Source organism: Micromonospora acroterricola (assembly GCF_003172955.1).
Taxonomy (GTDB): Bacteria; Actinomycetota; Actinomycetes; order Mycobacteriales; family Micromonosporaceae; genus Micromonospora; species Micromonospora acroterricola.
Genome location: NZ_QGKR01000163.1, coordinates 1 through 41235 on the forward strand (window position 1 = coordinate 1; position 41235 = coordinate 41235).

General features: G+C 72.9%; 37 protein-coding genes and 1 pseudogene. 19 read left to right on the plus strand and 19 right to left on the minus strand.

Annotated features, from left to right (window positions below):
• Positions 1-107: 107 nt before the first annotated feature.
• Both DKT68_RS09950 and DKT68_RS09955 read left to right on the plus strand, forming a co-directional pair.
• Positions 108-629 (plus strand): hypothetical protein, encoded by a 522-nt coding sequence (locus DKT68_RS09950; RefSeq protein WP_236646812.1) that lies wholly within the window; start codon positions 108-110, stop codon positions 627-629.
• Positions 630-641: 12 nt separating this feature from the next.
• A complete protein-coding gene (locus tag DKT68_RS09955) occupies positions 642-1478 on the plus strand; it encodes a class F sortase (protein ID WP_109817136.1) in 837 nt (278 codons plus the stop codon).
• Positions 1479-1686: 208 nt separating this feature from the next.
• Here the strand turns inward: DKT68_RS09955 and DKT68_RS09960 are convergent, their stop codons facing one another.
• Positions 1687-2223, minus strand: a complete 537-nt coding sequence (locus DKT68_RS09960) for an HNH endonuclease (protein ID WP_074313833.1) — start codon at positions 2221-2223, stop codon at positions 1687-1689.
• A gap of 608 nt (positions 2224-2831) precedes the next feature.
• On the opposite strand from DKT68_RS09960, the gene DKT68_RS09965 reads away from it, so the two are divergent.
• Complete coding sequence (locus DKT68_RS09965) at positions 2832-3566, plus strand: alpha/beta hydrolase (RefSeq protein WP_109817137.1); 735 nt, start codon at positions 2832-2834, stop codon at positions 3564-3566.
• Between the two features lie 244 nt (positions 3567-3810).
• Positions 3811-4197: a hypothetical protein gene (locus DKT68_RS09970; protein WP_146218327.1), complete on the plus strand. Its 387-nt coding sequence runs from the start codon at positions 3811-3813 to the stop codon at positions 4195-4197.
• A gap of 221 nt (positions 4198-4418) precedes the next feature.
• Here DKT68_RS09970 and DKT68_RS09975 read toward each other — a convergent pair whose 3' ends face one another.
• Positions 4419-5111 carry a TetR/AcrR family transcriptional regulator gene (locus DKT68_RS09975; RefSeq protein ID WP_109817139.1) on the minus strand — a complete coding sequence of 231 codons (693 nt, stop codon included), beginning with the start codon at positions 5109-5111 and terminating at the stop codon, positions 4419-4421.
• Between the two features lie 102 nt (positions 5112-5213).
• On the opposite strand from DKT68_RS09975, the gene DKT68_RS09980 reads away from it, so the two are divergent.
• The 7 genes from DKT68_RS09980 (at position 5214) to DKT68_RS10010 (ending at position 11877) form a co-directional block, all read left to right on the plus strand.
• The gene (locus tag DKT68_RS09980) at positions 5214-6134 is read left to right on the plus strand and encodes an NADP-dependent oxidoreductase (RefSeq protein ID WP_201748980.1); all 921 of its coding nucleotides are present in this window, start codon (positions 5214-5216) and stop codon (positions 6132-6134) included.
• A 21-nt stretch (positions 6135-6155) separates the two neighbouring features.
• Positions 6156-6527: a DoxX family protein gene (locus DKT68_RS09985; RefSeq protein ID WP_109817141.1), complete on the plus strand. Its 372-nt coding sequence runs from the start codon at positions 6156-6158 to the stop codon at positions 6525-6527.
• A 59-nt stretch (positions 6528-6586) separates the two neighbouring features.
• Positions 6587-7633, plus strand: a complete 1047-nt coding sequence (locus tag DKT68_RS09990) for an LLM class flavin-dependent oxidoreductase (RefSeq protein WP_109817142.1) — start codon at positions 6587-6589, stop codon at positions 7631-7633.
• Positions 7634-7647: 14 nt separating this feature from the next.
• Positions 7648-8493 carry an SDR family oxidoreductase gene (locus DKT68_RS09995; protein WP_109817143.1) on the plus strand — a complete coding sequence of 282 codons (846 nt, stop codon included), beginning with the start codon at positions 7648-7650 and terminating at the stop codon, positions 8491-8493.
• Between the two features lie 197 nt (positions 8494-8690).
• Positions 8691-9731, plus strand: a complete 1041-nt coding sequence (locus DKT68_RS10000) for a mechanosensitive ion channel family protein (RefSeq protein WP_407940719.1) — start codon at positions 8691-8693, stop codon at positions 9729-9731.
• A 234-nt stretch (positions 9732-9965) separates the two neighbouring features.
• Positions 9966-11354 carry an MFS transporter gene (locus tag DKT68_RS10005; RefSeq protein ID WP_109817145.1) on the plus strand — a complete coding sequence of 463 codons (1389 nt, stop codon included), beginning with the start codon at positions 9966-9968 and terminating at the stop codon, positions 11352-11354.
• A gap of 94 nt (positions 11355-11448) precedes the next feature.
• On the plus strand, positions 11449-11877 hold the full coding sequence (locus DKT68_RS10010) for a globin (protein ID WP_109817146.1): 429 nt from the start codon (positions 11449-11451) through the stop codon (positions 11875-11877).
• 57 nt (positions 11878-11934) lie between these two features.
• Here the strand turns inward: DKT68_RS10010 and DKT68_RS10015 are convergent, their stop codons facing one another.
• The 4 genes from DKT68_RS10015 to ettA form a co-directional block, all read right to left on the minus strand.
• On the minus strand, positions 11935-12519 hold the full coding sequence (locus tag DKT68_RS10015; RefSeq protein WP_109817147.1) for a type III secretion system chaperone family protein: 585 nt from the start codon (positions 12517-12519) through the stop codon (positions 11935-11937).
• A gap of 131 nt (positions 12520-12650) precedes the next feature.
• Entirely contained in the window at positions 12651-13397 is a 747-nt protein-coding gene (locus tag DKT68_RS10020) for a hypothetical protein (protein WP_109817148.1), read from the minus strand.
• Positions 13394-13840, minus strand: coding sequence for an acyl-CoA thioesterase (locus DKT68_RS10025; protein ID WP_109817149.1), 447 nt, complete (start codon positions 13838-13840; stop codon positions 13394-13396). Before DKT68_RS10025 ends, DKT68_RS10020 begins: the two co-directional genes overlap by 4 nt.
• 12 nt (positions 13841-13852) lie before the next feature.
• Positions 13853-15529: an energy-dependent translational throttle protein EttA gene (gene ettA, locus DKT68_RS10030; protein WP_109817170.1), complete on the minus strand. Its 1677-nt coding sequence runs from the start codon at positions 15527-15529 to the stop codon at positions 13853-13855.
• Positions 15530-15846: 317 nt separating this feature from the next.
• Here ettA and DKT68_RS10035 point away from each other — a divergent pair, with 317 nt between their 5' ends.
• Together DKT68_RS10035 and otsB are read left to right on the plus strand one after the other, a co-directional pair.
• Complete coding sequence (locus tag DKT68_RS10035) at positions 15847-17247, plus strand: alpha,alpha-trehalose-phosphate synthase (UDP-forming) (protein ID WP_109817150.1); 1401 nt, start codon at positions 15847-15849, stop codon at positions 17245-17247.
• Between the two features lie 41 nt (positions 17248-17288).
• The gene (otsB, locus tag DKT68_RS10040; RefSeq protein ID WP_109817171.1) at positions 17289-19850 is read left to right on the plus strand and encodes a trehalose-phosphatase; all 2562 of its coding nucleotides are present in this window, start codon (positions 17289-17291) and stop codon (positions 19848-19850) included.
• 153 nt (positions 19851-20003) lie between these two features.
• Here otsB and cobA read toward each other — a convergent pair whose 3' ends face one another.
• From cobA to cobC, 3 genes are read right to left on the minus strand one after another with little or no spacing between them, the layout of a single operon-like run.
• Positions 20004-21224 (minus strand): uroporphyrinogen-III C-methyltransferase, encoded by a 1221-nt coding sequence (cobA, locus tag DKT68_RS10045; protein ID WP_109817151.1) that lies wholly within the window; start codon positions 21222-21224, stop codon positions 20004-20006.
• A gap of 43 nt (positions 21225-21267) precedes the next feature.
• Positions 21268-22353, minus strand: coding sequence for a nicotinate-nucleotide--dimethylbenzimidazole phosphoribosyltransferase (cobT, locus tag DKT68_RS10050; RefSeq protein WP_109817152.1), 1086 nt, complete (start codon positions 22351-22353; stop codon positions 21268-21270).
• Positions 22353-23456 (minus strand): Rv2231c family pyridoxal phosphate-dependent protein CobC, encoded by a 1104-nt coding sequence (gene cobC / locus DKT68_RS10055; RefSeq protein ID WP_109817153.1) that lies wholly within the window; start codon positions 23454-23456, stop codon positions 22353-22355. The genes cobT and cobC overlap by 1 nt, the downstream gene beginning before the upstream one ends.
• Before the next feature lie 121 nt (positions 23457-23577).
• Here cobC and DKT68_RS10060 point away from each other — a divergent pair, with 121 nt between their 5' ends.
• The gene (locus DKT68_RS10060; protein ID WP_109817154.1) at positions 23578-25710 is read left to right on the plus strand and encodes a transglycosylase domain-containing protein; all 2133 of its coding nucleotides are present in this window, start codon (positions 23578-23580) and stop codon (positions 25708-25710) included.
• Positions 25711-25720: 10 nt separating this feature from the next.
• On the opposite strand, the gene DKT68_RS10065 is transcribed toward DKT68_RS10060, so the two are convergent.
• Both DKT68_RS10065 and DKT68_RS10070 read right to left on the minus strand, forming a co-directional pair.
• Entirely contained in the window at positions 25721-26290 is a 570-nt protein-coding gene (locus DKT68_RS10065; protein WP_109817155.1) for a GNAT family N-acetyltransferase, read from the minus strand.
• Positions 26287-27687 carry a cobyrinate a,c-diamide synthase gene (locus DKT68_RS10070; protein ID WP_109817156.1) on the minus strand — a complete coding sequence of 467 codons (1401 nt, stop codon included), beginning with the start codon at positions 27685-27687 and terminating at the stop codon, positions 26287-26289. Before DKT68_RS10070 ends, DKT68_RS10065 begins: the two co-directional genes overlap by 4 nt.
• A gap of 182 nt (positions 27688-27869) precedes the next feature.
• On the opposite strand from DKT68_RS10070, the gene DKT68_RS10075 reads away from it, so the two are divergent.
• The gene (locus DKT68_RS10075) at positions 27870-28691 is read left to right on the plus strand and encodes an SURF1 family cytochrome oxidase biogenesis protein (protein ID WP_109817157.1); all 822 of its coding nucleotides are present in this window, start codon (positions 27870-27872) and stop codon (positions 28689-28691) included.
• A 100-nt stretch (positions 28692-28791) separates the two neighbouring features.
• Positions 28792-29583: a ribosomal eL19 family protein gene (locus tag DKT68_RS10080; RefSeq protein WP_109817158.1), complete on the plus strand. Its 792-nt coding sequence runs from the start codon at positions 28792-28794 to the stop codon at positions 29581-29583.
• A 10-nt stretch (positions 29584-29593) separates the two neighbouring features.
• On the opposite strand, the gene DKT68_RS10085 is transcribed toward DKT68_RS10080, so the two are convergent.
• The 5 genes from DKT68_RS10085 to DKT68_RS10105 all read right to left on the minus strand — a co-directional run bounded on the left by DKT68_RS10085 (position 29594) and on the right by DKT68_RS10105 (position 34945).
• Complete coding sequence (locus tag DKT68_RS10085; protein WP_109817159.1) at positions 29594-31177, minus strand: ATP-dependent DNA ligase; 1584 nt, start codon at positions 31175-31177, stop codon at positions 29594-29596.
• A gap of 92 nt (positions 31178-31269) precedes the next feature.
• Positions 31270-31476: a hypothetical protein gene (locus tag DKT68_RS10090; protein WP_109817160.1), complete on the minus strand. Its 207-nt coding sequence runs from the start codon at positions 31474-31476 to the stop codon at positions 31270-31272.
• 77 nt (positions 31477-31553) lie between these two features.
• Positions 31554-32906, minus strand: coding sequence for a dipeptidase (locus DKT68_RS10095; protein ID WP_201748981.1), 1353 nt, complete (start codon positions 32904-32906; stop codon positions 31554-31556).
• Between the two features lie 36 nt (positions 32907-32942).
• Positions 32943-34088 (minus strand): M48 family metallopeptidase, encoded by a 1146-nt coding sequence (locus DKT68_RS10100; RefSeq protein ID WP_109817162.1) that lies wholly within the window; start codon positions 34086-34088, stop codon positions 32943-32945.
• A 68-nt stretch (positions 34089-34156) separates the two neighbouring features.
• On the minus strand, positions 34157-34945 hold the full coding sequence (locus DKT68_RS10105; protein ID WP_407940720.1) for a uridine kinase family protein: 789 nt from the start codon (positions 34943-34945) through the stop codon (positions 34157-34159).
• Between the two features lie 280 nt (positions 34946-35225).
• On the opposite strand from DKT68_RS10105, the gene DKT68_RS10110 reads away from it, so the two are divergent.
• Positions 35226-35627, plus strand: coding sequence for a rhodanese-like domain-containing protein (locus DKT68_RS10110; protein ID WP_109817163.1), 402 nt, complete (start codon positions 35226-35228; stop codon positions 35625-35627).
• Positions 35628-35724: 97 nt separating this feature from the next.
• On the opposite strand, the gene DKT68_RS10115 is transcribed toward DKT68_RS10110, so the two are convergent.
• The 3 genes and pseudogenes from DKT68_RS10115 to DKT68_RS10125 form a co-directional block, all read right to left on the minus strand.
• On the minus strand, positions 35725-37266 hold the full coding sequence (locus DKT68_RS10115; RefSeq protein WP_109817164.1) for a cobyric acid synthase: 1542 nt from the start codon (positions 37264-37266) through the stop codon (positions 35725-35727).
• Positions 37267-37355: 89 nt separating this feature from the next.
• Positions 37356-38354, minus strand: a pseudogene (locus DKT68_RS10120) (cobalamin biosynthesis protein); the annotation flags it as partial.
• Between the two features lie 244 nt (positions 38355-38598).
• Positions 38599-39345, minus strand: a complete 747-nt coding sequence (locus tag DKT68_RS10125) for a single-stranded DNA-binding protein (protein ID WP_109817166.1) — start codon at positions 39343-39345, stop codon at positions 38599-38601.
• Between the two features lie 304 nt (positions 39346-39649).
• On the opposite strand from DKT68_RS10125, the gene DKT68_RS10130 reads away from it, so the two are divergent.
• Together DKT68_RS10130 and DKT68_RS10135 are read left to right on the plus strand one after the other, a co-directional pair.
• On the plus strand, positions 39650-40090 hold the full coding sequence (locus DKT68_RS10130) for an HPF/RaiA family ribosome-associated protein (RefSeq protein WP_109817167.1): 441 nt from the start codon (positions 39650-39652) through the stop codon (positions 40088-40090).
• A 195-nt stretch (positions 40091-40285) separates the two neighbouring features.
• A partial coding sequence (locus DKT68_RS10135; protein ID WP_109817168.1) for an alpha/beta hydrolase occupies positions 40286-41235 on the plus strand: 950 nt, incomplete at its 3' end.

The window sequence follows — 41235 nt, forward strand, 5'->3', positions numbered from 1 at the left end:
GACCCGGCCCCCACCCGGCCCGCCTGCGGGTTTGCCCCCGGGCCAGCGGGAATTCAGCGCGGTGCCCAGGGGAGGGTTCCGGCGGTCGTCGCCGGGAGGGGGAAATCATGCAGGGACTTCGCACGATCAACCGCGCGTTCTCGGCCGCCCTGACACTGTTGGGACTGGTCGGGGCGTTCGTCCTGTTGTCGGCAGGGCCGGCGCGTGCCGGTGAGAACACCTTCATCGAGGTGACGCCGAACAGCGTCCAGGCCGGCAGCCGGGTCAACATCCGGGCGAGCTGCGACACCAACAACAACGAGCAGGCCAACGTGCACTCCGACGCGTTCGGGCACGTGATGCTCAGACCGGACAAGGGCTTCCTGACCGGTGAGGTCACCGTCCCGGGCAACAAACAGCCCGGCGACTACCCGATCGAGCTGCGCTGCCAGAACGGCCAGCGGGCCTCGACCACGCTGACCGTGCTGAACATGGCCTCGCCGAGCAAGGGACCGGCGACCGGGGGCGGCGGCATGGCCGGCGGCCGTGGCACGGGTTCCCTGCTGGTGCTCGGAGGGGTGGCACTGGTCGGCACCGCGATCGCGCTCGGCATGGCCGGGGGCCGTCGCCGGACCGGAGCCGGCTCCTGAGCCGGATCAGCCATGACCCGCAGAACCGCGCGTGCGCGGCCGGACCGCGGTGCCCGCTTCCGGGCCGGGGCGACGCTGCGCGCCTCCGGCCGGGTGGTGGCCCGCGTCTCCGGCCGGCTGCGCCGGATCGCCGGGCAGGCGGTGTCGGCCAGCGTCGCCACCACCGATCCGGACGCCCGCCCGCTGCCGCCGCGCCGCCCGGCCGCGTCGCCGCTGGCCCGACGCCGGTTCGGCACCGGACCGGGAGTGCCGGTGCTGGCCGTCGCCGCGCTGATGGTGCTGATCGTGGCGATGCTCGGCGTCGAGCAGGTGACCGGGATCAACATGCTGCCGGACCGGCTCAGCGCCGGCCTGCGGCCGCCGCCGAAGAAGTTCCCCGTGCTGCCGGCCAGCCGCCCGACCGACCTGTCCATCCGTACGCTCGACCTGCGGGCCCCGGTGCATGACGTGGGCATCGCCCCGGACGGCACCATCGCCGTCCCGGACGCGGCCCGCGCCCAGGAGGCCGGCTGGTACGACCAGGGCCCCACCCCCGGCCAGTACGGACCCGCGGTGATCGTCGGGCACGTGGACACCACCACCGGGCCGGCGGTCTTCCACCAACTGCGGGAGCTGCGTTCCGGCGACCAGATCGAGGTCACCCGCTCCGACCACAGCGTGGCGGTCTTCGAGGTGGACTCGGTGGAGCGGTTCGACAAGGGGCGGCTGCCGGTGGACCAGGTGTACGGCGACTTCAGCCGCCCGAGCCTGCGACTGATCACCTGCGGCGGCCAATGGGTCGGCGGCGAGACCGGCTACTCGGACAACGTGGTGGTGTTCGCTTCGTTGGTCAAGGCGCGTGGGGGTTGAGGTTGGGGGTTTGCGGGAGCCCGACCCGCTCCGGGCGGTCAGGCTTGATCCCTGCGCGGGTCGGGCTCCCGCAAACCCCGATGGGCCGCCGGCTGCGCCTTTGAGCCACCGGGCTCATGGTTGGCTTCAGGCCGGTTGCGGGCATGGGGTCGCCGGCGGGCTTCGGGCCCGGATGCGGCTTGGGCCAGGTGGCGGCGGTGGCCTGGGGTCAGGCGGCGGCTTCGGGCTCTCGTAGGTCTAGCCAGTCGGCCCAGCGTGGGTCCGGGGCGCGGTGGCCGAGGACCCGCCAGGCGGTGCCCTTCGGCGCGGCCGGCAGCGCGTGCAGCCGCCAGCCCAGCTCGGCCGGGGTCTTGTCGCCCTTGGTGTGGTTGCACCGCGCGCACGCGGCGACCACGTTCTCCCAGGCGTGCCGGCCGCCCCGGCTGCGCGGGAACACGTGGTCGATGGTCTCGGCCGGGCCCCGGCAGTAGGCGCACCGCCAGCCGTCCCGCGCGAAGATCGCCCGCCGGGACAGCCCGACGTGGGTGCGGTAGGGGACCCGGACGAAGCGGGTCAGCCGGACGACCGACGGCACCGGGAGCGCGTCCCGGGCGCTGTGCAGGATGCCGTCGCCGTCGGCGACGCAGACCGCCTTGGCAGACAGGACGAGGATCGCGGCTCGACGCACCGACACGACACACAGCGGCTCGTACGTGGCGTTGAGGACCAACGCGCCGGAGCCCACCGTGGGTCGTATGTCAGGCATCGCGCTCACCCTCCCGGTTCAGCGGCTGCTGGGCCCCGCCGCCGACCGGTGTGGGGCACGACGACCCACACGGTCGACGCCGGTCCGATCACCGACGTCCGTTGCGCCAATAGTCCCTGATCGGACCCCGGATTGCACGTACTAATCCCTCACGGGGTATGAGGATCATCCGCAACCGGGCGCATCGCCGGCCCGACCTGGGCGAACCCTTCCGTTGCCGGACAGTGGTTGACAGCCCTTGTCGGTCTCAGTTGTGCCGGATCTGTGCCCGATGATCTTCGGTCCCGCCCCTCCCCTGCCTGTGCTCCGCGGCCCAAACCCGACGTCGAATGACCTCTCCAGGGGTGCGCCCTGTCGGCGTACTGGTTGTTGTGCAGAGCCGCGCACCGTAACCGCATGCGGCCTGTCCGTGGCATCCGGCCACGGAGCCTGCGCAGAAACACGTTTGGCGGATCACGGCGGCCGCTGCTAGTTTTCCCGAGGCCGTGCGAGAGACCGAGGAGGTGGTACCCGTGAACGTTTCGACATGGGTGCTCCCCTCTGGGGTCACGGTCGGGCGATAGGTCGTCCGGGAGCGCCGTTCACGAGCACTCCCGAAAGGCACGACCATGCGATTCACTTCTGAACAGCGCCTCGATGACGGCGTCCTCGAACGCGAATTCACCCTCGGCGAGATCCCCGGCATCCTGTGGACGCCAGCATCCGCATCCGCACCGGTCCCGCTGATCCTGCTCAGCCACCCCCCGCTCGGACTGCACAAGATGTACCCCCGCCTGGTGGCGCGGGCCCGGCACGCCGCGGCGGATGGCTTCGCTGCGGCCACCATCGAGCTCCCCGGGAGCGGTGACCGGCCCCGTTGGGCCGCCGCCGAGCAGGCCCGCGCCGACCTGCGCCGGGCTATGGAGGCCGGCGAGCCGGTCAGCGACGAGATCATCGACGCCCTCATCCTCCCGCTCGTCGACAAGGCGGTCCCGGAATCGCAGGCCGCCCTGGACGCCCTCCTTGCGCTGCCCGAGATCGGCGGCCCGGTCGCGTACTCGGGGGGAGTGATCTCCGTCGGCATTCGGCTGGCGGTGGTCGAGCCGCGCATCGTGGCCGCCGGCTTCTTCGCTGGGAGTTTCGTGCCTCGCGCCATGTTCGAGGAGGCCCGCCAGGTCACCATTCCGCTGCATGTCCTGCTGCAGTGGGATGACGAACGGAACGACCGACAGGCGGCCCTGGACCTATTCGACGCCTTCGGCTCCAAGGAGAAAACGCTGCACGCCAACATGGGCGGACACACCGGTGTCCCGCAGTTCGCAGGGGAGGACGCGGCCGGGTTCTTCGCCCGGCATCTGCGCTAGCCGCGGGCCGGGGCCCGCCGCCAGACCGGCAGCAGGCGGTAGGCGGGGCCGGCCAGCACGCCGCTCATCAAGGACAGGCCCCGGCCCTCCTCGATGGCGGTGGCCAGCAGATGCACAACCGCCCCGATCGCGGCTGTACCGGCCGGTCGGGGCGGAGTTCTTCGGGCGGACGGTTGCAGGAGTTGGTTCTCCTGTGGGAGTCGATACCGTTCGCCCCATATCGCAGTGGAGTTCCATCCGACGCTTGATCCGGCAGCATCCCCGGCGTCTACAGCTCGTCCTGCTCGTCGCGCTAGGGATCGTGACCGGCTTCGCTCTCGGACGGCTACTACCCGACGACACCGTGACACCCAAGCGACTCACAGGCACGGTGACCTGGTCGAACGAGGAGTTCAGCCAGATTGCCTTTGACGCTGACGGCGACGAGCCGACCGGGTTTTACTCCGTCGTTGGTAGTCACTGGATCGACGCGAACGGTACCCGGCACAGCGGCGGCTATCCCAGTTGCCTGTCGGGGCAGCAAGACGACCCTGTGCGCTCGGACCGTAGGCGGGTCGAACTGGGGGTCATCTACCAGGAGAGCTATGACCTTGCTCCCGACATCGCCGTAAGCGTTCGCTGCTTCGGCTGAGCGTCAGACCGGACTCTTCACAAATACGCTCAAGTTGTGCCCTGGTTGTGCCCGATGATCTTCGTCGGACGTTCTTGCAGGTCAGCGCTGGTCTCCGTCGGCCGTTCGGTGACTTCACGTACTAATCCCTTACGGGTATGAGGATCATCCGCATCCGAGCGGATCGCCGCTCTGGACTGGCGAACTCAGCCGTCAGCTGACGCTGCTCGCCGCCAGAGGAGCTACTTCTCCTTCCTGGCTCGTCGCTCGCGTTGCTGCCAGGTCGCGCGCAGCATGGCCTTGTACAACTGCCGGGGGGCGGGCGGGTCGGGCAACGGCTGCGCGGCCTGGGCGGCGCAGGCCTGGATGAGGTAGCCGACGAGCCGACGCCAGGTGTCCGGGGCCGCGTCGCCGGTGGCGGTGAGCACGCCGGCGTTGGCCATGAGGAACATCGGCATGTCCTCGGTGACGAAGTCGGCGCGTAGCTTCCCGGCGGCCTTGGCCCGCTCGACGAGGACCTTGAAATCGGCGAACGCCTGGTCGCGGTCGGCCTCGAAGCGCTTGGCCATGGGGAACGTCATGGTCAGCACGGTGGTGAAGCCCCGGTCGCCGGCCTGCATGGCGCAGATCTTCTCGACGTAGCCGCAGAAACCCTGCCAGGGGTCCGGCTCGGCGAGCGCCTGACGGGTGGCTTCGGCGTACGCGGTCATCTTGTCCTCGAAAGCGGCGGCGATCAGCTCGCCGCGCGTCGGGTAGCGCCGGTAGAGCGTGCCGACGCCGACCCCGGCTCGCTTGGCGATGTCCTCGATCGGCACCTCAAGCCCGGACTCGGCGAACACCTCCCGCGCCGCGGTGACGATGCGCTGCCGGTTGCGTTCGGCGTCGACGCGCAGCCCGGCTTCGCGGGACGTCCGAGGCGCGGGTGACGGGGTCATACACATCACCATACGAGGAACTGGAGGATGTCGTCCACTTGCGTGCTACGCTCGCTGCAGTAAGTGGATGACAAGTTCCACTTCTTCCGAGGAGATGAAGCGATGAAGGCTGTAGTGACCAGTGCGCAGGGCGCGAAGCCCGAGGTCACGGAGGTTCCCAAACCCCAGCCGGGTCCCGGTGAGGTCCTCGTCAAGGTGCAGGCGTCGTCGATCAACGGCTTCGATCTGTCGGTCGCTGGCGGCCACGTGGTCGGGATGATGGAGCACCGCTTCCCGGTCGTGCTCGGCAAGGACTTCGCCGGCACGGTCGAGACGGTCGGCGAGGGTGTCACCCACTTCACCGCCGGTGACAAGGTGTTCGGCGTGGTGACCAAGGCCTACCTGGGCGACGGCGGCTTCGGCGAGTACGTCACCGTGCCGGAGGCGATCGGCATCGCCAAGCTGCCCGAGGGTGTCGAGCCCGCGGCCGCGGGTGCGGTCGGCCTGGCCGGCACCGCCGCCGTCGACGCACTGGACGCGGCAGCCCCGCAGGCCGGCGAGACCGTGCTGATCAGTGGTGCCACCGGTGGCGTCGGCTCGATCGCCGTCCAGCTCGCCGCCGCGTCCGGTGCGAAGGTCATCGCCACCGCGAAGCCCGGTGAGGAGGCCGAGTTCGTCCGCAGCCTGGGCGCGCACGAGGTGGTCGACCACACCGGTGACGTACCGGCCCAGGTCCGCGAGGTCAGCCCCGCCGGCGTCGATGTGATCGTGCACCTGGCCGGCGACCCGAGCACGCTGGCCGAGCTGCTCAGCGAGAAGGGCCGCATCGCCAGCACCATGGGTTTCGGCGCCGACCAGCACCCGGCGGCCACGTTCATCATGGCCAGCCCGGTCCCGGCCACCCTCGACCGCCTCGCCGGTGAGCTCGCCGCCGGCCGCATCACCGTGCCGGTCAAGCGCACCTACGCGCTCACCGAGGTTCCCGACGCGTTCGCCGACTTCGCCGGCGGCACCCTCGGCAAGATCTCCATCACCGTCGCCTGACCTCGGAGACCACACACCCCCATGAACGTGTTCCTCTGGATCGTTCAGGCCGTTCTGGCCGCCGCGTTCATCCTGGCCGGCGTCATGAAGTCGACCCAGCCCAAAGAGAAACTCCAGCCCAAGCTGCCTTGGGTCGAAGACTTCTCCCCTGGCACGGTGCGGCTCATCGGCATCGCCGAACTGCTCGGCGGCCTCGGACTGATCGTGCCCGCGGCCCTCGACATCGCCCCGATCCTCACCCCGATCGCCGCGACCGGTCTGGCCATCATCATGGTGCTGGCCGCCATCACCCACATTCGCCGGAAGGAGCCCTCCGGGGTCGCGTTCAACGCGGTCCTGTTCGTGCTCTCGGCTCTCGTCGCCTGGGGGCGGTTCGGCCCCTGGGGTTTCTAAGTAGCAGCGGACGCCACCGTCTTCGCGAGAACGGTGGCGCCGCATGATCAGGGATACCCGTGGAACTCGGCATTCTGTCGCTCAGCGACCTGCAGATCGACCCGGACACCGGCAAGCCGTTCAGCGCGGCGCAGCGCGTGGCCGACACCCTCGACTACGCGGTCCTGGCCGACCGGCTCGGCCTGGACCTGTTCGCCCTCGGCGAGCACCACACCCTCGACTTCGCGGTCTCCTCGCCAGCGGTGGTGCTGGCCGCGATCGCCGCCCGTACCAGGAAGATCCAGCTCACCACCGCGGTCACCGTGCTCAGCGCCCTCGACCCGGTCCGGGTCTACCAGGACTTCGCCCAGCTCGATCTGGTCAGCAACGGCCGTGCCGAGATCATCGCGGGTCGCAGCGCGTTCGTCGAGCCGTTCGCCCTGTTCGGCCACCACGTCAACGACTACGACGCCCTCTACACCGAAAAGCTCGACCTGCTGCTACGACTCCGCGACCAGGAGAAGGTGACCTGGTCCGGCCGGTTCCGGCCGCCGCTGCACGACGCCCAGATCACACCCCGCGCGGTCCAGGACCCGCTGCCGGTCTGGGCCGGCGTCGGCGGCTCGCCCGCCAGCGCTGAACGCGCCGGCCGCCTGGGACTGCCGATGGTGCTGGGCTACATCGGCGGCCCGCTGCACCACGCCAGACGGACCGTGGACATCTACCGCGCCGCCGGGGAGATGGCCGGGCACGCGGAGAAGCTGCGGGTGGGCATCTCCACCCACTTCTTCGCCGGTCCGGACCCTCGCTCCGCCCGTAGCAGCGTCTACTCCTACTACCACGAGTACCTGCGGCCCAAGACGCCTGGCGGCCGCGGCTTCAATGTCAGCCGGGCGCAGTTCGAGGCCGGCACGCAGCGCGGCCACGCTCTGATGATCGGCTCCAGCGCGGAGCTGATCGAGAAGATTCTCGACGCTCATGAGGCGCTCGGCATCGACCGGTTCTTCGCCCAGTTCGACTGGGGCGGACTGCCCCGCCGGATGGTCGAGGACTCGATCCACCGCCTCGCCACCGAGATCGCCCCGGCGGTCCGCGCGAACATCCCCACCCCGCCCCCACAACCCTGAACGGAGACCCTTGCATGTCCGTGCTCGTTCTCGGCGCCACGGGCGCCCTCGGCCGCCTGCTGCTGCCCGAACTTCGCAAGCGCAATCTGGCCGCGGCTGACGTCACCGCCGCCGGCCGCAACCAGCAGGTCCTCGACGCCCTGGCCGCCGCCGGCTATCGCACCGTCCGCGTGGACCTCGACGACGCCGACCAGATCCGCGCCGCCGTCGCCGGACACGACCAGGTGGTGCTCATCTCGGGCAATGACCCCCACCGGCTGCGGCAACACCGCGCCGTCATCGACGCCGCCGCGGCCGCCGGGGTGGAGCACTTCCACTACACCAGCGGCGTCCGCGCCGACGACCCGAGCTTCGCGCTCGGCGCCGACCACAAGGCCACCGAGGACGCCATCAAGCAGTCGGGTCTGCGCTTCACCATCCTGCGCAACGGTTGGTACATCGAAAACTACATCCAAGCCATGCACGGCGCCGCGCAGACCGGCGTCCTCACCGCCGCCGTCGGCGACGGCCGCGTCGCCCCGGCCGGCCGGCGTGACTTCGCCGAAGCCCTCGCCGCCGTGGTCACCACCGACGGTCATGACGACAAGACCTACAGCCTGACCGGCGACACCGACTACTCCTACGCCGATCTCGCCGACGCCATGGCGGAGGTCCTCGGCAAACCGGTGCGGTACCAGCCGGTCAGCGCCGAGCAATACCAGGCCATCCTCACCGGTGCCGGGCTCGACGAAGGGACCGCCGGGTTCCTCGCCGCGCTCGACGGCAACATGGGCGCCGGGATCATGGCGTACGCCGGCGACGACCTCACCCGCCTCATCGGACACCCCACCATGTCCCTCGCCGAAGGCCTGAGCCAATGAACGTCACCGTCTTCGGCGCCACCGGCGCCATCGGGGCACCTCGTCGTCGCCGACCTGCTCGCCGCCGGGCACACCGTCACCGCCCACGTGCGCAACGGAGCTGAGTTGCGCCCCCGTGCGGCCCGGCCCTCGGCTCCAGGTCAGCCGGCCGGTGGGTCGGCGGCGGCCTCGGGAACCCGTTGCGGTACGAAGACAGGGTGAGTGCCGCCAGCCTGACCCCCGTTGCCCTGTCCACCGCCGCCCCTCCGGACTGTCAGGGCAGCACCTCCTGCGAATGGCTGTTCGACATGACCCACTCGGCCTGGTTCGCCGAGGGCAGCTACTGGATCCTGCTCAAGCCGCTGCGGGTGCTGCTGATCGTGGCGCTGGCGATGATCGCCCGTTGGGCGCTGCACCGGACGATCGACCGGCTGGTGCGGACCACCACCGACGGCGCGGTGCCGACGATGCTGCGGCCACTGCGCGAACGGGTGCCCACCGCCGCGGTCGACCCGACCGAGTTCGTGCCGGAGCGGCGTCGGCAGCGGGCCGAGGCGATCGGCTCGGTGCTGCGCAGTCTGACCACCGCGTTCGTCTTCGGCATCGCGCTGCTGATGATCCTGCGGGAGTTCAGCTTCGACCTGGCGCCGCTGCTGGCCAGCGCCGGGATCGCGGGCGTCGCGCTGGGCTTCGGCGCGCAGAGCCTGGTCAAGGACCTGATCGCGGGGCTGTTCATGCTGATCGAGGACCAGTACGGCGTGGGTGACACCGTCGACCTGGGCGAGGCGACCGGTGTGGTGGAGTCGGTCGGGCTGCGGGTCACCACCGTGCGCGACGGTCGCGGCGTCCTCTGGTACATCCGCAACGGCGAGATCATCCGGGTGGGCAACAAGAGCCAGGGCTGGGCCCTGGTGGTGGTGGACCTGCCGATCGGTTTCAGCGGCACGGAGGAGGCGACCGCCGTACTGCGGACCGCAGCCGCGTCGGTGGCGGTGGACCCGGAGCTGTCGCCGGAGATCGTGGAGGCGCCGGAGGTGTTGGGTGTCGAGCAGATGACGGTGGAGGGCGCGGTGATCCGGACGGTGGTGAAGACGACCGCCGACGGGCAGTTCGCCGTGGGCCGGGAGCTGCGTCGCCGGCTGGCGGAGGCGCTGGAGAACTCGGGGATCACCGCGCAGATCGCCGCTTCCCGCATCTATCCCGGTCTACCCAACCGGCCGCTGGCCGACGGCGAGACCGGTCAGGGCGGCGCGACCTGACCGCGGCGGCACTGCCCGTGGATACAGGGGTCGCGAGCCACCCGGCCCCTCAGGTATCGTCCGTTCGTTCAGTCGGGGATGCGACGAACCATCCGTTCGCCCTAGCTAGTTGTCAGACGATCGGGCAGAATCCGGAACACGCGTTCCCGCCGGAGCGTGGTCACATCCTCGCTGATCCGTAGATCTGACGAGTGTTCCCGGCCGGGCTGTCACGAGCGGCCACCCCGGGGGCCGATGGAGGCGACGGTGCCCGACGAGCGACCTTCCGTGGAAGGCCCGGCCACTTTTCGCGAGGTGTTCGACCAACGCGAGTTCCGGGCGGTCTTCACGGCTGGCGCCCTCTCCTGGGTCGGTGACTACGTCGCCAAGGCGGCCGTCACCCTGCTCGTCTACCAGCAGACCAGTTCCGTCGCGCTCTCCGCCGCCGCCTTCGCGGTCAGCTACCTGCCGTGGCTGCTCGGCGGTCCCCTGCTCGCCGCGCTGGCCGAGCGGTACCCGTACCGGCGGGTGATGGTGGCGTGCGACGTGATCCGGATGGCGCTGATGCTGCTCATCGCCATCCCGAACCTGCCGGTCCCGGCGGTGCTGGTGCTCATCTTCGCCGCCACGCTGGCCAACCCGCCGAGCCAGGCGGCGAAGTCGGCGCTGATGCCGCAGATCCTCACCGGCGACCGGCTGGTGGTGGGGCTGTCGCTGAACGGCAGCGTCGGGCAGGCCGCCCAGGTCGTCGGCTACCTGCTCGGCGCGGCCGTCGCCGCGATCGACCCGGCCCTCGCGCTGCTGATCAACGCGCTGACCTTCGCCGTCTCGGCGCTGATCGTCCGCCTCGGCGTCCGCGACCGGGCCCCGCTGATGACCACCGCGCACCGCAGCCACCTGCTCCGGGAGACCGGCCAGGGGTTCCAGATCGTGTTCGGCACGCCGGTGCTGCGGGCCATCGCGGTGCTCGTGTTCAGCGCGATGCTCTTCTCGATCGTCCCCGAGGGGCTGGCGGCGGCCTGGGCCAACCAGGACGCGGGCGGCGACCTGGACGCGGGAGTGGCGCAGGCGGTGATCATGGTGGCCAACCCGGTCGGCTTCATCCTCGGCGGGCTGCTGGTGAGCCGGCTGTTCGGTCCGACCCGCCGGCTGGCCCTGATGCGACCGCTCGCGGTGTTCGCCCCGCTGGTGCTGGTGCCGGCGCTGTTCGATCCGTCGCCGCTGGTGGTGGCGCTGCTCGCCGCCCTCTGCGGGTTCGCGGTCGCCGGCATGCTGCCGATGGCCAACGGGCTGTTCGTCCAGGCGCTGCCCGCCGAGTTCCGGGCCCGCGCCTTCGGCGTGATGGCCACCGGCGTTCAGGTCACCCAGGGTCTGGCGGTGCTGGTCACCGGGTTGCTCGCCGAGCGGTTCGCCATCCCGATGGTGGTGGGCTGGTGGAGTGCGGCCGGGGTTCTGCTGATGATGGTGGCCGCGCTGCGCTGGCCGGATCGGCAGACGGTGGACGGCGCGATCGCGACGGCGTCCGCGGCGAACGCCGGGGCGCCGACCAACCCGGAAGGCCCGGACACTCCGGCGGCCGGCGGCACGGCCCCGGGCACCGGGCCGCAGGCGGCTGAGGGTCGCCGCCGGCACGCGGTCACCTGAGTGGTCCACCGACCCTGACGGGAGCGGGCCGGCGTGACCCGGCGCACGGCGTCCGGGTCGGGCCCGCGCGCGACGCACCTGGCAGGATGGAACGGTGAACCCCGCAGGTGAATCCGACCGTCCCGGCACGCCGACAACCCTCTTCGAGGCGGTCGGCGGCGAACCCACCTTCCGCAAGTTGGTGGACGAGTTCTACGCCGGCGTGGCCACCGATCCCCTGCTGCGGCCCATGTACCCGGAGGAGGACCTGGGCCCGGCCGCGGACCGGTTGACCCTGTTCCTCATGCAGTACTGGGGCGGGCCGAACACGTACTCCGCCCAGCGTGGGCACCCGCGGCTGCGGATGCGGCACGCCCCGTTCCGGATCGGCCTGGCCGAGCGGGACGCCTGGCTGCGGCACATGCGCCACGCCGTCGACCGGCTCGACCTGGAGCCGGAGATCGCCACCGCGCTCTGGGACTACCTGGAGCGGGCCGCGTACTTCATGGTCAACGCCATGGAGGATCCGGCCGCCGGCCCCTGACGGCCCCCGAGCCGTCCGGCGACGCCGGGCGGCTCGCCGGCCCGGCCGGCGGCAGCCTCAGAGCAGCGCGCCCTCGTCGTGCAGCCAGTCCACGAAGCTGGTGGCGACCGCCGCGCCACAGTCCAGCATCTCGACCAGCAGCGCGTCGTGGGTGCCGGCGCCGAGCGGCACCTGGAGCTCGGCGTAGATCGGCAGTTGACCGCGCTCGGTCGGGTCGCCGATGTACGCCTTGCAGAACCGGCGGGTGTGGTTCCACTCGTTGACCACCCGGTAGGCCCGGTCGGCCCAGTCCGGCGGCACCGTGGCGTGCGGGCGGGCCCGCATCACCAGGATCTCGTCCTCCGGCCCCTCGAGGGTGACCAGCACGGCGTGCCGTTCCCACATGGCCAGCAGGTTGCCGTCGCCGTCGGCCAGATACCGCACGTCGAGCAGGTCGAGCGCGTCGCAGACGCGGCGCAGGCTCACCGGCTCGATGGTGGCCGGCATCTCGGTCAGCACGGGCCGCTCGTTGGACGGGCAGTCGTCCCCCGGCTGGCGAGGGTTGGGCGGTCCGACACGGACCGCGCTCTCCACTGTGATCCCGCTTCGGGTTTCCGGATCGCCGCCGTCGGCGGGACCGGGGCGCCATGACCACCACGGCATCGCTCGCGCACCTCACTCCCCAGCGGATCCAGCCGCCTACGGTGCGTTGGATCCGAGGATGGACGGTACCCGGACAGCCGGGTTGAAGCATCCCCCCAACGACCGCACCAGCCCAGAAGAATGAACTGGGGTCATCCGTTCGGACGAGTCACCAGGGGTGTCACGGCAAGATCCGTGGCCTTCTGCAACCAGGCCGCTCCGTATGGTCCTACCAGGCCGACCCAACGGCCGGCCGTCCGCACCTGGACGGCAGCCTCCGCGGAGCCGCCTCCCGCGCCGTCAGCCGCGCCGAGGAAGCCCATCCGGACCAGCCCCTGCACCAGTCGCTGCGGCACCTCCACCGGCGGGCCGGGCGGGCCGTCCGGGGTGACGAGCACGGCCACGTGGTCGAGCAGCGCGTCACGCAGCGCCCGCTGACCCACCGCGCGGCCGGCCACACCGTGCTCGCTGGCGGTGCGCAGGGTGCCCGCCGCCGCGTGCGCGATCCGCCGCAGCTCGGCGGAGGGCAGCGCCTCCACCGGCCGGCTGCGCGCGGGCGGAAGCGGCCACCGCCACTGCGCGTCCCTGCGGGCGGGCAACGCGGCGCCCCCACGTTCCAACTCCGCCAGCAGCTCGGCGGCGGCCACCGTGACGTCCTCGGCGGCGGCGCCGTCGGCCGGACCGCCGTCCACCGTCCGGACCACCAGCACCTGCCACGGCAACCGGGCCCAGAGGGCGACCCGACCGGCGGCGCCGGCCGGCCGCAGCCGGACCGGCGCGACCGGATCCAGCCGGACCAGCCGGGCCAGGAAGGCGCCCGCGTCGGCCACCCCGGTGACGCCGTGCCCCGGCGTGGACGACGTCGCCCCGTCCGGCCCGGCCGTGTCCGGCCGGGTCACGCCACGCCGCCCTGCGGGCCGTAGGTGAGCAGGAAGTCACGCTCCTCGGCGGTGATCCGCCGGGGCACCTGGCGGGTCAGGTCGAACGGCACCAGCACCGAGCGGGCCCGACTGGCCAGCACCTCGCCGTCGTACAGCTCGTAGGCCACCGTGAACCGGGAGGCCCGGATCTCCTCGACCCACAGCTCGATCCGGACGGTGGGAGCGGCCTCCGCGGTGGCCCGGCCCAGCGCGTAGTCGACCGGGCGCAGGTAGTCGACCTCGTGCCGACGGATCACCACCCCGTCGGCGAACGAGCCGACCCCCCAGGCCCGGCCGCCGGCGAACATCAACGCCACCCGCGCCTCCTCGTACAGGGTGAGGAAGCGCGAGTTGTTGACGTGGCCGTACGCGTCCAGGTCGGACCAGCGCAGCGTGCAGTGGTAGACGAACCGGTCAGACACCGTGTCGGCCGGTCAGTCGCGGGTCAGCTTGCGGTAGGTCACCCGGTGCGGCCGGGCAGCCTCCGCGCCGAGGCGTTCGATCTTGTTCTTCTCGTACGCCTCGAAGTTGCCCTCGAACCAGAACCACCTCGCCGGGTCCTGGTCGTCGCCCTCCCAGGCCAGGATGTGCGTGGACACGCGGTCCAGGAACATCCGGTCGTGGGAGATGACCACGGCGCAGCCGGGGAACTCCAGCAGCGCGTTCTCCAGGCTGGACAGGGTCTCCACGTCCAGGTCGTTGGTCGGCTCGTCGAGCAGGATGACGTTGCCGCCGATCTTCAGCGTCAGCGCCAGGTTGAGCCGGTTGCGCTCGCCACCGGAGAGCACCTTGGTCGGCTTCTGCTGGTCGGGCCCCTTGAAGCCGAACGCGGCGATGTACGCCCGCGACGGCATCTCGACCTTGCCGACCATCAGGTAGTCCAGCCCGTCGGAGACGACCTCCCAGACGGTCTTGTCGCCATCGAGGCCCTGCCGGTTCTGGTCGACGTACGACAGCGAGACGGTGGGACCGACCCGGACCTCGCCGCCGGTCGGCTCCTCCAGCCCGACGATGGTCTTGAACAGCGTGGTCTTGCCGACGCCGTTCGGGCCGATGATGCCGACGATGCCGTTGCGCGGCAGCGAGAACGACAGGTTGTCGATGAGCAGCCGGTCGCCGAAGCCCTTGCTGAGGCCGTTCGCCTCGATCACCGTGCTGCCCAGGCGCGGGCCCGGCGGGATCTGGATCTCCTCGAAGTCGAGCTTGCGGGTCTTCTCCGCCTCGTTGGCCATCTCGTCGTACCGGTCCAGGCGGGCCTTGGACTTGGTCTGGCGGGCCTTGGCGTTGGAGCGCACCCACTCGAGTTCCTCGGTGAGGCGCTTCTTCATCTTGGCGTCGCGGCGGCCCTCGACGGCCAGCCGGGCCGCCTTCTTCTCCAGGTAGGTGGAGTAGTTGCCCTCGTAGCCGATGGCCCGGCCGCGGTCGAGCTCCAGGATCCAGCCGGCCACCTTGTCCAGGAAGTAGCGGTCGTGGGTGATCGCCATCACGGTGCCGGCGTACTTGGCCAGGTGCTGCTCGAGCCAGGAGACGCTCTCCGCGTCCAGGTGGTTGGTGGGCTCGTCGAGCAGCAGCAGGTCGGGCGCCTCCAGCAGCAGCTTGCACAGCGCGACCCGGCGGCGCTCACCACCGGAGAGCTGGGTGACGTCGGCGTCCGGCGGCGGGCAGCGCAGCGCGTCCATGGCCAACTCGAGCTTGGAGTCGACGTCCCACGCGTCGAGGTGGTCCAGCTCCTCCTGGAGCTTGCCCATCTCCTCCATCAGCTCGTCGGAGTAGTCGGTGGCCATCTGCTCGGCGATCTTGTTGAACCGCTCCAGCTTGGCCTTGGTCTCGGCGACCGCCTCCTCGACGTTGCCGAGCACGGTCTTGGCGTCGTTGAGCGGGGGCTCCTGGGCGAGCATGCCGACGGTGTAGCCGGGCATCAGGCGGGCCTCGCCGTTGCTCGGCTTGTCCAGCCCTGCCATGATCTTGAGGAGGCTGGATTTACCGGCGCCGTTCGGGCCGACCACACCGATCTTGGCCCCCGGCAGGAAGCTCAGCGTCACGTTGTCGAGCACGACCTTGTCGCCGTGCGCCTTGCGCGCCTTTTCCAGGACGTAGATGTACTGGGCCACGGTGCGGGCTACCTCCGTCGGTTGCTGTCGCATGATCGGCGGCGCGGCGCGGGCTGCGACCTCCGCCCGCCGCCGCCGGCCGGGAGCCGGCCACGCGCACGCCATCGTCAATCCTGACAGGTACGGCCCGCTTCGCCCACATCACCCCGCCCAGGAGTACGTCGTGCCACTCACCGAACCATCCTGTCAACAAGATCACCATCCGGATTCAGCCCGCGCGGAGCGGGTAGGGAACTCCGGCACGGGGCACCAGAGGCCGCAGCTACGCTCAGTACGCTCATCGCGGTGGACCCGTCAGTACCCGGAGGTGGCCGATCGTGACCGTCCGTAGCTCCTTTGTCGTAGTGGCGAACCGCCTGCCGGTCGACGAGGTGAGCACACCTGAGGGACGGCAGTGGCGACGCAGCCCCGGAGGGCTGGTCACCGCCCTGCATCCCGTGCTCGCCGAACACCAGGGCACCTGGGTCGGCTGGGCCGGCGGCACCGGCGCCGCCCCCGAGCCGTTCGACCTCGAGGGCATCCGGCTGCACCCGGTCCCGCTCAGCGCCGAGGAGCTGGAGCGCTACTACGAGGGCCAGTCCAACGCGACGATCTGGCCGCTCTACCACGACGCGGTGGAGACGCCGGCCTACAAGCGGCGCTGGCGTGAGGCGTACCGCCTGGTCAACGCGCGGTTCGCGGAGGCCGCGGCGGACGTCGCGGCCGAGGGCGCGACGGTGTGGGTGCAGGACTACCAGCTCCAGCTGGTGCCGGCGATGCTCCGGGAGCTGCGGCCGGACCTGCGGATCGGTTTCTTCCTGCACATCCCGTTCCCGCCGATCGAGCTGTTCATGCAGATGCCGTTCCGCACCGAGATCCTGCGCGGGCTGCTCGGCGCCGACCTGGTGGGCTTCCAGCAGCGGCTGGCTGCGCAGAACTTCGTCCGGCTGGCCCGGCACCTGCTCGGGCTCCGGTACGAGGGGCAGATGATCCAGGTCGACGGTCGGCAGGTGAAGGCGGGCGCCTTCCCCATCTCGATCGACACCCGGGAGATGGAGCGGATGGCCGCCGACCCGGCGGTGCAGGCCCGCGCGAAGCAGATCCGCGCCGAGCTGGGTGACCCGAAGACGATTGTCCTGGGTGTGGACCGGCTGGACTACACCAAGGGCATCGAGTTGCGACTCAAGGCCTTCCGGGAACTGTTGGCTGACGGAAAGTTGACAGTTCCGGACGCGGTTATGGTGCAGGTGGCCACACCAAGCCGAGAACGCGTGGAGCACTACCAGGCACTTCGGGTAAAGGTCGAGCGCGAGGTTGGCCGGATTAATGGTGAATTCGGCAGGGTCGGCGTGCCGGCGGTGCATTACCTGCATCAGTCGTACAGTCGCAGTGAACTGGCCGCGATGTACGTCGCCGCCGACGTGATGATGGTGACCCCGCTGCGAGACGGAATGAATCTGGTAGCCAAGGAGTATGTCGCATCGCGCGCCGACCAGGGCGGCGCGCTCGTGCTCAGTGAATTCGCCGGCGCCGCCACCGAGCTGCGCCAGGCCTTTTTGTGTAATCCGCACGACCCGGACGCGGTCAAGGACGCCCTGCTCCGGGCCGTGCACGTGGAGAAAACCGAGGCACGCCGCCGAATGCGGACAATGCAACGTCACCTGCGCACCCACGACGTGGGGCACTGGGCCAAGTCTTTCCTCTCCGAGCTTGGAGACTCCGAGGCGGAGGCCGCGTGAACACGTCCGTCAACGACGGAGTGGCGATCGCCACCGGGGTGATGGACCCCGAGCTGCGCTCCGCCATCGGCCGGGTCGCCCGGGTCCCCCAGCTCCTGATCGCCTGCGACTACGACGGCACACTGGCGCCGATCGTGGAGGACCCGAGCACCGCGGTACCGCTGCCCGAGTCGGTCGCCGCGATCCGCGCGCTCGCCGCACTGCCGCAGACCACCGTCGCGGTGATCTCCGGCCGGGCGCTGCGCGACCTGGCCGCGCTCTCCCGGCTGCCCAGCGAGGTGCACCTCGTCGGCAGCCACGGCTCCGAGTTCGACATCGGCTTCGTCGAGCGGCTCTCCCCCGAGCTGGTGGCCGTGCGCAACCGGGTACGTGACGCGCTGCGCGAGATCGCCGCGGAACACCCGGGCATCCGGCTGGAACGCAAGCCGGCCAGCGTCGCGGTGCACACCCGGGGAGTCGACCCGCAGATCGCCGCCGCCGCCATCGAGGCGGTCCGCAACGGCCCGGCCAAATTCGACGGCGTCACGGTCACCCAGGGCAAGGAGGTCATCGAGCTCTCCGTGGTGGCCACCCACAAGGGCACCGCGATCGACCAGTTGCGGACCCAGCTCGCGGCCAGCGCGGTGCTCTTCATCGGCGACGACGTGACCGACGAGAACGCGTTCGGCAACCTGCACGGTCCGGACCTCGGCATCAAGATCGGTCCGGGGGACACGCAGGCCGGCTACCGGGTGGCCGAGCCGCTGGAGGCGGCCCGCGCTCTGGCGCTGCTGCTGGAGACCCGCCGGCACTGGCTGTTCGGCGAGCGGGCGGTGCCGATCGAGCGGCACTCCATGCTGTCCAACGGCCGCACCGTCGCGCTGCTCACCCCCGAGGCCAAGGTCAGCTGGCTCTGCCACCCCAAGCCGGACTCGGCGGCGATCTTCGCCGACCTGGTCGGCGGCAGCCCGGCCGGCCACTTCAGCGTCGCCCCGGAACGCGGCGGCATCCCGTTGGGCCAGCGCTACCGCTCGGGCACGATGACCGTGGAGACCCGGTGGTCCGGGCTCACCGTCACCGACTGGCTGGACAAGCCGGCTCGGGAGACCACCCCGGACGGCCCGGTGGTCGTCACCGGCGACTCGACCCTGGTCCGGGTGCTCAGCGGCAGCGGCCGGGTACGGGTGGAGTTCGCCCCGCGCCCCGAGTTCGGGCAGGTCGCCGTGCAGTTGCAGCCGCTCGGCGACGGCCTGCTGGTGCTCGGCTCCAACGAGCCGATCGCGCTCTACTCCCCGGGCGTCGAGTGGCAGGTCAGCAACGACGGCGGGTACGAGAGTGCCAAGGCGGTCGTCGACCTCTCCGCCGCCGGCGGGCAGATCGTGCTGGAGCTGCGCTTCGGCACCCACAGCCTGGAACACCACCGGGTGCCGGTCCACGACCGGCAGGCCGCGGCCGAGCAGCCGTGGAAGGACTGGGTCGCCTCCCTGCGGCTGCCGTCCACCGCCCGCGACCTGGTCGCCCGCAGCGCGCTCACCCTGCGCGGGCTGTGCCATGAGGCGACCGGCTCGATCCTCGCCGCGGCGACCACCTCGCTCCCCGAGGAGCTGGGCGGCGTCCGCAACTGGGACTACCGCTACTGCTGGCTGCGCGACGCGGCGCTGACCGCCCGCGCGCTGGTCGACCTGGGCTCCCTCGAGGAGGCCGAGGGGCTGCTGCGCTGGGTGGACGGCTGCATCGAGCGCACCGGCGGCCACCCGGAGCGGCTGCACCCGCTCTACACGATCGACGGCTACGAGCTGGGCGCCGAGGCGGTCATCGACACGCTGCCCGGCTACGCCGGGTCCCGGCCCGTCCGGGTCGGCAACCTGGCCAACCACCAGCTCCAGCTGGACGTCTTCGGCCCGATCGCCGACCTGATCGCGGCCGTCGCCGACGCCCGCGGCTCGGTCCGCGAGGACGAGTGGCGGGTGCTGGACAACATGGTCGAGGCGGTCCGCCGCCGCTGGCACGAGCCCGACCACGGCATCTGGGAGGCCCGGCTGCCACCCCGGCACCACATCTTCTCCAAGGTGATGTGCTGGATGACCGTCGACCGGGCACTGCACGTGATGCGTCAGCACGGCGGCGAGGACCGGCCCGAGTGGGTGGAGCTGCGCGACCGGATCGGCGCCAACGTGCTGGAGCACGGCTGGCACGAGGAGGTCGAGGCGTACAGCGTCGCGTACGGCGACGAGGACATGGACGCGTCCTCGCTGTGGATCGGGCTGTCCGGCCTGCTTCCGGGCGACGACCCGCGCTTCCTGTCCACCGTTCTCCGTATCGAGGCGGACCTGCGCAGCGGCCCGGTCGTCTACCGCTACCACTGGGACGACGGTCTGCCCGGTCGCGAGGGCGGCTTCCACATCTGCACGGCGTGGCTGATCGAGGCGTACCTGCGCACCGGCCGCCGCACCGACGCCGAGGAGCTGTTCGCGCAGATGGTGCTCACCGCCGGTCCGACCGGGCTGCTCCCCGAGCAGTACGACCCGCTCGCCGAGCGCGGGCTGGGCAACCACCCGCAGGCGTACAGCCACCTGGGTCTGATCCGGTGCGCCCTGCTGCTGGACAACATGCTCAAGCAGTAGCCGACGGGCAGTTCGACGACGGGCCGGGGCGGCGCTGCTCCGGCCCGTCGCCTGTCCGTGAGCAGCAGTCGCGTGTCCGTGGGCGGCCCGGCCGGGAGTCGGTGCTGCCCGGCTCCCGTGCCGCGCCACCGGCCCCAGCCCCCGCCGCCACCGTCAGCGGTCGAGCGCGTGCACGACGTCGCCCACCACGACGACCGCGGGCGGGCGCAGGTCGGCCGCGAGCACGTCGGCCGCCACCGCGCCGAGGGTGGACCGCAGCACCCGCTGCGCACCGGTCGTGGCCTCCTGGACGACGGCGGCCGGCGTCCGCGCCGACCGGCCGTGCGCGATGAGGGTGGCCGTGATGGCGGCGAGGTTCTTCAGCCCCATCAGGATCACCAGGGTGCCGCGGAGCCCGGCGAGCGCTTCCCAGCGCACGAGCGAGGCCGGGGAGTCGGGCGCGACGTGCCCGGAGACCACGGTGAACTCGTGCGCCACCCCCCGGTGGGTGACCGGGATACCGGCGGCGGCGGGGGCGGCGATCGAGCTGGTCACACCGGGGACCACGGTCACCGGTACGCCGGCCTCCGCGCAGGCCAACAGCTCCTCGCCGCCCCGGCCGAAGACGTACGGGTCGCCGCCCTTCAGCCGGACCACCAGGGCGCCCGCCCGTGCCCGCTCGACCAGGATGCGGTTGATCTCCTCCTGCGCCCGGGACGTTCCATACGGGATCTTCGAGGCGTCCACCAGCTCGACGTCGGGGCGCAGCTCGTCCAGGAGCAGCCCGGGCACCAGCCGGTCGGCGACCACCACGTTGGCCTCGGTGAGCAGCCGCCAGCCCTTCACGGTGATCAGCTCCGGGTCGCCCGGCCCGGCCCCGACCAGCGCCACCCGTCCGCCGGCGACGTCGGGAAGGGTGCCCTCCCCCACCGCGGGCGCCCTCGTCGCGCCGAGGAGGTCGCGGATGGCGTCGCGGACGGTCATCGCGCGGCGTGGGTCGCCGCCGCCGAGCACTGCCACGGTGACCGGGCCGTGCCGGGTCACCGCCGGGGTCCAGGCGGTGGCCGCCAGCCGGTCGTCGGCCCGGACGCAGAAGATCCGCCGCTCGGCGGCGACGGCGCTCACCGAGGCCGCCGCGATCGGGTCGTCGATCGCCACCTGGACGAGCCACGCCCCGTCCAGGTCCTCGGGCGCGAACCGGCGCGGCGCCCAGCGCAGCCGGCCGGCGTCCGCCCGGGCGCGCAGCGCCGGAGTCAGCTCCGGCGCCACCAGCAGGACGTCCGCGCCGGCGTCCAGCAGCGCCGGCACCCGCCGGGTGGCGACGGCGCCACCGCCCACCACGACCACCCGCCGCCCGTCCAGCCGCAGGCCGAGGGGGTACGGGTTGGCACTCACGCCGCCTCGCTACCGCGCCGGACGGCTCGCTCGCTGCGCTCGCTCACTTCTCGGCCACGCCAGCCGAGTCGAAGGTGGCCACCTCGTGCAGCACCCGGACGGCGCCGGTGACCACCGGCAGCGCCAGCAGCGCGCCGGTGCCCTCGCCGAGGCGCAGCCCCAGGTCGATCAGCGGATCGAGGCCCAGGTGGCGCAGCGCCACCGTCGCACCCGGCTCGGCTGAGCGGTGGCCGGCGACCATGGCGCCCACCGCGGCCGGCGCGAACGCGGCGGCGGCGAGGGCGGCGGACACGGCGATCACGCCGTCCAGCAGCACCGGCGTGCGGCGGGCCGCGGCGCCCAGGATCAGCCCGGCCAGCGCGGCGTGCTCCAGGCCACCGACGGCGGCCAGCACGCCCAGCGGGTCGGCGGGGTCGGGCGTGTGCCGGGCCAGCGCGGCCCGCACCACCGCCACCTTGCGGGCGTACGTCGGGTCGTCGACCCCGGTGCCCCGACCGGTGGAGTCGAGCGGGTCGGCGCCGGTGAAGGCGGCGATGAGCACGGCGGCCGGTGTGGTGTTGCCGATGCCCATGTCCCCGGTCAGCAGGATGCCGGCCCCGGCGTCGATGAGCTCGTCGGCGATCCGGATCCCGGTCTGCACCGCCGTCCGCGCCTCGTCCCGGGTGAGCGCGGCGGTCACCGCGAGGTCCCGGGTGCCGGGGCGCACGGACGCGGAGACCAGCCGTGGCGAGTGCGGGTCGAGGACGGCCGGGCCGGGCGTCTCGGCGGCGGGCAGCGGCGTTGCCACGCCGACGTCGACCACGGTGACCGAGGCGCCGGCCTGCCGGGCGAACGCGTTGACCACCGCCCCGCCGGCCAGGAAGTTGGCGATCATCTGCCCGGTGACCTCCTGCGGCCACGGGGTCACCCCCTGGGCGTGCACGCCGTGGTCGCCAGCGAAGATCGCCACCGCGGCGGGCTCGGGGAGCGGCGGCGGGCAGGCCCCGGCCAGGCCGGCGAGGCGTACCGACAGCTCCTCCAGCGCGCCCAGCGAGCCCGCCGGCTTGGTCAGCCGGCCGTGCAGCTCGCGGGCGGCGGTCATGGCCGACTCGTCCAATGGACGAATCGCCGCGATCGTGGTCTCCAGCATCATGCCTCCATGATCTCGCGCAGCACCTCGATGAACGCGTCGGTGGTGGATCGGTCGCGCACGGCCACCCGCAGCCAGTCTGGGCCGAGGCCGGGAAACGTGTCGCCCCGGCGCACCGCCCAGCCCCGGCCGCGCAGGGCCGTCCGGACCTGGGTCGCGCCGGGCAGGTGCAGCAGCACGAACGCGCTGGCCGGGCGGCCGGTGACGCGTACACCGGGTAGGTCCGTCAGGCGGGCGACCAGGTGGTCGCGGTCGGCGGCGAGTTCGGCGGCGATCGCGCGTTCGGCCTGGACCGCGACGGGGCTGGCGCAGGCCGACGCGGCGGCCAGCGCGGGCGTGGAGACGGCCCAGAGCGGCTGGACGGCGGCCAGCCGGGACAGCAGGTCCGGCGCCCCGAGCAGGTAACCGATCCGCAGGCCGGCCAGGCCCCAGGTCTTGGTGAGGCTGCGCAGCACGAGCAGGCCGGGCAGGTCGCGCCGCTCGGCCAACGACTCCGGCTCGCCGGGGCTCCCGGGTGCGGCGGTGGTGTCGGCGAACGCCTCGTCGACCACCAGCACCCGGCCCGGCCGGGCCAGCGCGGCCAGGGTGCCCGCCGGGTGCAGCACCGAGGTGGGGTTCGTCGGGTTGCCGATCATCACCAGGTCGGCGTCGGCGGGCACCCGGTCCGGGTCGAGCCGGAAGTCCTCGCCCGGGTCCAGCAGCACCCGCTCCACCGGGTGCCCGGCGGCCCGTAGCGCCGCCTCCGGCTCGGTGAACTGGGGGTGCACCACCACCGGCCGGCGGGCGCCGCGCAGCGCCTGGGCGATCAGCACGAACCCCTCGGCGGCGCCGGCGGTGAGCAGTACCTCGTCCGGGTGACGCCGGTGGCGGGCGGCGACCGCGGCCCGGGCCGGCGCCGGGTCCGGATAGCGGGCCAGGTCGGCGAGGGTGGCGGTGATCGGGCCGGCCAGCCAGTCCGGCAGGGGCGCCTGGCGCACGTTGACGGCGAGGTCGACGAGGCCGGCGCCCACCTCCGTGTCACCGTGATGCCCCAGGTCCGGCTCGGGAACAGCCGGCGGTACGGGCCCGGGGACCGGTGCGACTGCGCTCGGCCGTTCACACATGTCCGCGATCCTGCCGGGAAGGTGGCCGGTGGGACAGCGGATCTCACCGTAAGCCGCGTCACCTCCCGCCGGTTTATGAGTTCTTCTCATGTACGAATCGGAAATGTCATAACTTGGCCACGTGAGCAACCGACCCCTTGCTGCCGCTGGTCGACTCGTCCCTCTCCTCCGCGCCGGACTGATCGCCGGCATCGTGATCGCCGCCGCCGCGTACCCGCTGGTCGCCCTCACCGGGCTCGGCGCGAAGGCCACCGCGCACGCCGTGGAGGCGAAGACCAAGCTGCTGGCCACCGCCCTGCCCGCCGAGACCTCGTACCTCTACGCCCCGGACGGCAAGACCGTGCTGACCATGTTCTACGAGGAGTACCGGCAGTACACCAAGCTGTCCGACATGTCGCCGAACATCCAGCAGGCGATCGTCGCCGCCGAGGACTCGCGCTTCTACCAGCACCACGGCGTCGACCCGAAGGGCGTGGCACGGGCCTTCGTGGCCAACACCCGCTCCAGCGGCGTCTCCCAGGGCGCGTCCACGCTGACCATGCAGTACGTCCGGATGGCCCTGCGGGACAGCGCGACCACCCCCAAGGAGGTCCAGGAGGCCACCCAGCAGACCAGCCTGCGCAAGGTCAAGGAGATGCGCATGGCGCTGGATCTGGAGAAGGAGCTGAGCAAGGAGCAGATCCTGGAGCGCTACCTGAACTCGGCGTACTTCGGGCACCGCGCCTACGGCATCTACGCGGCCAGCGAGATCTTCTTCTCCAAGACACCGAAGGACCTCACCCCGGTCGAGGCGGCCACCCTCGCCGGGCTGGTCAAGTCGCCGTCCGAGTACGACCCGGCCGACTCCGACCAGAAGGAGGCCACCGGGCGGCGCAACTACGTCCTGGACCGGATGAGCCAGCTCGGCTACCTCTCCCCCGACTCGGCGGCCGCCGCCAAGACCGAACCCATCCGGCTGAAGCTGACCAACCCGCCGAACGACTGCGCCGCGGTGGGAGAGAAGTACAACAGCTGGGGCTTCGCCTGCGACTACCTGAAGAACTGGTGGAGCGCGCAGCCCGCGTTCGGGGCGAACCGGCTGGAACGGATGGACAAGCTTCGTCGGGGCGGCTACCGGATCGTGCTCAGCATCGACCCGAAGATCCAGGAGGCGGCGGAGAAGAACGTCGGCGCCAAGGAGGGCACCGGCAGCCCCTTCGCCAACGGGATCGTGGTCTCCGAACCGGGCACCGGTCGGGTGAAGGCGATGGCGGTGAACCGGACGTACTCGCTGGACCTCAGCGAGAACCCGCAGAGCTCCAACCCCGAGGCGGGGCCCAAGGTGAAGGCCAACTACCCGAACACGGTGGCGCCGCTGCTCGGCGGCGGTGACCTGCCGGGCTACCAGGCCGGATCGACGTTCAAGATGTTCCCGATGCTGGCCGCGCTGGACTCCGGGATGAAACTCTCCACGTCGTTCAACGCCCCGTACCGCTACAAGTCATCCGTCTACGACGGCTGGGCGCCCTCCAACGCCAGCGGCGCGATGACCGGGCAGCAGACGATGTGGTCCGGCTTCGGCAAGTCGGTCAACACGTACTTCGTGTGGCTGGAGGAACAGGTCGGGGCGGACCGGGCGGTGCGGCTGGCCGAACAGCTCGGGCTGCGCTGGCGTACCGACGTCGACCGGGAACAGGCATCCCCGACCAAGGCGAAGAAGTGGGGCGCGTTCACCCTGGGCGTCTCCGACGCGACCCCGCTGGAGATGGCGAACGCGTACGCCGCCATCGCCGCCGACGGCCGGTACTGCGAGGCGATCCCCGTGCAGGCGATCATGACCCGGGACGGCAAACCGGCCACGTACACCACCGCCAGCGGCATCGACCGGGAGGTGGCCAAGCCACGCTGCCGGCAGGTGGTCAGCGCCGACGCCGCCCGTGCGGCCACCGACGCCGCCCGCTGCCCGACCGGGGACACGCCGGCGCGCGGAGGCTGCGGCGGCTGGTCCACCGCCGACAGCGTCCGGGGTACGGTCGGCCGCCCGGTGGCCGGCAAGACGGGCACCACCGACAGCACCCGGTCCGCCTGGTTCGTCGGCTACACCCCGGAACTGGCGGCCGCCAGCTTCATCTCCGACCCGGACAACCCGTTCAACGCGGTCGGCGACGGGCAGTCCCAGATCCCGATCGCGGCGGTCGCCGAGACCCTGCGCGACGGCCTGAAGGGCACACCCACCCGCCAGTTCACCCCGCCGTCGGACGCCATCGTCGGGTGACCGGCGAGGGTCAGCGCAGGTCGGCGGCCACGAACGACCAGAGCTCGAGGTCCACCCGGCCGCCACGGACGAAACCCGCGTTGCGCAGCAGGCCCTCGTAGCTGAAGCCGGCCTTCTCGGCGACACGGCGGGAGGCCAGGTTGCCGGGGGCCACCCGCAGCTCGACCCGCTGGAAGCCGTGCTCCAGGATCAGCGCGATGGCCACCGCGTCCACCGCCTCGGCGGCCAGGCCGAAACCCCGCGCGTGCGGCGCCATCGCGTAGGAGACCTCGGTGCTCCGGGCGCCCCAGTCGGTACGCCGGGTCCACAGCGAGCCCACCACCTGGTCGTCCTCCCGGCGGAGGACCGCGTAGTGGTCCCCCTCGCCGCTGTCGCGCCGCTGCCGGGCCAGGTCGGTGCACCAGGCCAGCCCGTCGATCGGGCCGGAATCGTCGGCCAGGGGCAGCCAGCGCCGGGTCAGCTTGTCGGCGAAGACGTCCCCGACCGCCGCCGCGTCCGCCGCGGTCAGCCGCCGCACCTCCGTACGCGGGGTGGAGACGGTCAGCGCCGGAAAACGGCGCACCGCCACCTGACCGATCACGCCGGCACCCCACCCGGGCCCGCGGGCACCGGACCGGACTCGGCGGGCGCCGCCGCGGCGACCAGCCGGGCGGCCGTCGCCGGGTGGCCGGCCCAGTGCAGCGTGAGCTGCGAGGCGTGCACGTTGCGCCAGACGAAACCCTCCGGCGTGCCGCCGTCCCAGCTCCACGCCGGGCGCGGACCGGAGCGCGGGGTGAGCACCGCCCGGTGCTCCTTGTGCCCGACCAGCACCGTGCCGCTCGCGGCGACCACACTGTCGGTCTGGGCGGTCGCCTCGCGGTAGCCCACCACCAGGCCGTCCCGGCTCACGCCGACCGCGTCCAGCACACCGCACATCGGCAGCCCGTCCAGCTCCCGGGCCAGCCAGAGCAGACCCGCGCCCTCGGCCACCACCGGACGCCCCGTGCGCGCCAGCTCGGCCACGGCGATGCAGAGCCGCCGGTTGGCCGACAGCTGCTCGGCGTACGCCTCGGGCAGCGCGCCCCCGACCACCAGCGCGCGGGTGCCAGCCGGCAACGCCTCGTCGCGGAGCGGATCGACCACGACCACCTCGGCGCCGGCGGCCCGCAGCAGCTCGGCCGTCTCCGGGTGGCTGTAGCTGCCGCCCGGCCCGCCGGCGAGCGCCACCAGCGGACGGGTCGCCGGAGCCGACACCCCGCCGAGCGCCTCCTCCGGAGACCACCCCGAGGCCGGCAGCGGCGGAGCCGAACGCGCCAGCCCCAACAGCCGCTCCAGGTCGACCGTGGCGGCGACCGCCTCGCCCAGCCGCCGGACCGCGCGCACGGCATCGGCGGACCCGCCGACGACCGGCACCACCCCGTGCCGGCGCGACGGCAGCACCGCCGGCAGGTCCTGCCGGCGCAGCGCGCCGTAGACCGGCACGCCCACGTCGTCCAGCGCCTCGCGCAGCATCCCCTCGTGCCGCGAGGACGCCACCCGGTTGAGGATCACCCCGCCGAGCCAGAGCTGCTCGTCGTACGAGCGGAAGCCGTGCACCAGGGCGGCCACCGACTGACCCATCGCGGCCACGTCGACCACCAGCACCACCGGGCTGCGCAGCGCGGCGGCCGCGGCGGCCGTGGACTCCTGCTCCGGGCGACCGCCGACCGAGTCGTACAGCCCCATGCTCCCCTGCACCACGGCGAGCCCGGCGCCCGCGGCGCCGTGCGCGACCAGCGGGGCGAGCCGGTCGACGCCGACCAGCCGGGGATCGATCACCCGGCCAGGCCGGCCCGAGGCGAGACCGAGGTAGGCGGCGTCGACGTGGTCCGGGCCCAGCTTGAACCCGGCGACGTCGACACCCCGCTCGGCCAGGGCAGCGAGCAGCCCGATGGCCAGCGCGTTCTTGCCGTGCCCGGAGGACGGCGCGCTGAGCACCAGGCGCGGCACGTCGGTCATCATCGACTCCTCGCGGGCGGCGGCGGGTACGCGACGGCGGACCGAGGGCCCGTCCGTCCGCGTGACGATACCCGCCCGGCCCGACGCACGAGCACCGCCAACCGGGGCCGGCCGACGGGTCGCGGCACGGTCCCTGCCCGGTCGAGGTCAGTGGCGCCGGTCATACGAGTAGCCTCGGTGCCGTGTACCGGTTCCTGCTGAGCCCACGCTGGCTGGGCGCACTCGCCCTGACCCTGATCGCCGCCGCGGTCATGGTCCTGCTCGGCAACTGGCAGCTGGACCGCTACTGCGGGCGCACCGAGATCAACGAGCGGATCGACGCGGGCGAGCGGATGGCCCCGGCCGCGCTGGCCGACGCGCTGCGCGCCCCCACCGGTGGCGCGGGAACGGCCGGTCCGGCCCCCGCGAAGGACAAGGTGTGGACGCGGATCACCGCCACCGGCCGGTACGACCCCACGAACACCGTCCTGGTCCGTGGCCGGACGGTCGACAGCCGGGTCGGCTTCGAGGTGCTCACCCCGCTGGTGCTCGCCGACGGCACGGCGCTGCTGGTGGATCGGGGTTGGGTCCCGCCCGCCCCGGGCGGGGCGACCGCCCAGCCAACGGTGCCCGCCGCCCCGACCGGCGACGTGACGGTGGTCGGCCGGGTGCACGAGACCGAGAGCGGCGCCGGCGCGGTGGACCGCCGCGACGGACGGCTGGAGACCCGGCGGATCGCCGTGCCGCGACTGGCCCGCGAACTGCCCTACCCGGTGTACGGCGGCTACCTGCTGCTGGACGAGCAGACCCCCGCCGCCGACCCGGTGTTCAAGGCGGTGCCGGTCGGTCACACCAACAACTGGCAGAACTTCGGCTACGTCGTGCAGTGGTGGCTGTTCGCCGTGATGGCCCTGTTCGGCTACGGCTGGGTGGCCCGCCGGGAGGCGCGCCGCGCCGCCGGCATCGGCACCACCCCGGCCCCGTTGGACCGGGCCGCCGAGCCCACGCCCAGCACCTCCGCCTGACCCGACGAGCGCCGCTGTCCCAACCGGACACTGCGGGGCACCCGGGACGGCACGGCGGCGGGTAGTCTCCGCCGATGGTCATCTCGCGTTGGGCGTCCCGGTGAGCACCGATCCCACGGCTCCGCTGCCCGAATCGGAGCCGGAGACCCAGGCGCACCCGCCGATCGACCCGTGGGCCGCCGCGCCGGTCACCCCGCCCACCACGCCGTTCCCGGCGACGCCGTTCCCCGGCTCGCCGGTCCCGTCGGCGGGACAGTTCGCGCAGTTCTCCGGTCCGCCGGCGCAGGTCTCCCCGCCGCCGACCGCGCCGTTCACCGGTTCCCCGGCGCAGTTCTCCGGGCCGCCCGCCTCCTTCTCCGGCCCGTCGGGGCCGTTCGCCGGACCGCCGGTGCCGTTCTCCGCGCCGCCCGCGCAGTTCTCCGCGCCGCCGGCGCCGTTCTCCGGGCCGCCCGCGCAGGCCGCCGGGGCGTGGCCGGCGGTGGGGCCGTACCCGCCGATGCCCGCGCACCCGGTGCCGGCCGGCTTGGCCACGGCCGGGCCTGAGGTGGTCGCGGTGCAGATCGCCGAGATCACGGTGAGCCCGCCGGTCATCCGCACGCCGGCGGGGGTGCTGCCGCTGGCCGGCGCCTCCTGGCACGTGACCGACCACTGGCAGCGCGAGGAGAAGGTCGCCACCTGGGCGCTGGTCTGCGCGATCCTCGGCTTCTTCTGCCTGACCTTCTTCAGCCTGTTCTTCCTGCTGATCAAGGAGACCCGGCACTACGGCACCGTCCAGGTGACGGTCACCAGTGGCGCCCAGCAGTACGTGGCCCGGATCCCGGTCAGCGACCAGGGCCAGGTGCAGCACATCAACAACCAGGTCAACTACGCCCGGTCGCTGTCCGGCAGGTGACCCGGGCCGGTCAGCCGGTGGGGCGGCCCGCGTGGATGGCACGGACCGCGTCGATGGTGTCCGCCTCGCCGGCCGACTTGTCGTCGCGGTACCGCACCACGCGGGCGAACCGCAACGCCATCCCGCCCGGGTAGCGCGGACTCGTCTGCACCCCGTCGAAGGCGATCTCCACCACCTGCTCGGGGCGGACCCGGACCACCCAGTCGCCACGCTCCACCGCGAGGTCGAGGAACCGCTCCGTCTGCCAGCGCAGCAGCTCGTCGGTGAGCCCCTTGAACGTCTTGCCGAGCATCACGAAGCCACCCGTGCCCGGGTCGCGCGCGCCCAGGTGCAGGTTGGACAGCCAGCCCCGCCGGCGGCCGCTGCCCCACTCGACGGCGAGCACCACCAGGTCGAGGGTGTGCCGGGGTTTGACCTTGACCCAGGCCGCCCCGCGCCGGCCCGCGTCGTACGGCGCGTCCGGCGCCTTGACCACGACGCCTTCCTGACCGGCGTCGAGCGCGGCGGCGAACGCCGCTCCGGCCTGCTCCGGGTCGTCGACCTCCAACCGCCCGACCAGCAGGGACGCGTCCACCGCGCCCGCGAGCGCGGCCCACCGCTCCCGGCCCGGCAGGTCGATCAGATCCTGGCCGTCGAGGTGCAGCAGGTCGAAGAAGTACGGAGTCAGCACGGTCTGGCCGGTCGTGGCGGCTGCCGCGAGCACCGCCGGGGCGACCGGCGTGCGTCCGGTGGTGCTGGGCGTGGTCCGCCGGGCCGCCCGGCTGGAGGTCTGCTGGAACGGCAGCGGCCGGCCGGTCTCGTCCAGGCCTATCGCCTCGCCGTCGAGAACCAGCTCCCGGCCGGGCAGGGCGCGAACGGCGGCGACCACCTCGGGCACCCGGGTGGTGATCTCGTCGAGGCTGCGGGTGAACACGGCGATGTCGTCGCCGGAGCGGTGCACCTGGATGCGGATGCCGTCGAGCTTCACGTCGACCACCGCCGGTGTGCCGGTCGCGGCCAGCGCCTCGTCGACCGAGGGGGCGCTCTGCGCGAGCATCGGCGCCAGCGGCCGACCGACCCGCAGGCCGAACCCGGCCAGCTCGGCGGCGCCTCCGGCCAGCGCGGCGACCGCCACCGCGCGCAGGTCACCGGCGAGCAGCAGAGCCCGACGGACCACCGCCACCGGCACGTCGGCGGCCCGGGCCACCGCGTCGGCGAGCAGCCCGGCCTGGGCGCCCTGCCGCAGCTCGCCGCTGAACAGGTTGGTGAGCAGCCGCTGCTCGTCGGCGGTCGCCGCCGCGTAGAGGGCGCCGAGCAGCGCCCGGCGCCGCGCCTGCGAGCCCGCGCCCCGCACGGCGGCGATCTGCTCGATGGCCGCGTCGACGGCGGCGACGGTCAACGTCGGCTCGGCGGCCGGTGGTGGCAGGTCCCGCAGGCTCGCATAACCCACCCCGGTCTGCCGCTGACGCAGCTCACCGGCGAGATAGCCGGCGCCGGGCTCGACCTCGGCCGGGTCGAGCCGGCGCAGGGCGTCGGCGAGCAGCTCCACCTTGGCCCGCCGGCCGCTGGTGGCGCTGACGGCGGCGGACGTGGCTGCCAGGTCGAGGAACCGCACGACCTCATCCTGCCAGTCACCCCCGACACCGCCCGGGCATTGCCGTGCCCGGGCGGTGTCGGCAGGGTGCCGCCGACCACGCTGCCGGCGGATCAGGCGGAGACGGGTTCCTCGATGCGCAGCCCCCGGGCGCGGACCTCCCCGGCGACCCGGGAGAGCACCGAGTCGAGGGCGACCAGGGCTGCGGACAGCTCACCGAGCTGATCGGTGAGCGTGTCCTCGGACCACGCGGAGATGTCGATGTCCCCCAGCGCGCTGACGGCGGCCCCCAACCGGGCCATCACCTCGTTCGTACTCATGTACGAAAGGCTATAACAGCCCCGCGTGCGACACACCGCAAACTCCCAGATCAGACGGGAAGTTACGGTTCCGACACCTAGGGGTGTTTCACGCCCGCCGCGGCCACCTTGCCCAGCAGCAGAGCCTCGGCGAGGCAGACCCGGGCGAACTCCCCGAGGTGCAGGCTCTCATTCGGGCCGTGCGCGCGGGCGTGTGGGTCCTCCACACCGGTCACCAGGATCGCCGCCTCCGGGAACATCTCCTGGAACGTGGCGATGAACGGGATCGAACCACCCACGCCGATGTCCACCGGGTCCGTGCCGTCCCAGGCCTCCCGGAACGCCGAGCGGGCCGCGTCGAACATCGGCCCGGACGCGTCGATCACGCACGGGTCGCCGTCGTGCTCGAAGCTGACCGTCACCTGAGCGCCCCACGGGGCGTGCTTCTCCAGGTGCGCGCGCACCGCCGCGTACGCCCGCTTGGGGTCGTCGCCCGGCGCGAGGCGGACGCTGAGCTTCGCCTTCGCGGACGGGGTCAGCGCGTTCGGCGCCTCGCCGGTGGACGGCGCGTCGATGCCGAGCACCGCCAGCGCGGGCTTGGTCCAGAGCCGGTCGGTGATACGCCCGGACCCGATGAACTGCACGCCCTCGGCCAGCCCGGCCTCGGCGCGGAACCGGTCCTCGGGGTAGTCGACGACAGCGCCCTCGCGACCGATCAGCCCGTCCACCGCCACGTCACCGGCGTCGTCGTGCAGGGTGGCCAGGAGCCGGACCAGCGCGGTGAGCGCGTCCGGAACGGCGCCGCCGAACATGCCGCTGTGCACGGCGTGGTCCAGCGTGCGCACCTCGACGAAGCAGTTGACGATGCCGCGCAGCGACGTGGTCAGGGCCGGCACGCCGATGTCCCAGTTGCCGGAGTCGGCGATGACGATGACGTCCGAGGTGATCTCGTCGCGGTGCTCGGCCAGCAGCCGCTCCAGCGAGTCGGAGCCGTACTCCTCCTCGCCCTCGATGAAGAGGACCACGCCGACCGGCAGCGCGTCACCGTACGCGCGCAGCGCCGCGACGTGCGCCATGATGCCGGCCTTGTCGTCGGCCGCGCCCCTGCCGTAGAGGCGACCGTCCCGCTCGACCGGCTCGAACGGGTCGGACTCCCACAGGGACCGGTCACCGATCGGCTGCACGTCGTGGTGCGCGTAGAGCAGCACGGTGGGGGCGCCGGGCGGGGCGGGCCGGCGGCCGATCACGGCGGGCTGCCCGCCGGAACGCACGATGTCGACGGCGAGGCCACAGCCGCGCAGCAGCTCGGCGACCGCCTCGGCGGAGCGCTCCACGTGCGAGTGGTCAAAGCCCTCGAAAGCGATGCCGGGGATGCGGACGAGGCGTTCCAGGTCGGCCCGTACGCCGGGCATCTCCCGCTCGACGGCGGCCCGCACCTCGGACTCGGACATGATCGGTGTGGTCATGACCGGCATCGTATGCCGGCCTTACCCCGGCGTGCCGGCGGAGCCCGTACCGTCACCGGCTCCGGCCTGGCCAGCGGTCGCCGTCGCGCCGGGCGCGGCCCTGCCGGCGCGGTGCGCGCGGCCGGCGGCCTCGGTGGCGGCGTCCATCCAGGAACGGGCCCGGCCGGCGGTGCCGCCCACCCACTCGCCGACGTCGTTGGCGCCGTCGCCGAGCCGACGCAGCAACCCGACCAGCGGGTCCGTGGATCGGCTGAACTCGTCCCGGTACGACTCGGCGGCCGCCTTGATCTCCTCCGAGATGCTGCTGGAGCCGTCGTCCTCGCGGCGCGGGTAGTCCCCGGCCAGCACCCGCCCGTACGCGCCCGAGTCGATCCACTGGCGCAGCTGGGCGGCACGGGCCACTGGCGCCGGATGGGTGCTCCACGCCGTCATCCGGATCTTGTGCAGGCTGTCCCGCAGGTCACCGCCACCGGCGTACTCGGCGGCCTGCTCCAGGAACGCGGTGGTGTCGATCTGGGACAGGTCGCCGCCGCCGGCGAGCTTCATCAGCAGCCGCAGCGCGGCGGCCGGGTCCTGCCCGGCGAGCAGACCGGCCCGGTCGGCGGAGAACTCCGCCTTGCGCCACCACTCCAGCATCGCGGCGATGATGGCCCGCAGCGCGAACGCGCCGACCGGCAACCAGCTCAGGTTGGCCGCCCACCGGGTGAGGATCATGAGCATGGTCTTGTAGACCGCGTGCCCGCTACCGACGTGGCCCAGCTCGTGGCCGAGCAGGCAGCGCAGCTCGTCCTCGTCGAGCTGCTGGACGCAGGCGGAGTTGAGCACGACGAACGGCCGGTCCAGGCCGACGGCCTCGGCGCCCAGCCAGGGCGACTGCCTGACGTACAGCTCGGGCAGCTCGGCCACGTCGAGCGCCGCCGCGGCCTCGGTGTAGCGCTGCCAGACCGCCGGATACTGCCGGTGGTCGACCCGGATGCCGGAGGCCAGCACGGAGAGCCGGAAGCCGCGCTCGTTCCACATGCCGAAGAACGCCTTCACGACGTCGTCGAAACCGCGCAGCTCGCGCAGCGCGACCAGCGCGCCCCGGTCGGCCGGATGCTCCCAGGCCCGGGAGCTGATGCCCGTGAGGGTGATCCGGCGCCTCGCGGGCGCGTCCGCTGCCGACATGGTGGTCCCCCGTTCGCTGTGCCCTCTCGCATCGTGCCCCAGCCCGTGACAGACGTCCATGCTCGGGCTCAACGGATCCGCACGTAGTACCTCTCGGCGTCGTGCGGCAGGTTCGGCGCGCCGTCGACCACCAGGTCGGCCCGGGCGGCCGTGTCGTCGACGGCGAAGTGCGCCCGTTCCCCGGCGTGCCAGCGACGCAGCTCGGGCAGGATCTCCGGCCCGTCCCGCGCGACCGCGCGGGTCAGCCGCAACGACGCGGGCGCGGTGACGAAGACGGCCAGGGTCAGCTCCGGCCGGACCACGGCCCGCGCGGCGCTGACCCCCTCCAGGATCAGCACCGGCGCGGCCGGCACCGGAACCGCGCGGGGGAGGAAGCACCGCCGGACCCAGCTGTAACGGCGGTAGGCGCCGGGCCGCCCGGCGCGCAGCGGCGCCAGCACCTGCTCGTCCAGCCGGGACCAGAAGGTGAGCTGGTCGTCCCAGCCGTCGAGCAGGTCGTCGGTGTGCACCACCGGCGGCCGGGCGCCGCCGGGTGCCGCCGCCAAGGCGTCCGCGAGGTGCGCGGCGAACCGGCTCTTGCCCGCGCCGCTCGGCCCGTCGACCGCGACCAGCCGGGTCCGCCCCAACCGCGCCGGGCCTGCGAGCACCCGGCGGGCCAACTCGGCGTACGCCTCGACGACCACCACCGGTGGCACGACGTCCTCGCCGCTCCCGGTCACCCCGCCCACGTCCACGACCCCTTCGGCCACCCTGCCACCGCCGCCGGCCCACCCGGCGACCCTGGGTTGGCGAGTTCGTGCACGACCGAAGTATGGCCCCCGCCGGCGATGTGGTCGGACACAGCGCCAAGTGCGCATGATCGACTCCAGATCATTGAAGTCGGGGTGTCCCATCGCAGGGACACCCCGACATCCAGAGGACCGAGTCGATCACGCTGGGTCGGGCGCCGGACGCGGTCGACACGGCATCGGGGTTGTTCTGGCTGGCCTGCTGGGCCTCGGCGTCGGGCCGCGGCCGGCCGTCACGGCGGGCCACCGTCACGTCCGGGGGATTTGGGGCGACGACGGGTGATGCGGGGCCCGTTCGCCGCCGGACGCGCATCGGAATCGGCATGCTCTGGGGGTGCTCCGAGACGTGATGAGCCCCGGCGTCGACGCCCTGCTCGAACAGGCCCGCGCCGGGCTGCACCGACTGACCCCGCAGCAGACCGTCGAGGCGGTCCGCGGTGGCGCGCTGCTGGTCGACACCCGCACCGAGACGCAGCGCCGTGAACAGGGCGACCTGCCCGGGGCGGTCGTCATCGACCGCACCGTGCTGGAGTGGCGACTCGATCCGGCCAGCGCCTGGCGCATCCCGGAGGCCACCGGCTACGACCGGGAGATCGTGCTGGTGTGCCGGCAGGGCTACAGCTCCAGCTTGGCCGCCGCCAGCCTGCAAACCCTCGGGCTGCGCCGGGCCACCGACATGATCGGTGGCGTCGACGCCTGGCTCGCCGCCGGCCTCCCCACCACCGACCGCCCGGCCGACATCCGCCCCTGACCGGGCCCGTCACCACCGGCCGCTCCGCCGGTATCCGCCCCTGACCGAGCCGGTCCCTACCGACCGTTCCGCGACATCCGCCTTTGACGACGCCGGGTCAGCCGGGCGGAGCGCCGGGTGGGATGAACGGCACGCCGGGCGGTGGACCGGCCTCGATGAGGCGCCACAGGCCATCCGTGTCCAGATGTTCCTCGACCATGTCGCCGAGCAGATCGAGCGATCGTTCCCGGGCGGCGGCGAAGCTGGTGTCCGGCGCGACCGTGAACCCGGTGCGCCCGGCCAGGCGGGCCGCCTCGGTGAGGAACCAGCGGCGGAACCCGTCGGACTCGAACGCCCCGTGCCAGTGCGTGCCGTGCACGACGCCGAGCACCGCGCCCTCCCCGACCCCGTCGGCTCCGGTCAGCAGCGGGGTAAGGGTGGGATTGGCGTCTGAGACGTACCCGTGGTGGATCTCGTAGCCACGGACCGGCAGGTCGCCGTGGGCCGTGCCGACCGACTGGCGCACGGTCTTGCGCGGATCGAAGGTGATTTCGATGGGCAGCAGATTGAGGCCGGGCACGCTGCCGCGCTGGCTCTCCACCGGGTCGTGGATGGCCCGGCCGAGCATCTGGAAGCCGCCGCACAGGCCGAGCAGCGGCTTACCGGCCGCCGCGTGGGCCAGGACCGCGTCGGCGAGGCCGGTCTCACGCAGCCAGGCGAGGTCCGCCACAGTCGACTTGGAGCCGGGCAGGACGACCAGGTCGGCGGCGGCCAGCTCGGCTGGTTCGACGGTGAGGCGTACCCGCACGCCGGGCTCGGTGGCCAGCGCCTCGACGTCGGTGGCGTTGCTGATCCGGGGAAGCCGGACGACTGCCACGTCCAGCCAGTCGGTGCCGTGCGGGGCGGCCGGGCGGCCGAGCACCCGGCCGTAGGCCAGCGAGTCCTCGGCGTCGAGCCACAGGTCCAGCGCCCAGGGCAGCACCCCGTACGTGGGACGGCCGGTGACCTGGCGCAGCATGTCCAGCCCCGGCTGGAGCAGGCCCAGGTCGCCTCGGAACTTGTTGATCACGAAGCCGGCGATCAACGCCTGGTCGGCCGGGTCGAGCAGGGCCACGGTGCCGAACATGGAGGCGAAGACGCCACCCCGGTCGATGTCGCCGACCACGATGGTGGGCAGGTTGGCGTGCCGGGCCAGCCCCATGTTGACGTAGTCGCCGGCCCGCAGGTTGATCTCTGCCGGGCTGCCGGCGCCCTCGCAGATCACCACGTCGTACTCGGTTCGCAGCTCCGCCAGCGCCGCGTACGCCGTCTCGGCCAGCCGGGGACGTAACTGCCGGAAGGTGCCGGCGGTGATCGTGTCGACCGCCTCGCCGAGCAGCACCACCTGACTGGCCAGGTCGCTGCCCGGCTTGAGCAGCACCGGGTTGAAGCGCAGGTCGGGGGCGAGCCCGCAGGCGGCGGCCTGCATCGCCTGGGCCCGGCCGATCTCGCCGCCGCGCCCGTCCGGCCCGACCACCACCGCCGAGTTGTTCGACATGTTCTGCGCCTTGAAGGGCGCCACCTTCACGCCCTGCCGGTGCAGCCACCGGCAGATGCCGGCGGTGAGCACGCTCTTTCCGGCGTCGGACGTGGTGCCGGCGACGAGCAGCCCGCCGCTCACCGCCCGCTCCCCTGCCCCGCCACGACGGTTGGCAGGCTGCCACGACCGATCGGGGCGACGGGCCCACGCCGGCCAGCGGCGACGGTCGACTGGCGCCGACCAACGACGGCCGTCAGCCCACGCCGGCCGACGGCGCTGGCGAGGCGCCCGACGGTCAGCGGGTACGCGGCAGCCAGGCCGAGGGCGGCCAGGCCCACCGCACCCGAGATCCGGGCGGCCCGCTTGAGGTGCCGCGCCTCGGGGCGGGGGCCGTCGCCCAGGAAGGGGCGCACCTCGGAGCGCCCGAAGTAGACGTTGCGGCCACCGAGGCGCACGTCGAGCGCGCCGGCCATCGCTGCCTCGCACTGCCCGGCGTTGGGGCTCGGGTGGTCGTTGCGGTCGCGCCGCCACACCCGCCAGGCCCGTTCCCGGTCGCCGTTCGCGACGGGCGCGACGGCGACGGTGAGCAGCCCGGTCAGCCGGGACGGCACCAGGTTGAGCAGGTCGTCCAGCCGGGCGGCCGGGGTGCCGAACCGCGCGTAGCGCGCCGACCGGTGCCCGACCATCGCGTCGAGGGTGTTGGCCGCGCGGTAGCCGAGCAGCCCGGGCAGACCGGCGACCGCGCCCCAGACCAGCGGGGCGACTACGGCGTCGGAGGTGTTCTCCGCCACCGACTCGACGGTCGCCCGCGCCAGCTCCGACTCGCCCAGCGTCGACGGGTCCCGGCCGCAGAGGTGACCGAGGCGTCGCCGGGCGGCGGGCAGGTCACCGTCACGCAGCGTCCGGCCCATGACGGTGGCCTCGTGCCGCAGGGTGCGACCCCCCAGCACGGTCCAGGTGCCGGCGGCGACGAGCACCGCCCGGATCACCGGCCGGTGCCGGCTGGCTGCCGTGGCGGCCACCCCGAGCAGGACCGGCCCGCCCACGGCCAGCGCGGTGAACGCCGCCCCGGCCGTCCGGTCCGGCCGGTAGAGCCGCCGCTCCAGCGCACCGGCGGCCTGCCCGAAGCCAGCCACCGGGTGCCAGCGGCGTGGATCGCCGAGCAGCCTGTCCAGCGCGTACCCGGCCAGCAGCCCCACCGCGTTCGCCACCGGCGCTGTCCCTCGCACGCGCACCACCTCCGGCCGGCCAGCCTAGACGAGCATTCGGTGAACCAGCCCGGCCCCGCACACTCCGAACCGGTCCGCGCGGCCCGCAGGGCGAAACCAGATCACGCGGGGTGACGACGCCGATCGCGCCGCCACCCCACCCCCGTTCGTGACCTGCCGCAGGAGCAGCCAGCTCACCGATGCGGCTCCCGCACCGCTCGGCCACGCCGCCCCGGCCGCCGTGCGGGACGGCCGGGCCGCCGGGTCAGGCCGGCTGCGGGACCCGTCCGCGGCCCCGCCGCCCCCGGCCGGACGGCGTGGGCTCCGGCTGACCCTCATCCGGCACCGGCCCCAACTCGTCGTCCGGCTCGTCGTCGTCCGCGTCGGGCCGGAGGGCCAGGTCGTCGTCGAGCCCCGGCGCGCCGCCGGCGTCCTCGCCGATGTCGTGCGGAGCGTCGTCGTCGACCTGATTCAGGGCGGTGAACGGGCCGGTGTGCCCCGCGCCGAAGTCGGGCAGCTCGAAGTCGTCGTCCAGCGGGCGGTCGTCCGGCAGGACGGGCGACTGCCCGGCCGGCACGGGCTCGCTGGGCTCGCCGTGCACCCGGCTCTCGGCCTCCGCGTCCTCCACCGTGCTGGTGGTCATGCTCGGGCGGTTGCGCAGGAACCGGGCCCGGCCCCGGGACAGGTCGTGGCCGACGGCGACCGCCTCCAACTCGTAGAGCGTGCGGTGGTTGCCGGCGTCGTCGGTCCAGTCGCGGGTGTAGAGCCGGCCGCAGACCACCACCGGGTCGCCGACCATCACCGAGGCGGCCACCCCTTCGGCGAGCTTGCGCCAGCAGTTGACGCGGACCCGAAGGGAGTTGCCGTCAACCCAGCGGCCGCTCTCCCGGTCGAGGCGGCGGGCGGTGGAGGCGACCTTGAAGTTGGCCACCAGGGTGTTGCTCTGGGTGGTACGCCGCCACTCGGGTGTGGTCAGCACATTACCGACAATTGTTACGTAGGTGTCGAACATCGTCCCTCCAGGGGATCGGGGGCTGCCAGCGCGAGTCGACTCGACACCGAGCCTCGACGGTCGGGACGGCCATCGCCAGCGCCCGTCCCCGACCTGTGGACGAGGACGCCACCTGTGGACAACGCCCTGATCACACCCCTGATGTGGTACGGCCGACCCGCCCGGCGGGACGACAGCGGTTTCCGGGTCCGGCTGAACTGGGTATGGACTTGATCAACGCACCACCGACAGCTCCACGTCGACGAGAGGTCAGCGCCATGATGATCACCACCATCGGCTCCGCAACCGCTTCCGAGGCGCGGCGATGAGCGCCGTGGCGAACCCGGCCACCGTGGCCGAGTGCCTGCGGGTGGGCACCGGGTTCTCGCAGGGCGACCGCGTCTGGATCGCCGAGCAGTTCGCCACCCTCGACGCCCGGCTAGCCGGCTTCCACGCCGACGCCACCGAACTGGAGGTGTCGGTGAAGGACCGGGAGGCGCGGGGGCAGAAGGTCACGCTGGAGTGCTGGATCGCCGGCCGGCAGAAGATTGTCACCACCTCCGACGAGGAGGACCTGCACGCCGCGTTGAACGACGTCCGCGACGACCTGCGCCGGCGGCTCAACGACGCCAAGACCCGCCAGGAGCCCCGGCACAACAAGCACCTTCGCGACGTCAACCAGCCGCCCACCGAGGTCGACCCGGCCGAGGATCCGGAGGCGCTGCCCGCCGCCGACCCCAGCCGCGCCGACGCGGAAACCGTCTGACCCCGTCCCGGCCCCGGCCCTGCGATCTTGCATTGACAGACCCGCCGCCCGAGTTCCCGCCAGCACGTGCAGGATCGCGGGCAGGGACGGGTCGGCAGTCGGGTCGCGGAGGCCGGGCAGGGCTGGACGCGGGAGCCCGGCGCGGGGCGGGGCTTGGGCTACCGCTGGGTAGCTTGTCGGCGTAACGTCGGGTTCGTGGAACCGGACGTGTTGGGGCCGCCGTACGAGCGGCAGACGATCGACCTCGGTACCGACGACGAGGGACCGGTCGTCGCGACGCTGGTCCGGCGACGGGCCGAGCGCCCCACCGGCCGGGCAGTGCTCTACGTGCACGGCTTCGTCGACTACTTCTTCCAGACCCACCTGGCCGACTTCTTCGCCGAGCGGGGCTGGGACTTCTACGCCCTCGACCTGCGCAAGTACGGTCGCAGCCTGCTCCCGCACCAGACCCCGAACTTCTGCCAGGACATCAGCGACTACTTCCCCGAGCTGGACGCCGCAGCCGAGATCATCCGCAAGGACGACGGGCACGACACCCTGCTGGCGATGGGCCACTCCACCGGCGGCCTGATCATCTCGCTCTGGGCGGACGCCCGCCGCGACGCCGGCACCGTCGACGGCCTGGTGCTGAACAGCCCGTTCTTCGACCTGAACGCCCCCTGGGCGGTGCGCAGACCTCTCGCGGCCGCCGTCTCCCGGCTGGGCCGTCGGGCGCCGCACCGCATCGTGCCGTTCGGGCTGGGCACGGTGTACGGCGAGAGCCTCCACGCCGACCACCGGGGCGAGTGGACCTACGACCTGGCGTGGAAGCCGCTGGCCGGGTTCCCGGTGCGGGCCGGCTGGCTGAACGCGATCCGCACCGGCCAACGCCGCCTGCGCGCCGGGCTGGACATCCCGGTGCCGGTGCTGCTGGCCTGCTCGACCCGCTCCTTCCGAGGCACCCGGTGGCACGACAACGCGTCCCTGGCCGACGCCGTCCTCGATGTCGAGCACATGGTCCGGTACGCGCCCCGCCTCGGCCGGCACGTTACCCTCGCCCGCTTCGACGGCGGGCTGCACGACCTCACGCTCTCCGGCCCCGCCGTACGCCGGAAGGTCTTCGACGAGGTCGGCCGGTGGGCCGACCTCGTCGAAGACCTTCCGGC

Coding starts and splice junctions, on each gene's coding strand:
- DKT68_RS09950 (WP_236646812.1), top strand. CDS start 108: ATGCAGGGACTTCGCACGATCAACCGCGCGTTCTCGGCCGCCCTGACA.
- DKT68_RS10095 (WP_201748981.1), bottom strand. CDS start 32,906: ATGTCCGAGTCCGAGGTGCGGGCCGCCGTCGAGCGGGAGATGCCCGGC.
- DKT68_RS10125 (WP_109817166.1), bottom strand. CDS start 39,345: ATGTTCGACACCTACGTAACAATTGTCGGTAATGTGCTGACCACACCC.
- cobC (WP_109817153.1), bottom strand. CDS start 23,456: ATGTGTGAACGGCCGAGCGCAGTCGCACCGGTCCCCGGGCCCGTACCG.
- DKT68_RS10005 (WP_109817145.1), top strand. CDS start 9,966: ATGGAGGCGACGGTGCCCGACGAGCGACCTTCCGTGGAAGGCCCGGCC.
- DKT68_RS09965 (WP_109817137.1), top strand. CDS start 2,832: ATGCGATTCACTTCTGAACAGCGCCTCGATGACGGCGTCCTCGAACGC.
- DKT68_RS09960 (WP_074313833.1), bottom strand. CDS start 2,223: ATGCCTGACATACGACCCACGGTGGGCTCCGGCGCGTTGGTCCTCAAC.
- DKT68_RS10015 (WP_109817147.1), bottom strand. CDS start 12,519: ATGCCGTGGTGGTCATGGCGCCCCGGTCCCGCCGACGGCGGCGATCCG.
- DKT68_RS09980 (WP_201748980.1), top strand. CDS start 5,214: ATGAAGGCTGTAGTGACCAGTGCGCAGGGCGCGAAGCCCGAGGTCACG.
- DKT68_RS10090 (WP_109817160.1), bottom strand. CDS start 31,476: ATGAGTACGAACGAGGTGATGGCCCGGTTGGGGGCCGCCGTCAGCGCG.
- otsB (WP_109817171.1), top strand. CDS start 17,289: ATGGACCCCGAGCTGCGCTCCGCCATCGGCCGGGTCGCCCGGGTCCCC.
- DKT68_RS10130 (WP_109817167.1), top strand. CDS start 39,650: ATGAGCGCCGTGGCGAACCCGGCCACCGTGGCCGAGTGCCTGCGGGTG.
- DKT68_RS10105 (WP_407940720.1), bottom strand. CDS start 34,945: ATGCGCACTTGGCGCTGTGTCCGACCACATCGCCGGCGGGGGCCATAC.
- DKT68_RS10110 (WP_109817163.1), top strand. CDS start 35,226: ATGAGCCCCGGCGTCGACGCCCTGCTCGAACAGGCCCGCGCCGGGCTG.
- cobT (WP_109817152.1), bottom strand. CDS start 22,353: ATGCTGGAGACCACGATCGCGGCGATTCGTCCATTGGACGAGTCGGCC.
- DKT68_RS09995 (WP_109817143.1), top strand. CDS start 7,648: ATGTCCGTGCTCGTTCTCGGCGCCACGGGCGCCCTCGGCCGCCTGCTG.
- DKT68_RS10100 (WP_109817162.1), bottom strand. CDS start 34,088: ATGTCGGCAGCGGACGCGCCCGCGAGGCGCCGGATCACCCTCACGGGC.
- DKT68_RS09955 (WP_109817136.1), top strand. CDS start 642: ATGACCCGCAGAACCGCGCGTGCGCGGCCGGACCGCGGTGCCCGCTTC.
- DKT68_RS09975 (WP_109817139.1), bottom strand. CDS start 5,111: ATGACCCCGTCACCCGCGCCTCGGACGTCCCGCGAAGCCGGGCTGCGC.
- DKT68_RS09985 (WP_109817141.1), top strand. CDS start 6,156: ATGAACGTGTTCCTCTGGATCGTTCAGGCCGTTCTGGCCGCCGCGTTC.
- DKT68_RS10070 (WP_109817156.1), bottom strand. CDS start 27,687: ATGACCGACGTGCCGCGCCTGGTGCTCAGCGCGCCGTCCTCCGGGCAC.